This window comes from Pseudomonas sp. SORT22 (genome assembly GCF_018417635.1).
In the GTDB taxonomy this organism is placed as follows: Bacteria; Pseudomonadota; Gammaproteobacteria; order Pseudomonadales; family Pseudomonadaceae; genus Aquipseudomonas.
This window is the reverse complement of sequence record NZ_CP071007.1, coordinates 1,333,147-1,390,680: the sequence shown is the minus strand read 5'-3', so window position 1 is coordinate 1,390,680 and position 57,534 is coordinate 1,333,147. Positions and strand designations below refer to the sequence as shown.

Below are 57,534 nucleotides of genomic sequence, written 5' to 3'. Positions count from 1 at the left end.
GACGTAGATCGAATAGAACCGGTTGTCCACCAGCGGCGCGCCCACGCCCTCTGCCGCCACCAACCGCTCAAAGTCCGAGCGTTCACCGCCAATGACATTATTGATCCCCAGCCGGGGAAAAAACTGCGCATGCAACACCGAATTGGAGCCGCTGAGGATGTATCTCAGTAGCGGCATGTGGGTGATGGCGCCATGTCCTCTGGGCAACCAGTTACCGTCACCGGGTGCCCTCAGGTAGGTGTACCTGTTTACGTCGCGCAGCTCACTGCGTGATACCAGGTCATTGGCAATGTAGTGCGCCATGGCTGATTCAAGTTCTTTCTTGGCGATGATCACCTGGCCATAGGCATAGCTGAAGGCAAACATGAACAGCGTTGGCAAGATCAACAGCCAGCGCAATCCCGGCCAGACCCGCCCCAGCAACTCGTGACTGAACAACAACAGTAAAACCAGCACTGGCGAAAAGCCGATGAAGTTTCGAGCCTCAAGGTTGGGCTCGACAAGAAACAGCATCATGCCCGGCACACTCCAGACCAGGGCCACCGGGCTGAGCAGGTACAGCAGCGCAACGCCAAACCTGGCGGACGGCCGCCCGTGCATCTGGCGAATGTTTCCCATGAGCAATACAAAACCGGCACCTGCCCCCAATAGCAGGGCAAGCGTCAGCACATTGCCCGCAGAGGCCATCAGCAAGCCCAGCATCTGCATTGAGACGCACAACTTCTGCCACACCACACCGAGCCACTGCTGATCAACGGGCAGGTGGCTGCCGCGGGTATCGACAGCCAGTGGGTAGACGGTAAGAAAATACATGAGGCCACCGACTACCAGTTGCACAAGCCGCTCCACAAGCATCACCAGCACTGCCTGGAGCGCAACCTTGTCTCTTACCCCGCGGATGAACTCGACAATGCACAAGCCAATAAACAGGCTGATGCTCAGTTGATATAGGCTCAGCGTTACGGCAATCAACAGGGCCGCCAGCAGCGTGCGAATAGTGCGATGTTCAACCCGGCAGGTTATTGCATAGATCACCGCGACCAGCGCCAGCACCATCCCCGGACCGTCGTATTGATAGGTCAGATTGCCGAGGAAAAACGGATTGCATAGCACTGGCAGGATCACCAGGCAGCTGGTAATCCCGGGGCGAGGAAACAGCCACAACGTCAGGCGCGCCATGGCCATGGCCAGGGCAACAATGCTGATCAGCAAGGGCATCGGGAAGATATTGATCGTTGCCTGGCTGAAGGTCAGTACCTTGTACAGCCACTCGAGCAGAATTCTGCCTTGATTGCGCCAGGCGCCCTGGGCCTGCAGCAACGCCCGCCAGTTGTCATCCACATAGGCGTAGTCGGCATGAACAATGGGAAACACGTAAGCCAGGGACAGAACAATAAAAAACAACAGCACCTGGTGGGGGCTTAACACCCGTTCACTCGCCAACACGCTTGGCCCCTTTTCGATAGCTCGTGCCATTGGCCTTGACGATCTCTTTGACCACATACCGGGGTCGATGCTTGGCCTCCATGTAGATACGGCCGATGTACTCCCCCAATATGCCGATACCGATCAGTTGCACCCCGCCCAGAAACAGTATCGCTGTCATCAATGACGGATATCCGGGCACCTCATTGCCGAACAGTAGCTTGTCCACTACCAGGTAACCGGCGTACAGCAACGCCAACAACGAGATGCATGCGCCGACATAACTCCACAAGCGCAAAGGCCAGGTGCTGAACGAAGTTATGCCGTCCAGCGCCAGGTTCCACAGCCGCCAGGCGTTGAACTTGCTGCGCCCCACCGCCCTCGGCGCGCGGTCGTATTCGACGATGGCGACGTTGAACCCCGCCCACGACAGCACCCCCTTCATGAACAACTGCTGCTCGGGCAAGGTCTTGATCACGTCCACCACCTTGCGGTCCATCAGGCGGAAATCGCCGACGTTTTCTTCAATATGGGTGTAGGCAATACGGTTAAGCAGACGATAGAACAGCGAGGCGCTGCGACGCTTCAGGTAACCATCGTTGGAGCGATCCCGACGCTTGGCCAGGACCACGTCGGCACCGTCGCGCCACGCGTCGATCAACTGCGCAACCACCGCTACCGGGTCTTGCAGGTCAACATCCATGGGCACCACGGCGTCACCGCTGGCGTACTCCAGGCCGGCGAACAGTGCCGGTTCCTTACCGAAGTTGCGCGAGAAGTTGATCAGCACCACGTCCCTGTCCGCCAGCGCGAGCGAACGGGCGACCTCGGCAGTGCGGTCGCTGCTGCCGTCGTTGATGAAGACGATTTCAATGCAGTGTGCCTGCAATGAGGGTTCTTGACGCACAGCCTGGTAAAACAGTCTGAGCGCCTGTTCTTCGTTGAACACCGGCACGATCAGCGAGACGTTCATGACTCGGCCCCGCGAAACACCAGCCATTTGGCCAGCAGGAAGCCGCAGGTCAGGCTGATCAGGGAAAAACTCACTACCGTGATCATCCCGTGCAGCCGCCAGTGGTCGCCCAGCCAACCCACCGCCAGGCTGACCGTGCCCAGACACAGCATGAACAGCAGGTAGCGGCCGATCGAGGGCGGCACGGCGAAGGTGTAGAGCGCATTGACGTAGTAGGAAAGGCTCGCAGCAACACAAAACGCCAGCAGGTTGCTCAGGGCCTGGCTCAGGTCGAACTCGACCCGCAGGACGAAAAACAGCTGCCAATGAACCAGGGTATTGGCGATGCCAATTACGCTGTAGGTGGAAAATCCTTTCCATATGTTGGCCATTGCCTGTCACGCCTCGCTGAACGTTGCGCCTGGGCTCAGCAGGCCATGCCGTCAGCGATTCGTCCACTGATAGCAACATCAGCAACACGAGTTTTACGACCAACGGTCCGTTGTTCAGGCGCCAATCGAGACATCCGGTAATACGCAACTTTTGCAATTACCCGCCAATACCGCCACCCTGCCCCCCGCCCGACGTGCGGCGCATGTGTTTGCCGGCGTCTGCCTGTCACTATTAAACCCACTGTTCAAGAGCCCGCTGCCATGCTTAACGGACGCGACCCGCGCATCGATTTCTTTCGAGGCCTGGCGTTGATCTTCATTTTCTGGGATCACGTCCCCCACAACCCTTTAGGCCAGATCACCCTGCGTAACATCGGCTTCAGCGATGCCGCCGAGGTTTTCGTCTTCCTTGCCGGCTACGCTGCAGTGCTGGCCTACGGCAAGGTGCTGCAGCGCGACGGTTATCTGATCGCCTGCGTGAAAATCCTGCGCCGCACCTGGGTGCTGTATGTGGTGCATATCTTCCTGCTGGCGATGCTGATGGGCATCGTGTTCTTTGCCAACAGCCATGTAGAAACTCGCGACCTGGTCGAGGAAATGGGTCTTACCCACTTCGTCACCAACCCTCAGCAAGCCCTGACCGACGAGCTGCTGTTGCGCTTCAAACCCAACCTGATGGACCCGCTGCCGCTGTACATCGTGCTACTGGCCGGCCTGGCGCTGGGGCTGGGGCTGCTGATGCGCAACACCCTGGCGGTGGTCGGTGTATCGATGGCGGTGTACCTGGCGGCCCCCGGCATGGGCTGGAACCTGGCGAATTTTTCCGATGGCGTGTGGTACTTCAACCCGGTCACCTGGCAGTTCCTGTTCGTGCTGGGCGGCGCCGCGGCGTTGTACGGGCAGCAGGCGCGGCCAGCACAAACCCGACCGTTGCGCCGCCAGCCACTGTTCCTGGCAGCTGCCGCCTATTCACTGACAGCCGGCATCATTACCCTGTCCTGGCGCTGGCCAGAGATTCACGATGCGTGGATGCCGGCCAGCCTCAACAACCTGCTGTACCCGATCAGCAAGACCGACCTGTCGCCGGTGCGCTTGCTGCACTTCCTGGCCCTGGCCTACGTCACCGCCAAGCTGCTGCCCGGCAGCGGCTGGACGCAGAACTGGCTGGCGCAGCAAACCGGGCGCATGGGCCGCTATTCGCTTGAAGTATTCTGCCTGGGGGTGCTGCTGGCGCCGCTGGCGGACATGATCAATGCCATGGCCGGCGATGCCTTTGCCATGCAGGTATTCACCGCCCTGGTGGGCGTCGCGATCATGGCCCTGCTCGGCGCCTGGCTGGACTTCAACAAGCGCCTGACCCAGCCGATGCGGGCGGTTGCTACCTGATTCGCGCAGGTAAAAAAAAGGTTCTTCACGGAATCCCGGGTTGGGATGTTGAGGGTGCGAGTTTATCCATTCAGTGTGGGGCTGCTGCTGGCCCCTTCCGCCTTTACGGCGGCCTACTTTTCTCTTGGGAAGAAGTAGGCAAAACCGCTTGCTCCTGCATACGGCCCTACGCTGCGCTTCGGGTCCCCTCGCTACGGCACCTTCCGGGGCATCGCGGCCTACGACTTGCTTCGCAAGTCTACATCTCGCGTCTTCGGCTGCCGCCGAAGGTGCTGCGCACCGCCCCTACAGGCACCTACGCTCGGCCTCCTGAAGTCGCTTTTCGCGGCGCCTGGAAGTACGTGCATGAACATCAAGATCAAGACCAAACAAGTTGGTGCTCGTTTTATCAGCGGGCTTGTCCCGCCCCTGCGTCAGCATGGCTTCGCCAACATCTGCTTTCGTAGATGCGTCAGTGCAGGCGCCGCCCGTAACTTCGCGACTTCAGGAGGCTGAGCGTAGGTGTCTGGAGGGGGCTGGTGCGTAGCACCCTTCGGCCGAGGCCGAAGTCGCGAGACGTAGACTTGGCGAAGCAAGTCGTAGGCCGCGATGCCCCTGGAAGGCACCGTAGCGAAGGAACCCGGAGCGCAGCGTAGGGCCGTATGCTGGAGCGAGCGGTTTTGGTTCCTTTTGCCAAGAACAAAAGGGACCCGCCGTAAGGGCGGAAGGGGCCAACAGCGGCGCCACACCGAATGGATAAGCCCGCAACCCAATCCAAGAATCATAGCCCCCGGGATTCCGTGAAGAACCAAAAAAAAAACCCGTATCCAAGGATACGGGCTTTTTTACTTACGCGAGGATCAGGACGCCGAACTTGCCGCGCGCTGTTCCACGCTGTTTGGCGACAGCTTGAACACGTAGTACAGCACGGTCAGCATCACCAGGAACGCCGGGCCGATGTACAGGGCTACGCGGGTTTCCTCGAAGTAGGCCATCAAGCCGACCACCAGGATCAGGAACGCCAGCGCCAGGTAGGAGCTCAGCGGCCACAGCCACATGCGGTACTTCAAGGCAGCGCGCTCGGCGTTGCTCAGGCCGGCGCGGAACTTCAGCTGGGCCAGGAGGATCATCACCCAGGTCCAGATCGCGCCGAAGGTGGCAATGGCGGTTACCCAGACGAAGACTTTCTCCGGCACCAGATAGTTGGCCAGCACGCCCAGCAGCAAGGCTGCGATCGACAGCAGCAAGGCATTGCGCGGTACGCCGTTGCTCGAGGTGCGGGCAAAGGTGGCCGGCGCCTGGCCGTTCTGCGCCAGGCTGTAGAGCATGCGCCCGGTGCTGAAGATGCCGCCGTTGCACGACGACAGCGCGGCAGTGATCACCACGAAGTTGATGATACCGGCAGCAGTCTTGATGCCCAGCCGCTCGAAGGTCATCACGAACGGGCTGCCCTGGCTGCCGATTTCGTTCCACGGGTAGATCGACAGGATCACGAACAGGGCGCCGACGTAGAACAGCAGGATGCGCCAGAACACCGAGCCGATGGCCTGGGGAATGGTCTTTTGCGGGTTGCGCGCTTCACCGGCGGTCAGGCCGATCATCTCGACGCCCAGGTAGGCGAACATCACCATCTGCAGCGACATCAGCACGCCGGTCACGCCATTGGGCATGAAGCCGCCGTTGCTCCAGAGGTTGGAGATGCCCATGGCCACGCCATCGTTGCCGAAACCGAAGGCGATGATGCCGACGCCGCCCAGGACCATGGCGATGATGGTGACGATCTTGATCAGGGCGAACCAGAACTCGAACTCACCGAAGGCCTTGACCGCGATCAGGTTGATCGCGCCCATGCTGCCCAGAGCCGCCAGGGCCCAGATCCAGCGCGGCACTTCCGGGAACCAGATGCCCATATAGATGGCCACCGCGGTGATTTCCGCCACGCAGGTCACCAGCCACAGGAACCAGTAGTTCCAGCCGGTAAGAAAACCCGCCAGCGGGCCGAGGTAGTCTTGGGCGTAGCGGCTGAACGAGCCGGCTACCGGGTTGTGCACGGCCATCTCGCCAAGGGCGCGCATGATCACCAGGATCGCCAGACCGCCAATGATGTACGACAGCATGATGGCCGGACCGGCCATTTCGATGGCCTTGGCCGAACCGAGGAACAGGCCGACACCGATACAGGCGCCCAGCGCCATCAGGCGAATGTGGCGTTCGCCGAGTTCTCGCTTGAGTGGGCCGCCCTGGGCGGTCTCACCATGAGAAGGGTGGTTGCCGACTGGCATAGAAATACAACCTCATTTTGTTATTGGATATGACCATTCGTGCAGGCCTGGCACCGCCGATAGGCTGGATGCGCTGCCTCGCCGGGCACCACCTTGTGAGCGGACCCGTCTGCCGGGTGTGCAAAACCGGCAGAGCGAAAGGGGCGAGCAGTATAGAAAGGCCCCTGCAGGGCATTTCACTGTATAAAGCGCGATATTTGGCGAGAACTCTCGGCAAAAACCGCTTCTACGGAGGGGCATTCCCCGTGCTAGAGCCTCTGCAGGAAACAGGGCGGCTAACATAGCACCAAAACGGGGCAATTCAAGCTCCACCAAAGGCGCATTTCTGACACGTTTTTAGGAAATGCCCGGCAACTGACTACAAATTTTTCACCAAACCCGGCCACCGTCTAAGCTTCAGGCAAGCAAGACGAAAATACGTAGCCGGGCTGAAGACTATGGGCGCATTGTGGCAATCGGAACCGAACAGTACGGAAGCTCCCTCTGAACACCTCGAACCTTCGCCATTGCCGAAAAGCCCACGCCAGCGCCGTCTTTGGTGGCGCCTTTTGTGGCTGGTGCTGCTGCTCGCCCTGATCGCCCTGGGCTATGCCGCCTCCGAAGAAATGCGCACTTCGCGCCTGCAGGCGCGAGAATTCAGCCAGTTCGCCGCGACCCTCAGTTATTCCATGCAACCCGGCCCCAGCGATGCCATTCGCTACCCTGGCGACGGCCCGTTCGACAAGCGCCTGGGCTACAGCTCGCTGGGGGAGTTCCTGCCGCGCCTGCTCAAGCGGGACTACGTCATCAATGAACAGACGCGTTTTTCGCCCGCATTGATGGACTACGTCGATCATGGCTTTTTCGTGCCTTATGCCGAGAAGATTCAGGCAGGCCTGTCGATTACCGACTGCAAGGGCGACGCCCTGTACCAGTTTCATTACCCGCAGCACCTGTACCCCGACTTCGCCTCGATCCCGCCGGTCATCGTCCACAGCCTGCTGTTCATCGAGAACCGCGACCTGCTCGACCCCGACGACCCACTGAACAACCCCGCCGTGGACTGGCCGCGCTTCGCCAAAGCAGCCTACACCCAGGTGGCCAAGTACCTGGCCCTGCCCGGCCAGTCGGCAGGCGGCAGTACCCTGGCGACCCAACTGGAAAAATACCGGCATTCGCCCGACGGCCTGACCGCCTCGGGCAGCGAGAAGATTCGCCAGATGATTTCCGCCAGCGTGCGCGCTTATCAGGATGGCCCGCAGACCCTGGAAGCCCGCCAGCGCATCGTCCGTGATTACCTCAATAGCGTGCCGCTGTCGGCGGTTCCCGGGCATGGTGAAGTACATGGCATGGCCGAAGGCTTGCGGGTCTGGTACGGCGCCGACTTCGCCCAGGTCAACCAGGCCCTGTCGTCCACCGACACCGACCCGGCCAGCCTCGCCGCCCGTGGCCTGGCCCTGCGCCAGGTGCTGTCGCTGATGATCGCTCAACGCCGGCCCTCGCACTTTTTGTCCAAGGGCCGGGCGGAACTGGCGTTGCTGACCGACAGCCACATCCGCATCCTCGCGGCCAGCAACATCATCGACAAGCCGCTGGCGGACGCCGCCCTGGCCAGCAAGGCCATCTACCGCGACTGGGTGGCCCAGCCGACCATTCAGCCAATCGTCACCAACAAAGGCATCAGCGTTGCCCGCAGCCGGCTGTCTTCGGCCCTCGGCCGGCCACTGTACGACCTCGACCGTCTCGACCTGTCGGCTACCAGCACCCTGCAGTCGGATTTGCAGGGCCAGGTCAGCCAGTACCTCAAGGACCTCGCCGACCCGGCCTTTGCGGAAAAAATGGGCCTGTTCGGCGAACGCCTGCTGACCCCGACCAGTACCACCCAGGTGCGCTATAGCTTCACCCTGCTCGAACGCACCGCCGACGGCTCAAGGGTGCGGGTGCAGACCGACAGCACCGACCAGCCGTTCGACATCAACGAAGGCAGCAAGCTCGAGCTGGGCTCGACCGCCAAGCTGCGGGTGCTGACCAGCTACCTGGAAATCATCGGCGAACTGCACGACAAGTACGCCAACACCCCGGCTGCGGAGCTGAAAAAAGTCCCGGTGGCGGAACTGGACTTCATTACCCGCTGGGCCATCGACTACCTGATCCAGAACAAGGACCGCGACCTCAGCGCCATGCTCAACGCCGCCCTTGAGCGCAAGTATTCCGCCAGCCCCGGCGAAGCCTTCTTCACTGGCGGCGGCCTGCATGTGTTCAACAACTTTCGCAAGGAAGACAACGGCCGTATCCCTACCCTCAAAGACGCCTTGCGCGAGTCGATCAACCTGCCGTTTATTCGCCTGATGCGCGACCTGGTGCGCTACAGCACCTACCAGCAGCCGGGCAACAGCGCCAGCCTGCTCAAGGACGATGCCGAGCCGCGCCGCCAGGAGTACCTGGCACGCTTTGCCGACAAGGAAGGCACCGATTACATGCGCAGGTTCTGGAAAAAGTACCAGCGCAAGACGTCGCAGCAGCGCCTGGACACCTTCCTCGACAGCCTGCGGGTCACCCCGATCCGCCTGGCCGCAGTGCACCGCTACCTGTTTCCCGAGGCTGACCAGGCGACTTTCAACGCGTTCGTCCAGGCGCACCTGAAAAAGGACCGGGTCGAGAACAAGACCCCGGCGACCAAGCAGAACACCGTCACCGAGAAACGCCTGCAAGAGCTGTACGAAGCCTACCGCCCGGGCGCCTACGACCTGCCCGACCAGGGCTTTATCGCCAAGGTCCATCCACTGGACCTGTGGCTGCTTGGCTACCTGCTCCAGCACCCCAGCGCCACCTTCCAGGAGGCGGCTGAGGCCGGTCACTTCGAGCGTCAGGAAGTCTATGGCTGGCTGTTCAAGAGCCGGCACAAGGGCGCACGCGACAGCCGTATCCGCACCCTGGTGGAAATCGAAGCCTTCCTCGATATTCATCAGCGCTGGAAACGTGTCGGCTACCCGTTCGACCACCTGGTGCCGTCGCTGGCCACCGCCATCGGCAGCTCCGGCGACCGTCCGGCAGCCCTGGCCGAGCTGATCGGGATCATCCAGAACGATGGCGTACGCCTGCCGGTGCTGCGCATCGACACCCTGCACTTCGCCGCCGACACCCCGTATGAAACCCGCCTGACCAGCGACCCCGACCTCGGCCAGCGGGTGCTCTCGGTGGAAGTTGCCCGGGCCCTGCGCGGCGCCCTCTCGCAAGTGGTCGACGCCGGTACTGCGCGGCGGGTGTCGGGCAGCTTCAAACTGGCCGACGGCACCCCGCTGGTGATGGGCGGCAAGACCGGTACCGGCGACAATCGCATCGAAAGCTTCGGTGCCGGCGGGCGGCTGATCGGCTCACGCTCGCTGAACCGCACCGCGACTTTCGTGTTCTACCTCGGCGAAAACCACTTCGGCACCCTCACCGCCTTCGTACCTGGCCGTGCGGCGGAATCCTTCCGCTTTACCTCGGCCTTGCCGGTGCAGGTGCTCAAGGGCATGGCGCCAATCCTGATGCCCTACCTGGAACCAGGCAGCCACACCCTGTGCAAGCCGCCACGGATGGTCCAGCGTTAGTGGAAGCGCTTGGCGGTCGTGTAGCTTTTGGCCCAGTAACTGTTGCTCAGCGAGTCAATACGAATGTTCTTGCCGGTCCGTGGGGCGTGGATGAAACGCCCTTCGCCGATGTACAGGCCGACGTGGCCGATCCGGCCCTGGCCATTACGGTTGAAGAACACCGCGTCGCCACGTTTTAGCTGGCTCTGCTTGATGGTCCGGGCACCGGACTTGAGCATCGCCGCGGTGGTACGCGGAATCCTGATATCGGCCTCGTGGCGAAACAGGTAGACCAGCAGGCCGCTGCAATCAAACCCGCCCTTGACCGACATGCCGCCCCAGCGGTACGGCACGCCGATCAACTCGTGTGCACGCTCGACCAGACGATCGAGGTTGGCTTCCAGCTCGTGCCGCACCGTGTGCTCGCGAGCGATTTGGGTAACGGAGAAATTGGCCTGGGCAAAAAACGACAGCCCCCAGAGCAGGCTGATGAAAAAAATTGAACGCGCCACGGTGAAATACTCACAGGTGAAGAAAACGTGGCGAATCTTAGGGGTGATTTCCGTGGGTGTAGATCAAGCCAATCTGAGGCGCTTGTAGGAAAAACCTTAAGCATTCCTACACAAATTCAGCCCGTCCTACGCTGATCATGAGAAATATTCTTATTCTCGCGCTTGCTTTAAGATATATCTTGAGTAATATCTGAAGATACATCTAACGCAAACGGAGATCCCCCATGCGTGACCATCATCCCCACCGCGAGCATGGCGACCGGCATGACGGCTTCGAACGCCGTCACGGCCGTGAACGCGGCGATCGCGGCCCCCGCGTGTTTGCCCCAGGCGACCTGAAACTGCTGTTGTTGTCGATGCTGGCCGAGCAGCCCTGCCACGGCTACGACCTGATCCGCCAGATCGAAAGCCTCTTCGATGGCAGCTACAGCCCCAGCCCCGGGGTGATCTACCCGACCTTGAATTTTCTTGAAGAAGCCGAGCTGATCAACGGCCAGACCCAGGGCAGCAAGCGCCTCTACGGCATTACCGCAGCCGGGGAGAAGTCCCTGGCCGACCAGGCCATCGCCCTGGACGGGGTGCGCATGCGCATTGAAGTCAGCAAGCGTTCGCTGCGCGGCCACGACCGCCCGGCCGAGATCCACGAAGCGGTCCACAACCTGCGCCATGCCCTGCAGATGCACAGCGGGCGCTGGAACCCGGCAGAAATCGAGCGGGTCCGCACCCTGCTCAACGACACCGCCAAAGCCATCGTCGCAGGGCCCATTGCGACCTCAACGGAGCAAGCCGAATGACTGTTAGCGAAAACGCCACCATTCACCGCGTCAACCACGAGATCAAGCACCGCCGCCTGAACGTGCTGCGGGTCACCGAGCTGACCCCGCGCATGCGCCGCATCACCCTCGGCGGGCCAGAACTGCAGGGCTTTACCAGCGTTGGCAGCGACGATCACGTCAAACTGATGTTCGCCTGCTCGGCAGAAGAACAGGCCGTGCTCGACAACCTCGACTTCAGCCGCGACGGCCTGCGCCCGACCATGCGCGAGTACACGCCGCGGCGCATCGACCTGGCCGGCGGCGAGATGGACATCGACTTTGTCCTGCACGGCGACGGCCCTGCTTCGACCTGGGCGGCCCAGGCGCAAGTCGGCCAGGTGCTCAACATGGCCGGGCCACGGGCCTCGCTGGTGGTCCCGGATATCTTCGACAGCTACCTGCTGGTCGGTGACGAAACCGCGATCCCGGCCATCGCCCGGCGCCTGGAAGAACTGCCGGCCGGCCGCAAGGTGCTGGCAGTGATCGAGATCGAGAATGCCCAGGAGCAACAAGCACTGGCCAGCGCCGCGCAGGTCGAAGTGATCTGGGTTCTGCGCCAGCAGCAGGATCTGCTTGAAGTAGTGAAGGATCTGTCCTTGCCAAGCGGTCAGTTGTATACCTGGGTAGCCTTGGAAAAATCGCTGATGCGTAAGGCCAAGCGCCTGCTGATCGATGACAAGGGCGTCAAGGAAGACCTGATCAAAGCCGCCTCGTACTGGCAGCTCGACCCGCACGACGAATGAACGGCTGCCTCAGGGTTGCGTCCTGGCCTTGGCCAGGCGCCCGCCCTGCCAATGATCGAGGCCGAGCAACAGCAGACTGATGGCGACAAACCCGGCGAGAATCGCCAGCGCATTAAGAAGCACCTGGCCATAGCCCAGTTCGGCCACATCGATGAACGGATAGGGATAGACACCTATCACATGCCCGCGCAGCAGTGCGTAGGCAAAATACCCCAGCGGATACAGCAGCCAGGCCAGCAGATGCCTGAATCGCAGGCTGCCCTTCTCCACACAGCACCACCAATAGACCACGAACAGCAGCGGCATGACATCGTGCAGCAGCTCGTCCGCCAGCCATTGCCAACCTTGCGGGTGCCACAGGTGCCGCAGCAACAGGCTGTAGGCCAGGCCCACGAGGATAATGCTCGCGGCAATCCCGGAACTGACCCAGGGCGCGAGGAAGAACCGTCGCAGCGCCGACTCGCGGCCGAATGCCGCGTGGCTCAGCACCACCGCGACCAGGGTGTTGCTGAGTACGGTGAAAAAACTGAACAAGGTCACCAGGCCGCCCAGCAGGCTCGCCTGCTCCTGCCAGCGCGCCAGCAACAGCAGGTACATCTGGATCGCCAGCGCGCTCCAGCCCAGGCACGCAGTCAGGGCAATCAACAGCCTGCGCCGGCTCACCGGCTCAGCGGCCGCGCTGCATTTTCAGGTACAGGCGCTCGACTTTCTCGCGGGCCCAGGGGGTCTTGCGCAAGAAGGTCAGGCTCGACTTGATGCTCGGGTCGCTCTTGAAGCAGCGGATATCAATGCGCTCAGCCAGGCCGTCCCATTGGTACTTCGCGACCAGCGCGGTAAGGATCTGCTCCAGGGTCACGCCATGCAGCGGGTTTTGATTAGCGGCGGTCATGCCTGTGCTCCAGCCAACGAAAGGTGCGCACCTTAGCCGAGGCACGGCTACAAGTCTTCAGACTTTTCGCATCCCAGGTGCTGCTAACAGACATTCTAGTGTGGGCAAAGGCTCTAGCCAGCGCTTGAGCGTTTTATCTTTAATGGTAATGTTATATTGTATCAACACTATAACACTGCCAAGGACCCCTTTCCTCCATGCGTCACTTACCCCTGCGCCTCTCTCCCCTTGCCGCTGCGCTCTGGCTCGCGTCCCCCGTGAGCCAGGCTGTCGAACTGCAACCCCAGGTGATCACCGCCAACCCGCTGGGCAACAGCGAGCTGGCTGCGCCCACCACTGTGCTCGATGGCGACGACCTGGCCCTGCAACAAAAAGGCAGTCTCGGCCAGACCCTCAACAACCAGCCCGGCGTCGCCTCGACCTGGTTCGGCCCCGGTGCCAGCCGCCCGGTGATCCGCGGCCTGGACGGCGACCGGATCCGCATCCTGCGCAACGGTGTTGGCGCCCTGGATGCCTCGTCGCTGTCCTATGACCACGCCGTGCCGCTGGACCCGGCCACCGTCGAGCGTATCGAAATCGTCCGCGGCCCGGCTGCCCTGCTCTACGGCGGCAACGCCATCGGCGGGGTGGTCAACAGCTTCGACAACCGCATTCCGACTTCGCCCATCGACGGCATTCACGGCGCCGGCGAGTTGCGCTATGGCGGCGCCGACACCACCCGCAGCAGCGCCGGCAAACTGGAGGCTGGTGATGGCCGCTTCGCCCTGCACCTGGACGCCAACAGCCGCCAGTTCAATGACCTGCGCATCCCAGGCTACGCCCGCAGCTCGAAAGTGCGCGACGCCGACGAACCGGGCAGCAAGCACCGCCTGGAAAACAGCGACGGTCGCCAGGACGGCGGTGCCGTTGGCGGTTCCTACCATTGGGATCACGGCTATGCCGGCCTTTCCTACAGCCGCTATGACTCCAACTACGGCTCGGTGGCCGAACCGGGCGTGCGCCTGGACATGCAGCAGGATCATTACGGCTTCGCCTCGGAGTTGCGCGACCTCGACGGCCCGTTCAGCTCGGTGAAGGTCGACCTTGGCTATACCGACTACCAGCACCGCGAGCTGGAAAGCGGCGAGGTGCACACCACCTTCAAGAACAAAGGCTACGAGGCGCGGGTCGAGGCGCGGCATCAGCCACTGGGGCCGGTCGAAGGGGTGATTGGCGCCCAGGTCAGCCGCAACGAGTTCTCCGCCCTCGGCGAAGAAGCCTTCGTGCCGCACACCGACACCAACAGCCTGGCGCTGTTCATGCTCGAGCAGTGGCAAGCCACCGAACGCCTGAACCTGAGCCTCGGCGGGCGCCTGGAGCACACCCGGGTCGAACCCGACAGCAAGGGCAGCGAACGTTTTGCCGAGGCTGATCGTTCAAGCAGTTTCACCGCCGCCAGCCTGTCCTCCGGCGCGGTCTACGAGCTGACCCCGGTGTGGTCCCTGGCCGCGACCCTGGGCTACACCGAGCGTGCTCCGACCTTCTACGAGCTGTACGCCAACGGCGCCCACGTCGCCACCGGCACCTACGAGGTCGGTGACCCGAACCTGAGCAAGGAAAAAGCCATCTCCAGCGACCTGGCCCTGCGCTTCGACAACGGCACGCACAAGGGCAGCGTCGGTGTGTTCTACAGCCACTTTCGCAATTACATCGGCCTGCTGGCCAGCGGCAACCTGCGCGAAGGCCACGACCACGACCACGACCATGATCACGGCGATGAAGACCACGATCACGACCATGATCATGACCACGGCGGCGATGTACCCGAATACCTCTACCACGGGGTTCGCGCGCGCTTCTACGGCATCGAGGCCCAGGACCGCTGGCAACTGGCGCAGAACCGTTATGGCAGCTTTGCCCTGGAGCTGTCCGGCGACTATACCCGGGCCAAGAACCTCGACACCGGCGAGGACCTGCCGCGCATCGCCCCGCTGCGCCTGAACAGCGGCCTGTTGTGGGAACTGGACCGTTGGCAGGCGCGGGTGGACGTGCAGCACGCCAGCGCTCAGCACAAGAAACCGGCCAACGAGACCAGCACCGACGGCTACACCACCCTCGGCGCCAGCGTCGGCTACCGCTTCGATATCGGCCAGAGCCAGTGGCTGGCCTTCGTCCGGGGCGAGAACCTGACCGACCAGACCGTGCGCTACTCAAGTTCGATCCTGCGTGACATCGCCCCGGCACCAGGGCGCAGTGTCGAAGTCGGCTTGCGTACCACCTTCTAAAGCAATAGCTCCCTGTGGGCGCCGGCCTTGCTGGCTCCCACAGCGGATCAGAGTCGCCTGCCTCAACCGCACTGTTACCAATCCGGCAACGGTGCCTCTTGCTGAATTGACTTTTTTTCTTACAAGTTCAGCTATATCCTCCCCGCCGCAAGCTGAACCGCTTCAGTCTATTTCCCTGCAGCTTTATCGCCGATGATCCTCGGAACTCGGTGGCCTTGCCGTTTTTTCAATAATCAAAAGATAGCGCTATCTCATGCCTCAGAACGATCGTTTCCGCTTTTCCCCCGCCACCCGGACACTGCTTTCGGGTCTGGCCATCGCCAGCCTCGCGCCTTGCGCCCAGGCCGCGGCGATGTTCGCCAGCGACTCGCCATGGATGCTTGGCGATTGGGGCGGCACCCGCACGGAGCTGGCTGAACGCGGCTACGACTTCACCCTTGGTTATACCGGCGAGATGGGCGCCAACCTGCACGGCGGCCATGACAACGACAAGACCGCGCGCTACAGCGACCAGTTCGCCCTCGGCACCCACCTGGACCTGCAGAAGATCCTTGGCTGGCATGATGCCGAGTTCCAGCTGACGGTCACCGAGCGTCACGGCAACAACATCAGTAATGACCGCATCAACGACCCGCGCGTTGGCGGCTTTACCTCGGCCCAGGAAGTCTGGGGACGTGGGCAGACCTGGCGGCTGACGCAGATGTGGATCAAGCAAAAATACTTCGACGGCGCGCTGGATGTGAAATTCGGCCGCTTCGGCCAGGGCGAGGACTTCAACAGCTTCCCGTGCGACTTCCAGAACCTGGCGTTCTGCGGCTCGCAGGTGGGCAACTGGGTCGGTGACATCTGGTACAACTGGCCGGTCAGCCAGTGGGCCCTGCGGGTCAAGTACAACCTGACTCCCGAGCTGTACGCGCAGATCGGCGCCTACGAACAGAACCCTTCCAACCTTGATCGCGGCAACGGCTTCAAGCTCAGCGGCAGCGGCACCCAGGGCGCGGTGATTCCGGTCGAACTGGTGTGGAGCCCGGCGGTCAATGGCCTGAAAGGGGAATATCGCGCCGGTTACTACTACAGTAATGCCAAGGCAAGCGATGTCTACAAGGACAGCAACGATCAACCGGCAGCACTGAGCGGCCAGGCTTACCGCAGCAGTTCGAGCAAGCACGGCTTCTGGCTCGGTGCCCAGCAACAGGTGACGTCGCTGGCATCTGACCATTCGCGTGGTTTGAGCGTATTCGCCAACGCCACGCTGCACGACAAGAAGACCAATGCCATCGACAACTATGTTCAGGCAGGTGTGGTGTACAAGGGGCCCTTCGATGCCCGCGCCAAGGACGACATCGGTTTCGCCCTGGCACGCGTGCACGTCAACCCTGCCTACCGCAAGAACGCCCAGGCCATCAACCAGGCCCGCGACGTCAGCGACTTCAACGACTCCCTGTTCCGTCCGATCCAGGACACCGAATACAGCGCCGAGCTGTACTACGGCATCCACCTGGCCGACTGGCTGACCGTGCGCCCGAACCTGCAATACATCCGCCACCCCGGTGGCGTGAGCCAGGTCGATGACGCGCTGATCGGCGGGATCAAGATCCAGAGCAGTTTCTAACCACCCTTTTCACCTAACGGAGAACACACGATGAGCACTGATGGTGCCTTGAGTAGAACCCGCTGGCTGCCGCGACTGATCGGTGTGCTGTTGTTGCTGATGGGCCTGGCCCTGCTGGCTGGCGGTATCAAACTGAGCCAGCTGGGCGGTTCGCTGTATTACCTGATCGCCGGCATCGGCTTTGCCCTGTCCGGCATCCTCTTGCTGGCCCTGCGCCGCAACGCCCTGGGCCTGTATGGCCTGGTGCTGCTCGGTAGCACGCTGTGGGCCTTGTGGGAAGTCGGCCTGGACTGGTGGCAGCTGGTGCCGCGCCTGGCCCTGTGGTTCGCCCTGGGTGTGGTGTTGCTGCTGCCGTGGGCACGCCGCCCGCTGCTGGGCAACCCGTCCAAGGTCAACAGCGGCCTGCTGAGCCTGGCCGTAGTGCTGTCGGGCGCTACTGCAGTGGCCAGCCAGTTCACCCACCCGGGTGAAATCAAGGGCGAGCTGGGCCGTGAAAGCGCCGAGATGAGCAGCACTGCGCCACAGATGCCGGATGGCGAGTGGCAGGCCTACGGCCGTACCGAATTCGGCGACCGCTACTCGCCGCTGCGCCAGATCACCCCGCAGAACGTGCACAAGCTGCAGGAAGCCTGGCGCATCCGCACTGGCGACCTGCCGACCGACAACGACCCGGTCGAGCTGACCAACCAGAACACCCCGCTGAAGGTCAACGGCAAGCTGTACGCCTGCACCGCCCACAGCAAGGTGCTGGCCCTGGACCCGGACACCGGTGCCGAAATCTGGCGTTTCGACCCGCAGATCAAGAGCCCGGTGGGCTTCAAGGGCTTCGCCCACATGACCTGCCGTGGTGTGTCGTATTACGACGAAAACAACTACGTCAACGTTGACGGCAGCCCGGCGCCGAAAATCAGCGATGCCGGCCAGGCCGTTGCCGTCGCCTGCCCGCGTCGCCTCTACCTGCCGACTGCCGACGCCCGTCTGATCGCCCTCAACGCCGACACCGGCAAGGTCTGTGAAGGTTTCGGCAACCAGGGCGTGATCGACCTGACCACCGGCATCGGCCCGTTCACCGCCGGCGGTTACTACTCCACCTCGCCTGCGGCGATCACCCGCGAACTGGTGATCATCGGCGGCCATGTCACCGACAACGAGTCGACCAACGAGCCGTCCGGGGTGATCCGCGCCTACGACGTGCACGATGGCCGCCTGGTATGGAACTGGGACAGCAACAACCCGGACGACACCGCACCATTGGCGCCGGGCAAGACCTACAGCCGCAACTCGGCGAACATGTGGTCGCTGGCCAGTGTCGACGAGAAACTGGGCATGGTCTTCCTCCCGCTGGGCAACCAGACCCCCGACCAGTGGGGCGCTGATCGCACCCCGGGCGCCGAGAAGTACAGCGCCGGTATCGTTGCGCTGGACCTTGCCAACGGCAAAGTCCGCTGGAACTACCAGTTCACCCACCACGACCTGTGGGACATGGACGTCGGCAGCCAGCCAACCCTGCTCGACCTGAAGACCGCAGACGGCGTCAAACCTGCGCTGATCGCCCCGACCAAGCAAGGCAGCCTGTACGTGCTCGACCGTCGCGACGGTACGCCGATCGTGCCGATCCGCGAAATCCCGGTACCGCAAGGTGCGGTCGAAGGCGATCATACCGCGCCGACCCAGGCCCGTTCGGACCTCAACCTGCTCGGCCCGGACCTGACCGAACAGGCCATGTGGGGCGCCAGCCCGTTCGACCAGATGCTTTGCCGCATCCAGTTCCGCGAACTGCGTTACGAAGGCCAGTACACCCCACCGTCAGTGCAGGGCAGCCTGGTCTACCCGGGTAACGTCGGCGTGTTCAACTGGGGCAGCGTCTCGGTCGACCCGGTCCGCCAGTTGCTGTTCACCAGCCCCAACTACATGGCCTTCGTTTCGAAAATGGTGCCGCGCGCCGAAGTCGCCGCCGGCAGCAAGCGCGAGAGCGAAACCAGCGGTGTGCAGCCGAACACCGGCGCACCCTATGCGGTGATCATGCACCCGTTCATGTCGCCACTGGGCGTACCGTGCCAGGCGCCAGCCTGGGGTTACGTGGCCGGTATCGACCTGACCACCAACCAGGTGGTGTGGAAGCATAAGAACGGCACCAGCCGCGACAGCTCGCCGATCCCGATCGGCCTGCCGATTGGCGTGCCAAGCATGGGCGGCTCGATCGTCACCGCCGGCGGCCTGGGCTTCCTCAGCGGCACCCTGGACCAGTACCTGCGTGCCTATGACAGCAACACCGGCAAAGAGCTGTGGAAATCGCGCCTGCCGGCCGGTGGCCAGGCCACGCCGATGACCTACACCGGCAAGGACGGCAAGCAGTACGTGCTGGTGACCGCCGGTGGTCACGGCTCGCTGGGTACCAAGATGGGCGATTACGTAATCGCTTACAAATTGGCTGAGTAGGCCTTAGCTGCAAGCTTCAAGCTTCAAGCTGCAAGTACCGCTCTCCTCATTTGCGGCTTGTGGCTTGAAGCTTGAATCTTTGCCCCACCCGCCCCATCTAAGCACCATAGTCATTGAGCAGGTGCGCCATGAGCGATCAGCAGGATCTACCGGAACGTCCCGAGGAAAACGCCGAAGTCGAGCATCTCGAAGCCGCCGAAAACAGCGGCCATAACCTTGCTTTGCCGGGCCAACAGCTGCCGGACAAGGTCTATATCATCCCGATCCACAACCGCCCGTTCTTCCCCGCGCAAGTATTGCCGGTGATCGTCAACGAAGAACCCTGGGCCGAAACCCTGGACCTGGTCGCCAAGACCCCGCACCACTCCCTGGCCCTGTTCTTCATGGACACGCCGCCGGAAGACCACCGTCATTTCGACACCTCGGCCCTGCCGCTGTACGGCACCCTGGTCAAGGTTCACCACGCCAGCCGCGAGAACGGCAAGCTGCAGTTCGTCGCCCAGGGCCTGACCCGGGTGCGCATCCGTACCTGGCTCAAGCACCATCGCCCGCCCTACCTGGTCGAGGTCGAGTACCCGCATCAACCCAGCGAGCCGACCGACGAGGTCAAGGCCTACGGCATGGCCCTGATCAACGCGATCAAGGAGCTGCTGCCGCTCAACCCGCTGTACAGCGAAGAGCTGAAGAACTACCTCAACCGCTTCAGTCCCAACGATCCGTCGCCGCTGACCGACTTTGCCGCGGCGCTGACCTCGGCCACCGGCAATCAGCTGCAGGAAGTGCTCGACTGCGTACCGATGCTCAAGCGCATGGAAAAAGTCCTGCCGATGCTGCGTAAAGAGGTCGAAGTCGCGCACCTGCAGAACGAGATCTCCGCCGAGGTCAACCGGCAGATCGGCGAGCACCAGCGCGAGTTTTTCCTCAAGGAGCAGCTCAAGGTCATTCAGCAGGAGCTGGGCCTGACCAAGGACGACCGCAGTGCCGACCTCGAACAATTCGAGCAGCGCCTGCAAGGCAAGACCCTGCCCGCAGCCGCACAAAAGCGCATCGACGAAGAGCTAGGCAAGCTGTCGATCCTCGAGACCGGCTCGCCCGAGTACGCCGTCACCCGCAACTACCTGGACTGGGCCACCGCCCTGCCCTGGGGTGTCTACGGCAAGGACAAGCTCGACCTCAAGCACGCGCGCAAGGTGCTCGACCAGCATCACGCCGGCCTCGATGACATCAAGGAACGCATCCTCGAGTTCCTCGCCGTGGGTGCCTACAAAGGCGAGATCAGCGGCTCCATCGTGCTGTTGGTAGGCCCGCCGGGGGTTGGCAAGACCAGCATCGGCAAGTCGATTGCCGAATCCCTGGGCCGACCGTTCTACCGTTTCAGCGTCGGCGGTATGCGCGACGAGGCCGAGATCAAGGGCCATCGCCGCACCTACATCGGCGCCCAGCCGGGCAAACTGGTGCAGGCGCTGAAAGACGTCGAGGTGATGAACCCGGTGATCATGCTCGACGAGATCGACAAGATGGGCCAGAGCTACCAGGGCGACCCGGCCTCGGCGCTGCTGGAAACCCTCGACCCGGAGCAGAACGTCGACTTCCTCGACCATTACCTGGACCTGCGCCTGGACCTGTCCAAGGTGCTGTTCGTGTGCACCGCCAACACCCTCGACTCGATCCCCGGGCCGTTGCTCGACCGCATGGAAGTGATCCGCCTGTCCGGCTATATCACTGAAGAAAAACTGGCCATCGCCAAGCGCCACCTGTGGCCCAAGCAGTTGCAAAAGGCCGGGGTGGCCAAGACCAGCCTGAGCATCAGCGACAGCGCCTTGCGCACGGTGATCGAGGGTTATGCCCGCGAAGCCGGGGTACGCCAGCTGGAAAAACAGCTGGGCAAGCTGGTGCGCAAGGCCGTGGTGCAACTGCTCGAAGATCCCGAGAAAAAGATCAAGATCGGCCCCAAGGACCTCGAAACGTCACTGGGCATGCCGGTGTTTCGCAGCGAACAGGTGCTGACCGGCAAAGGCGTGATCACCGGCCTTGCCTGGACCAGCATGGGCGGCGCCACCCTGCCGATCGAGGCGACGCGCATCCACACCCTCAATCGTGGTTTCAAGCTCACCGGCCAGTTGGGTGAGGTGATGAAAGAGTCCGCTGAAATTGCCTACAGCTACGTCAGCGCCAACCTCAAGCAATATGGCGGTGATCCGAGCTTCTTCAACGAGGCCTTCATTCATCTGCACGTACCCGAAGGCGCCACGCCCAAGGACGGCCCCAGCGCCGGGGTGACCATGGCCAGTGCGCTGCTGTCGCTGGCGCGCGACCAGGCGCCGAAGAAAGGCGTGGCCATGACCGGCGAGCTGACCCTGACCGGCAAGGTCCTGCCGATTGGCGGGGTGCGCGAGAAGGTGATTGCGGCGCGGCGGCAGAAAATTTTCGAGCTGATCCTGCCGGAAGCCAACCGCGGTGATTTCGAAGAATTGCCGGATTACCTCAAGGAGGGTTTGAGCGTGCACTTTGCCAAGCGCTTCAGTGATGTGGCGAAGGTGCTGTTCTAACCCCGGACCATAGATGTGGGAGCGGGCTTGCCCCGCGATCGGGCGCGCAGCGGGCGCAATTCAGGCTTCACCTGGAGTGCTGGCTGTACCGGCCTCATCGCGGGTCAAGCCCGCTCCCACAGACGATGCAGGCCCTTGCCCTGCGATCATCTTCGGTTATGCTGCGCTATCGTCGCCTATCCGGAGCTTTCATGACTGCCGCCCGCCTGCTCGTTCCCCTGGGCCTTGCCCTGCTAGCTGCCTGCGCACAAAAACCTGTGCACAACGTCGAACTGGACAACCAGGCCGACTGCCCGCTGCAACTGCAAAACGGCCAGAACCTCACCCTGACCCTACCGAGCAACCCCAGCACCGGCTATCGCTGGCTGGTGCAGAACCCGGCCGCAGGCATCCTGCGTAGCCTCGGCCCCGAGGTCTACAGCCACCCGGAAGATGCCGCCATCGTCGGTAGCGCCGGGCAATCGGTGTGGCGTTTCCAGGCCCAGGGCGCCGGTGAAGGCCATCTGCTGTTGGTCTACCAGCAACCCTGGGCCCCGGAAGTGCGCCCGGTGCAGACCTTCGACTGCGCAATCACGGTCAAGTAGGCCGCGCTGGTCAGCGGGCCATGCATCCTGGCGCCAGTTTGGCTAAAATGCCGGCCTTTTACCGCCCAACGCCTGGATTGCCCCCGTGAGCAAAGAACCCGACCGCCTTTTCGCCCAGCCCCTTGGCCAGGTGCCCGACTTCGCCTTCAACGAAGACGTGGTGCGGGTGTTCCCGGACATGATCAAGCGTTCGGTGCCCGGTTACCCGACCATTGTCGAGAACCTCGGCGTGCTCGCCGCCCAGTTTGCCCAGCCCAGCACGGCCCTGTATGACCTGGGCAGCTCGCTCGGCGCGGTGACCCAGGCGCTGCGCCGGCATGTGCGTAGCGATGGTTGCCGGGTGATTGCCATCGACAACTCGGCGGCCATGGTCGAGCGCTGCCGGCAGTACCTCAATGCCCAGGACTCGATGTTCCAGGAGCTGTTGCCGGTCGAGGTGATCGAAGGCGACATCCTTGCCCTCGAGTTCCAGCCGGCCTCGGTGGTGGCGATGAACTTCACCCTGCAGTTCATCGCCCCCGAACAACGCCTGGAGCTGCTCACACGTATTCGCCAGGCGCTGCTGCCGGGCGGTGCGCTGATCCTTTCGGAGAAGCTGCGCTTCGAAGACGCTGATGAACACGCGCTGCTCACTGACCTGCACGTGGCCTTCAAGCGCGCCAATGGCTACAGCGAACTGGAAATTGCCCAGAAGCGCAGCGCCATCGAGAACGTGATGAAGCCCGACAGCCTCGAAGAACACCGCCAGCGCCTGCTGGCGGCTGGTTTCTCCAAGGTTGTGCCCTGGTTCCAATGCCTTAACTTTGCCTCGTTGATTGCCCTGCCATGATTGATCTGTCCCCCTTGGTCCGCCGCTTGGCGGGCACCCCCCTGGCGCAATGGGCGCAAGGCCTGCAAGCGCAACTCGACGCCAAGATGGCAAAAGGTCATGGCGACCTGGAACGCTGGCAAGCGGCGCTGGATGCCTTGCCAGTGCTGGAACCCACGCGCATCGATCTGCAGAACGGCCTCAACCTCGATTGCGACTGCGACGACGACACCCGCGCGCGCATGCAGCAGGCACTGATGGGCCTGTCGCCGTGGCGCAAGGGGCCGTTCGACCTGTTCGGCGTGCACGTCGACACCGAATGGCGCTCGGACTGGAAGTGGTCGCGCGTCGCCCCGCACCTGGACCTCAAGGGCAAGCGGGTGCTGGATGTCGGTTGCGGTAATGGTTACTACCAGTGGCGCATGCTCGGCGCCGGAGCCGACAGCGTCATCGGCGTCGACCCCAACTGGCTGTTCTTCTGCCAGTTCCAGGCGGTGCAGCGCTACCTGCCGCAGCTGCCGGCCTGGCACCTGCCCTTCGCCCTGGAGGACCTGCCGGCCAACCTCGAAGGTTTCGACACGGTGTTCTCCATGGGCGTGTTCTACCATCGCCGCTCGCCCATCGAGCACCTGCTGGCGCTCAAGGACTGCCTGGTCAAGGGCGGTGAACTGGTGCTGGAAACCCTGGTGATCGAAGGTGACGAAAACCAGGTGCTGGTGCCGGAAGACCGCTACGCGCAAATGCGCAACGTCTGGTTCCTGCCATCGGTACCGGCCCTGGAGCGCTGGTTGCGCCGCGCCGGTTTCAGCGATGTGCGCTGCGTCGATGTCAGCACCACCAGCATCGAAGAACAACGCAGCACCGAGTGGATGCGCTATCAGTCGCTCAGCGACTTCCTCGACCCCGACGACCACAGCCGCACCATCGAAGGCCTGCCAGCGCCGCGCCGCGCCGTACTGGTGGCGCGCAAATAAAACAGGCGCCCGTAACGGGCGCCGAAGATTCACCTTTCCAAAGGAGCTGGGGAGCTTCCAAGGTGAACGGAGCTACTCTTTGGCGACCTGCTTCTGTTTGCTCTCACGCTCGGACTCCGCCACGGCCTGGTCCTTCTTGCCGTGAATCTGCTCCTGGCTGAGGCGGAAGTTTTCCCAGAACTGCCTGGAACGCTCCGCCCCGCCTTCGGCCAGTGCCGCGCTACTGCCCAGGGCCAATACGGCCATCAGCACATACTTGTTCAGGCTCATGTTGCTCACCTCGTGATTGAATTTCAGGACAGTTCAATCTTACGGGGGGCAAGCTAACGCCAAGGTGAGGCGGACATTACAGTGCTGCAAGATTCGCCCTACAGCACGCTCAGCGGATACTCGACAATCAGGCGCACCTCATCGAGGTCCGATTCGAATGCCGTGGCCCGGGTCGTGGCCTGGCGCACGCGCAGCGACAGGTCCTTGAGGCTGCCGGACTGCACCACATACTTCGCCTCGATATCGCGCTCCCAGCGCTTCTGCCCGGTCAGCGGGTTGCCCTCGGCATCGCGGCGCATGTACACGCCGTTGGCATCGGAGTAATCAATGCCGCTGCCGCGCCCGTAGCGGCTCATGAACGACAGGCCCGGCACGCCATAGGCGGCCATGTCGAGGTCGTAACGGAGCATCCACGAGCGCTCTTTCGGCGAGTTGAAGTCGCTGTACTGGATCGAGTTGTCGAGGTAGATCGAGTCGGACTGGCGCAGGTAGTCAAAATCGTTGTCACCCTGGTTGCGCTGGTGCGACAAGGCCAAGGTGTGGGCGCCGTAGCTGACACCGACGCGGGCGCTCCAGATGTCGTTGTCAAACGTGCCGAGCAGTTGCTGGCCCTCGTCCTTGGCCTTGTAGTAGTTGAAGCTGGTAAAGCCGGTGAGGTCGCGGGTGATCGGGTACTTGTAGCTGACTCCGGCGTAGTACTGGTCCCAGGCGTCCTTCAGGCGGCTGCTGTAGAGGCTCAGGCTGAGGTTGTCGGTGGCCTGGTAATCGCCGCCGAAATAGCCCAGCCAGGGCGAATCCACGGGGCCGGCGTAGAAAGTCACGAAACCGTCGCGGTTGTTGCTCGACAGCGGCTGGCTCATGGCATGCAGGCGCCCGCCCTGCACTTTCAGGCCAGCCAGGCTGGTGTTCTCCAGGGTCCAGCCGGTGAAGCTTTCCGGCAACAGCCGCGAGTCACCGAAGTGCACCACCGGGGTGGTCGGGAACACGTCGCCGAACTTGAGCTCGGTGTCGAACAAACGCGCCTTGATCGCGCCACCGAGCTTGCTGAAGTTGCTGGCGGTATCGCCATTGCGGTCCACCGGCAGCATGTCGAACGAACTGCGCCCGCCGCTGCGGCCATCGCCGCTGTCGAGCTTGAGGGCGAACATGGCGTGGGCATCCAGGCCAAAGCCGACCGTGCCCTCGGTGTAACCTGACTCAAAGCGGGCGATAAAGGCCTGGGCCCAGGCTTCGGCGTAACCGGCCTTGCCGGTAGGCGATTGCTCACCGTTACGGTAGTCGCGGTTGAAATAGAAGTTACGGCTGAGCACCGTCAGGCTGCTGTCTTCGACAAAGCCTCCGCCTGCGGGCTGGCTGACGGCATTGGCGGTCGCACAACTGGCCAGGGCCAGGGCGCCGGTAAAACAGGCTGTGGATTTGTTCCCCATCTTCAACTCCTGATTATTGGCAGAGATACCCAAGGCGCCCGCAATGCGGGCGCCTTGGGTATCCTGACAAGGGCTGAATAACCCGAAGATGAGCGGCGAATTACAGTTTCGTCACCTCGGATGCGACCTCCTGCTCTTCATCCTTGCGGTGCGCCCAGTAATACAACGCCGGCAGTACCAGCAGGGTCAGCGCCGTCGACGAGAGAATGCCGCCGATCACCACAGTGGCCAGCGGTCGCTGCACTTCAGCACCGGTGCCGGTGGCCAGGGCCATGGGAATAAAGCCCAGGGATGCCACCAGGGCAGTCATCAGCACCGGGCGCAAACGCGTCAGTGCGCCTTCGTCGATCGCCTGGTGCAGCGAACGACCTTGCTCGCGCAGGCCGCGGATAAAGGCAATCATCACCAGGCCGTTGAGCACCGCGACCCCAGACAGGGCAATAAAGCCCACGCCCGCCGAGATCGACAGGGGGATATCCCGCAGCCACAGGGCAACCACCCCGCCGGTCAGGGCAAACGGAATGCCGGTGAACACCAGCAGCCCGTCCTTGAGGTTGTTGAACATCATGAACAACAGGCCGAACACCAGCAGCAACGCCACCGGCACCACCACTTGCAGGCGCTGAGCAGCAGACTGCAACTGCTCGAACTGACCGCCCCAGCGGGTCCAGTAACCGGCCGGAATGCTCACCTGGCTGTCGATGCGCGCCGCCGCCTCGTCGACGAACGAGCCGATATCGCGACCGCGCACGTTGGCGCTGACCACCACCAGGCGCTTGCCATCTTCACGGCTGACCTGGTTGGGGCCTTGCACCAGCTCAAGGCTGGCGACATCGCCAAGGGTGATAAAACCGATCTGGCCGCCACTGCCGCTGCTGGCCGGCACCGGTATCAACAACTGCGACAGGCCGTCGATATCGGTACGCAGGGTGTCGGACAAACGCACCACCATGTCGAAACGCCGATCGCCTTCATACAAGGTCCCGGCCTGGCGGCCGCCGACGGCCACGGCGATGGTGTCCTGCACATCGCCGACGTTGAGGCCATAGCGCGCGGCTTTGTCGCGGTCGACGTCGATGGTCAGCACCGGCAGCCCCGAGGTCTGCTCGACCTTCACTTCCGAGGCGCCCGGCACCGCCTGCAAGGTACTGGCGATCTTCGCCGCAGTGCTGTTGAGCACCGCCATGTCGTCGCCAAACACCTTCACCGCGACATCACTGCGCACCCCGGAAATCAGCTCGTTGAAGCGCAACTGGATCGGCTGCGACAGTTCATAGTTGCTGCCCGGCACCCGCGCGCTGGCACGCTGGATATCGGCGATCAGTTGCTCGCGGCTCTTGCCCGGATCGGGCCATTGCTCTTGTGGCTTGAGCATCACATAGCTGTCGGAAATATTCGGCGGCATCGGGTCCGAGGCGATTTCGGCGGTACCGGTGCGGGCAAACACCCGCTCTACCTCCGGCACCTGGCTGAGCACGCTTTGCTCCAGGCGCTGCTGCAACTGCACCGACTGGCTCAGGCTGGTGCCCGGCACGCGCAGGGCCTGCAGGGCAAAGTCGCCCTCGCTCAGGCTCGGCACGAACTCGCTGCCCATGCGGCTGGCCAGCACGCCCGAAAGCAACACGGTAATCGCCGCGAGGGAGAACGCCAGCGGGCGATGGCCCATGACCCATTTGAGCAACGGCGCATAACCACGCTTGGCGCTGCGCATCAGCAGGTTTTCGTCTTCCTTGACCTTGCCGGTGACGAACAGGGCGATGGCCGCCGGCACGAAGGTCACCGACAGCAGCATGGCGCCGAGCAAGGCGATGACCACGGTGAAGGCCATCGGGTGGAACATCTTGCCCTCGACGCCGCTCAGGGCAAAGATCGGCAGGTACACCACCATGATGATCAACTGGCCGAAAATCAGCGGCCGGCGCGCTTCGCGGGCGGCATTGAAGACTTCGTGCAAGCGCTCGGAGCGGGTCAGCAGGCGGCCATGATGCTGCTGGGCATGGGCCAGTCGCCTGATCGCGTTTTCAACGATCACCACGGCGCCATCGACGATGATGCCGAAGTCCAGCGCGCCCAGGCTCATCAGGTTGGCACTGACCTTGTTGCTGAACATGCCGGTGAAGGTGAACAGCATCGACAACGGGATGACCATGGCGGTGATCAGCGCCGCACGGATGTTACCGAGGAACAGGAATAGAATGACGATGACCAGGATCGCGCCTTCGATGAGGTTCTTCTTCACCGTGGCAATGGCCTTGTCGACCAGGTTGGTGCGGTCGTAGACGGTGACCGCACTCACCCCTTGCGGCAGCGAGCGGTTGATCTCCACCAGCTTTTGCGCCACCGCCTGGGACACCGTGCGGCTGTTCTCGCCGATCAGCATGAACACCGTGCCCAGCACCACTTCGCGGCCGTTCTCGGTCGCCGCGCCGCTGCGCAGCTCACGGCCGATACCGACTTCGGCGACGTTGCGCACGCGGATCGGCGTGCCGTCGACGTTGGCCAGGACGATATTGGCAATGTCATCGAGACCGGCCAGTTGCCCCGGCGCGCGGATCAGCAACTGCTCGCCACGGCGCTCGATATAGCCGGCGCCGACGTTGGCGTTGTTGCGTTCAAGGGCGGTGAGCAGGTCGCCCAGGGTCAGCTTGTAGGACGCCAGCCGTTTTGGGTCTGGGGCAATCTGGTATTCCTTGGCGAAACCGCCGATGGTGTTGATCTCCGCCACCCCGCGCACGTTGCGCAGTTGCGGCTTGATGATCCAGTCCTGGATCTCGCGCAGGTCGGTCGGCGTGTACGGGCTGCCATCGGCCTTGCGCGCATCGTCAGCCGCTTCGACGGTCCACAGGAAAATCTCGCCAAGGCCGGTGGAGATCGGCCCCATGGCCGCTTCAACGCCTTCGGGCAATTGTTCACGTGCCTGCTGCAGGCGCTCGTTGACCAGTTGCCGGGCAAAGAACAGGTCGGTGCCTTCTTCGAAAATCACCGTCACCTGCGACAGGCCCGAACGCGACAGCGAACGGGTCTGTTCCAGCCCCGGCAAGCCGGCCATGGCGGTTTCGATGGCGAAGGTAATGCGTTGCTCGGTTTCCAGCGGCGAAAAGCCCGCGGCCTGGGTGTTGATCTGCACCTGGACGTTGGTGATGTCCGGCACGGCGTCGATCGGCAGCTTCTGGTAGCTGGCAACCCCAAGCCCAGCCATCAGCAGCACCGCCAGCAGCACCATCAGGCGCTGTTCGATGGCAAATTGTATGAGGCGTTCGAACATGTGAGCTTCCCGGTCAGTGGGCGTGTTCGGCGCTGGCCTTGCCCAGCTCCGACTTGAGGATGAAGCTGCCCTGCGCCGCTACTTGCTGGCCGGCTTGCAGGCCCTTGCGAATCTCGACGAAACCGTTGGCACTGGCGCCCGGCTCAACCGCCTGGGCGATAAAGCCTTCGGCAGTGCGCACGAACACCGTGGGCTTTTCTTCCAGGGTCTGCAGGGCTTGGTCCGGTACGCTGAGGGCGGCGGCATACTGCTCGGTCGGCACCTGCACGGCAACGAACAGGCCCGGGCGCCAGGCCCCTTGCGGATTGTCGAGGGTGACGCGCACCGCAGCGGTACGGGTCTGTTCGCCGAGCAGGCTGCCGACATGAGTAACCGTGCCACTCACCTGCTGGCCCAGCTCGCTGGCAACGATGGTCACCGGCATGCCGGCGCGCACCTTGGGCAGGTCACGGGGCGCCACGCCGAAAGTCGCCCAGACCCGCGACAGGTCCGAAAGGGTGAAGGCGGCGCTGGTTTCGTTGACCACCTCGCCCGGCACCAAGTGTTTCTCGACGATTTGCCCGGCAAACGGTGCGCGCAGCTCATAGCGGTTGCCGCCGGCCAGCACCACACTGCCGCTCAGGGCGCTGATCTTCTGCCGGGCATTGGCCTGGGCGATTTCTGCCTCTTGCAGGGCCTGGCGGGCCTGCTGGTAATCCTGCTCGGCGGAAATCCCCTCTTGCCACAGGTCCTTCTCGCGCTGGTAGCTGCTGCGCGCCAGTTCCAGGCGGCGCTGGCTGGCAGCCAGCTCACTGCGTTGCTCGGAGATCTGCGGGCTGGCGATCACCGCCAGCAGATCGCCGGCCTTGACCTGCTGGCCGAGCACCACGGCGACCGACTCGACCACCCCGGCTGCGCGCGGCACCAGGTGCGCGGTGCGGTCTTCGTCGAAACGGATCTCGCCGGGCAGGGACAGGCTGCGCTGCAGTTGGCGCGGGCCGACGGTTGCCAGCTCGATACCGGCGAGATCTATCTGCTCTTGGCTTAGGGTCAGCGCGCCCTCCTCTTCATGACCTTCTTCGGCTTTTTCTGCTTGGCCATGTTCTTCTTCCTCATGATCGCCTTCGGCATGGGCATGGGCGGCGGCAGGAGCGGCGGCAACCGGGCCGCCCTGGCGCGCCAGCAGCACGCCCAGGCCCAGGCCGAGCAGCAGGGCCGCGACCAGCAGCGTGATGGACTTGTTGTTCATGCAGGTTCCTCAGCAAAGTGTCGGGTGATGGTCGCGATCAGCGACTGGCGAGGCTCAGGTCGCCAAAGATCCGTTCCAGGCGCACCCGTGCCTCGCTGCTCTGGGCCTGGGCCTGCAGGTATTGCAGGCGCGCAGCCACCAGGGTGCGTTGGGCGTCGAGCACATCGAGGAAGGCAAACTTGCCGCGCTCGAAGCCGCGGGTGGCGGCATCCAGCGCCTGCTGAGCCGAAGGCAGGATCGAGCGGTCGAAGGTCTGCACCTCGCTGGCCGCCGTGCTCCACTGCGCCAGGGCCTGGACCACTTCGCTGCGCAGGCGCAGTTCGGCGCCATTACGCTGGTCACGGGCCTGGTCGGCGCGCCGGGCAGCGGCCAGCACATTGCCCTGATTGCGATCGAACAAAGGAATCGGCACCGAAAGCCCGACCACATTGATTCGCTCGCGGTCGGTTTCGCTGTACTGGCTGCCGACGCTGACCGTCAGGTCGGGAATACGCTGGCTGCGGGCCAGGCCCAGGGCGGCTTCGCGCTGGTCGATCTGCAGGCGGGCCAGACGCAAATCGGCCGTCTGCTCCAGGCGATCGAGCAGCAGTGTGCGGCTGGGGATGTCGTTGTTCGCCTGCAGGCCGCCGTCAACGCGGCTGAACTGCACCCTGGCAGCGCCAGTGACGGCGGCCAGTTGCTGGTAGGCAACGGTCAGCGCCTGCTCGGCGCGGCCCTGCTCCAGGCGCACTTCTGACAGTTGCACCTGGGCGCGGGTAGCCTCGACCGGCGAGGCGCTGCCGGCCCTGACCCGGCCTTGCACCACTTGCAGCGCACGCTCGCTCAGGCGCAACGACTGCTCGGCCAGTTGCAAGCCTTCCTGGGCCTGGGCAGCGGCCTGGAAGGCAGCAATAACCTCGGCCCGCACCACGTTGCGCTGGCGTTCCAGTTCCAGCGCCGCCAGCTCGGCATCGCGGCCGGCAACGTCCAGGCGTGCACCTCGTTTGCCGCCCAGCTCGAACAGCTGGCTGACACCGACGGTGGTGGTCTGCGAGCCTTTGCGAGTGTCTTCCACTTCCCAGCTCAGTTGCGGGTTGGGCAGTACACCGGCCTGGCGCCGCTCGCCTTCGGCAATGTCGATGCCCCAACGCGCCGCAGCCAGCTCGGGGTTGTTGTCACGGGCCGTCTGCAGCGCCGATTCCAGCGTTAATACGGGCTCCTGCGCCAGGGCCAGCGACGGCAAGGCCAGTAACAACAGGGCCAGCAATAGTCGGCCAGGGCCTGTGCCTGGCCGCTCCAGGGTGCAAAACATGGCGGACTCCTGCGCCGTGATCGGAGCCCGCACTCTAGTAATCGGGGTTTATCGCCAGGATGACTCAAGTATTACAAATCTGTAATCCAGGCAAACCGCAGGCGCGGATGGCTTAGTATCCGCCGCTCAATGCACTCCAGCGCTTGACCTTACAGTTACTACAGGGTTGAGAATCAGCGCCTTTCACTGCCAACGAGTCATCCCATGCGTCTACTGATTGTCGAGGACGAACTGCGCACCGCCGAATACCTGCAACAGGGCCTGCGCGAAAACGGCTACATCGTCGATTGCGCCCACACTGGCGCCGACGGCCTGCACCTGGCGCGCCAGCAGGCCTATGACTTGGTGATTCTCGACGTCAACCTGCCCGAGCTCGATGGCTGGACCGTGCTGCAGCGCCTGCGCGCCGAGTCCAGCACGCGGATCATGATGCTCACCGCCCACGGCCGCCTGGCCGATCGGGTCAAGGGCCTGGACCTGGGCGCCGACGATTACCTGCTCAAGCCCTTCGAGTTCCCCGAACTGCTGGCGCGCATCCGCAGCCTGTTGCGGCGCAACGACCAGGCCCTGCAACCGAATACCCTCAAGGTCGCCGACCTGGAGCTGGACCCCAGCCGCCACCGCGCCTACCGCAGCGGCCAGCGCATCGACCTGACCGCCAAGGAGTTCGCCCTGCTGCACCTGCTGATGCGCCAGAGCGGCGAGGTACTGTCGCGCACACAGATCATTTCGCTGGTCTGGGACATGAATTTCGATTGCGACACCAACGTGGTGGAAGTGTCGATCCGCCGCCTGCGGGCGAAAATCGACGATCCTTTCGACAACAAGCTGATCCACACCCTGCGCGGCGTCGGCTACGTACTTGAGGCCCGCGAATGAAACCTGCGCGCCTGTCGCTGCGCCTGGGCCTGAGCGTCAGCCTGATGGGCGCGGCGCTGGTGCTGCTGCTCGCATGCCTTGCGGTATTTGCCCTCGACCATGAGCTGGACAGCCGTGCACGCAAGCACCTGGCCAACAAGATGGCGCAGATCGAACACAGCCTGACGATTGACCTCAAGGCCGCCGACCTGGGCACGCCGGTGCATCCGTTGCTGGATGTGGTCATGGGCCACGACAACCTGAGCCTGAGCGTCATTGCCCTGACCGGCCGTCACTCAGCCCTGCTCACTCTGGGCCCGGCCCTGGAAGCCAACGCCTTGCTGCAGATCGAAAGCGGCCCGCACCTGGCTTTCAGCCCCTGGCGCGACCAGGACGGCGAACACCTGCTCACCGCCTCGCGGCTTATGCGCCTGCAGGACGGCACCCTGGTGCGGGTGCTGCTGACGGTCAATCGTGCCGACGACCATGCCCTGCTCCAGGCCTACCTGGGCTCGACTCTGTGGGCCTTGCCGCTGCTGCTGGTGCTGATCGGCCTGGGCGCCTGGAAGCTGGTCCAGCGCGGGCTGCTGCCATTGCGCCGTTTTCGCCGGGTGGCCGAACAGGTCTCGGCGCAAACCCTCAGCCACCGCCTGCCGGAAACCGGCCTGCCGCAAGAACTGGGCGATCTGGCCGGTGGTATCAACATCATGCTCGACCGCCTGGACGACGGCGTGCAGCGGTTGTCGCAGTTTTCCGACGACCTTGCCCATGAACTGCGCACGCCCATCGGCAACCTGATGGGCAAGGCCCAGGTCACCCTGACCCGCGAGCGCTCCAACGAGCAATACCGTGAAGCGCTGGAAAACAGCATCGAAGAGCTGACCCGGTTGAATCGCATCATCAACGACATGCTGTTCCTCGCCCAAGTCAGCCAGCCGCAGGCGCAGGTGCCGCTCAAGCCGGTGGTGCTGGCCGACGAGGTGCAGCGGGTTTGCGAACTGTTCGAATGCAACGCCGAGCAAAAAGGTATTGCCCTGCGCGTACAGGGCTGGGGCACGGTGCTGGGTGATCGCTTGATGGTGCAGCGGGCGCTGTCGAATCTGCTCAGCAATGCGATTCGCCATGGCGATGAGGGCCAGCCGATCAACATCGCGATTGAACGCCGCGACGGCTCGGTGTGGGTATCAGTGGAAAATCGCGGTCCCGGTATTGCCGCGATGCATTTGCCGCACCTGTTCGAGCGCTTTTACCGCGTGGGCTCGGGGCGCTCGCGCCTGGAAGGCGGTACCGGGCTGGGGCTGGCAATCGTGCGCTCGATCATGCAGGTGCATGGCGGGCGGGTTGAGGTGCAGAGCGAGCTGCAGGGGGTGACGCGGTTTAGCCTGGTGTTTGCCGATCAGGTTGGCTGATCGGGCCGGCTCCCACAGGGTTGCTTACTTTGTGGGAGCTGGCCTTGCCGGCGATGGGCTGCAAAGCAGCCCCGGACAATCTCAGTGCCGGCTGGCCGCCAGAATCAGCGCCTTCATCTCCGCTACCGCCGACTTGAAGCCAACGAACAGCGCATGGGCCACCAGCGCATGGCCGATGTTCAGTTCGTTGATGCCCTTGATCGCCGCCACCGCTTCAACGTTGTGGTAATGCAGGCCGTGACCGGCATTGACGATCAGGCCCTGGCCGAGCCCAAAGGCTACGCCGTCGGCCACGCGCTTGAGCTCTTCAGCCACTTCGCTCGGGGTTTGCGCATCGGCATAACGGCCGGTGTGCAGCTCGATGGCCGGCGCACCGACACGGCGCGAGGCTTCGATCTGGCGCTCGTCAGCATCGATGAACAAGGACACTTCCGCGCCCAGACGCGACAGGCGCTCAACCGCAGCCTTGATCCGTGCTTCCTGGCCGGCGACGTCCAGGCCGCCTTCGGTGGTCAGCTCCTGACGGGTTTCCGGAACCAGGCAGATGTGCGCCGGGCGAATGCGCTCGGCAAACACCATCATTTCTTCGGTGACGCCCATTTCGAAGTTCATGCGCGTCTGCAACACATCCTTGAGCAGCAGCACGTCACGCTCCTGGATGTGCCGGCGGTCTTCGCGCAAGTGCACGGTAATGCCATCGGCACCGGCTTCTTCGGCGTCCAGCGCGGCTTTGACCGGGTCCGGGTAGCGGGTACCACGCGCCTGGCGCAGGGTCGCCACGTGGTCGATGTTCACGCCGAGCAGCATGCGGTTGCTTTGAGTCACGAAGAGGCTCTCCTGAAGATTGAGCCCCACAGCATACGACGTTGTTCAGCGCTTGCGAAACAGTTCGCGACTGACCAGCGGCCGACCGCCCAGGTGTACGGCCAGGGCCTGGCGCATCAGGCGCTTGGCGGCGCCCAGAGCACCGGGGATTTCCCAGGCGGCTTCAGCCATGGCCAATAGCTCGGCACCGTTGAACAGCCCCGGCTGCAACAGGTAGACGCGCTCGAGCCCGGCATCGACCTGCAAGCGGTACAGGCCATCGACCGCAAGGGGATCGCCGTTGACGTCGTGATCGAGAGCGAAGGCATAACCCAGTTCGTCCAGCAGGCGCCACTCGAACGCCCTCAGCAGCGGCTCCAGCGGGCGACCGGCGGCCAGCGCCTGCAAGGTCGCCGCATAGTGTTCGAATACCACCGGATGCGGGTCTTCAGCCGGCAGCAGGCGAATCAGCAGCTCGTTGAGGTACAGCCCGCTGAACAGCGCATCGCCGTGCAGCCAGGCAGCGACACCGACGCTATCCAGACGCCCGACGTTCTTCAGCTCGCCGCGGCCGCGAAACTCGACTTCAAGCGGGACGAACGGCCGCACCTGGCTGCCGCCTTTGCCACGGGCACGGCGCATGACCGCGCGCAGGCGTCCTTGCGGGGTGAGGAAATCCACCAGCGCGCTGGTTTCACGGTAGGCCCGGCTGTGCAGCACGTAGGCCGGTTGGCCAACTGGCAGTTCCATGAGCGGCGCTTCAGAAAAGGTTCGACCCGGCGGCGGACGCTACCGGGCCTGGAGCGATCAGAGGTCGCCGTAGCCCAGCGAGCGCAGGGCACGCTCGTCGTCGGACCAGCCACCCTTGACCTTGACCCAGAGGTTGAGCATGACCTTGGCGTCGAACAGCACTTCCATGTCCTTGCGCGCCTCGGAGCCGATGCGTTTGATCCGCTCGCCCTTGTCGCCAATGATGATCTTCTTCTGGCCGTCACGCTCGACCAGGATCAGCGCATGGATGTGCAGGATCTTGCCCTGCTGCTTGAACTCTTCGATCTCGACGGTGATCTGGTACGGCAGCTCGGCGCCGAGTTGGCGCATGATCTTCTCGCGCACCAGTTCCGCGGCCAGGAAGCGGCTGCTGCGGTCGGTGATCTGGTCTTCCGGGAAGAAGTGCTCGTTTTCCGGCAGGTGTTTGGCGATCAGCCCTTCCAGTGCTTCGAGGTTGTGCCCCTGCTGGGCCGAGATCGGCACGATTTCGGCGTTCGGCAGTTGCTCCTGCAGCCATTGCAGGTGCGGGATCAGGTCGGCTTTCTCTTCGATCCGGTCGGTCTTGTTGATCGCCAGGATCACCGGGCCCTGCACGTACTGCACGCGCTCGAGCACCAATTGGTCTTCGTCGGTCCACTTGGTGCGGTCAACCACGAAGATCACCACGTCGACGTCCTTGAGGGCGGCCGAAGCGGTCTTGTTCATGTAACGGTTGAGCGCCTTTTCGTTGCTCTTGTGCATGCCCGGGGTATCGACGTAGATCGCCTGCACATCACCTTCGGTCTTGATCCCGAGCATGTTGTGGCGGGTGGTCTGCGGCTTGCGCGAGGTGATTGCGAGCTTTTGCCCGAGGATGTGGTTGAGCAGGGTCGACTTGCCGACGTTCGGGCGGCCGACAATGGCGACATAGCCGCAGCGGGTAGTGTTGGTATCAGTCATTGCCATTCTCCACGCCCAGGGCGATCAGTGCTGCGGCGGCCGCGACTTGCTCGGCGATACGCCGGCTGACGCCTTGCCCTCGGCTTTTTTCAGTCAAAAGGGTCACTTCGCATTCGACGAAAAACGTCCGGCAATGGGGTTCACCTTGAATATCCACCACTTCGTAGCGCGGCAGTTCGCAGGCCCGCGACTGCAGGAATTCCTGCAGACGGGTTTTCGGGTCCTTGTTGGTATCGACCAGGGTCAGGCTTTCGAATTCACCCGCCAGCCATGCCAGTACCCGCTCGCGAGCGGTCTGCATGTCCGAATCCAGGTAGATGGCGCCAATCAGCGCCTCCAGGGCATCGGCCAGGATCGACTCGCGGCGAAAACCGCCGCTTTTCAGCTCGCCCGAACCCAGGCGCAGGTATTCGCCCAGGTCAAAGCCCCGGGCCAGTACCGCCAGGGTCTCGCCCTTGACCAGCCGCGCACGCAGGCGCGACAGCTGGCCTTCGCGGGCCTGGGGGAAGCGCTCGAACAGCGCTTCACCGGCGACGAAGTTGAGGATCGCATCGCCGAGGAACTCGAGGCGTTCGTTGTTGCGCCCGGCAAAACTGCGGTGCGTCAGGGCCAGCAGCATCAGCTCCTGGTTCTTGAAGGTGTAGCCGAGCTGGCGCTCGAGGCGGCTCAAGGAAACGCTCACAGTGTACCCACGCGCAGTTCGTGGCCGAAATTCAGCCCGCACGCCTGGGCGTGAGGCTCACACTTTGCAACTCGGTACGCCGCCATCGGGGCTACCGTCGGATTTAACGCATTGTTCAAATCAACATCCTGAAAGACTGTTTGGCTCATGCTCGCTGGCCGGGGTGATCGGTTGCATCCAGGCTTACCTGAACACAGCCTATGCCAGAAACGCATTCGGCGCTGTCCCAGGACAGCGCCGTTGTAGTGTTACTTGATCAGGCCGACCCGCGACAGGTTCGGGAAGTGGCTCAGTTTAGGCTCTGGCCAGCTCATCCAGACCGCGAAGGCCTTGCCGACGATGTTCTGGTCCGGGACCATGCCGTGCAGTTCCTTGGGAATGTTGGGGTCATCCCAGTAACGGCTGTCGTTGGAGTTGTCGCGGTTGTCGCCCATCATGAAGTAATGGCCGGCCGGGACTGTCCATTGCTGGTCAGGCGGCATGCGGTAGCGGCTCATTTCCTTGCGGATCAGGTGCTCGGCTTCACCGAGCTTTTCCTTGTACAGCTCGGCGCTGCCCAGGGTACCCGGCTCGGTGCCGACCAGCTGCTCGGCGATCGCCTGACCGTTGACGAACAGCTTCTTGTCGCTGGTGTAGCGAATCTGATCGCCCGGCAGGCCAACCACACGCTTGATGTAGTTGACGTTCGGGTCGCTCGGGTAGCGGAACACCATGACATCGCCGCGCTGCGGATCACCCACCTCGATGACCTTCTTGTCGATCACCGGCAGGCGGATCCCGTAAGAGAACTTGTTCACCAGGATGAAGTCGCCCACTTCCAGGGTCGGCTTCATCGACCCCGAAGGGATCTGGAACGGCTCGATCAGGAACGAGCGCAGCACCAGGACGATGAACAGCACCGGGAAGAACGATTTACCGTACTCGACCAGCAACGGTTCCTTGTTCAGGCGCTCGACCACTGCCATTTCTGGCTGGCTGACGCTGCCCTGATAGTTGGCGATCGCCGAACGCCGGCGCGGGGCCAGGAACAGCAGGTCGACCAGGGCCAACAGACCGCAGACGGCGACGGCGATGACAAGCAACAGCGGGAAATTTAGCGACATAGGACCTAACTATCCAACCTGAGCACGGCGAGGAAGGCTTCTTGTGGGATTTCCACGTTACCGACCTGTTTCATGCGTTTCTTACCGGCCTTCTGCTTCTCCAACAGCTTGCGCTTACGGCTAACGTCACCACCGTAGCATTTGGCCAGTACGTTCTTTCTGAGCGCCTTGACAGTCGTACGCGCAACAATCTGCCCGCCAATGGCGGCCTGGATTGCCACATCGAACATCTGCCGAGGAATCAGTTCCTTCATCTTCTCGGTCAATGCGCGGCCCTTGTAGTGCGCATTGTCGCGGTGCACGATCAGCGCCAGGGCGTCGACCTTGTCACCGTTGATCAGTACATCGAGCTTGACCAGGTTAGCCGACTGGTAGCGGTCGAAATGATAGTCCAGCGAGGCGTAGCCGCGGCTGGTGGACTTCAGGCGGTCGAAGAAGTCCAGTACCACTTCGTTCATCGGCAGGTCGTAGCGTACTTGCACCTGCGAGCCGAGGAACTGCATGTCGCGCTGTACGCCACGCTTCTCGATGCACAGGGTAATGACGTTGCCCAGGTGCTCCTGCGGCACCAGGATGGTGGCCGATACGATCGGCTCACGGAAGTCTTCGACCGAGGACACGTCCGGCAGCTTCGACGGGTTGTCGACGTAGATGGTTTCGCCGGTCTTGAGCTTGACCTCGAAGATTACGCTCGGCGCGGTGGTGATCAGGTCCAGGTCGTACTCGCGCTCCAGGCGCTCCTGGATGATCTCCATGTGCAGCATGCCGAGGAAGCCGCAACGGAAGCCGAAGCCCAGGGCGTCGGAGCTTTCCGGCAGGTACTGCAGCGACGAGTCGTTCAGGGTCAGTTTCTGCAATGCATCACGAAAATCTTCGAAATCATCGGAACTGACCGGGAACAGACCGGCATACACCTGCGGTTGAATACGTTTGAAGCCTGGCAGCACCTCGACCTCGGGGGTCGTGCTCAGGGTCAGGGTGTCACCCACCGGCGCGCCGTGAATGTCCTTGATGCTGGCGATGATGAAGCCTACTTCGCCGGCCTTGAGATCGGCGGTCTGGGTGTGCTTGGGGGTGAACACACCGACGCTGTCGACCAGGTGGACCTTGCCGGTGGACTTGACCAGGATCTTGTCGCCCTTCTTCACCCGGCCGTGACGGACACGCACCAGGGAGACAACGCCCAGGTAGTTGTCGAACCAGGAGTCGATGATCAGCGCCTGCAGCGGCGCCTCGATGTCACCGGTAGGCGCCGGGATGGTGTGCACCAGGCGCTCGAGCACCTCGTCGACGCCCATGCCGCTCTTGGCACTGCAGGCCACGGCGTCGGTGGCGTCGATACCGATGATCTTCTCGATCTCGTCCTTGACCTTGTCCGGGTCGGCCTGGGGCAGGTCCATCTTGTTCAGTACCGGCATGACCTCAAGGCCCTGCTCGATGGCGGTGTAGCAGTTGGCGACCGACTGGGCTTCTACACCCTGGCCGGCGTCGACCACCAGCAAGGCACCTTCACAGGCCGCCAGCGAGCGGCTGACTTCGTAGGTGAAGTCAACGTGGCCGGGGGTGTCGATGAAGTTCAGCTGATAGGTTTTGCCGTCTTGCGCCTTGTAGTGCAGGGTGACGCTGTGGGCTTTGATGGTGATACCGCGTTCACGCTCCAGGTCCATGGAATCGAGTACCTGGGCCTCCATTTCACGCGCAGTCAGGCCACCGCACATCTGAATGAAGCGGTCGGCCAGGGTCGACTTGCCATGGTCAATGTGGGCGATGATGGAGAAATTGCGGATATGACTCAAATCACTCACGGGTCAACACTCAAAAAGGCTGCGGGCCGGACGCCCACCGAAAAATAGCCGGGAATTGTACCTGAAGCTTGACGTTGGCGTCACGTGAACTGTGGGTACCGCGATTGTGGGAAATCGGTGCATGCCCCGGGAAACCTGCGCGGCGCCCAGAAAAAAGGGCAGCCGAGGCTGCCCTTTTCTGCTCAAGCCGGCTTATTCAGCCAGTTTGAAGGTGATGAAGCTGGCGCGGCCCTGACGCAGGACGCGCATCGACACCGAACGGTTCTTCGGCAGCTCTTTGGCGATTTCGGTGAACTGCTTGGCCGAAAGGATCGCCTGGTTGTTCAGATGACTGATGACGTCGCCCGGACGCAGGCCGATCAGCGCTGCCGGACCGTCCTGGACTTCCTTGATGACCACGCCGCCCTTGAGCTCGAGGGACTTCTTCTGCTCGGCGGTCAGGTCGGCCACCGACACACCCAGGCGGTTGCTGCTGCGCTCGACGCCGCCATTGGCGTTGGTGGTGATGTCGGCATCTTCATCCGGCAGTGCGCCGATGGTGATGTCCAGCGACTGGCGTTTGCCATTGCGGATGATGTCGAGCTTGGCCTTGGCGCCATCCTTGAGGCCACCGACCAGGTGCGGCAGGTCGGCAGACATGACGATCGGCTGACCGTTCATGCTCAGGATCACGTCACCGACCTGCAGGCCACCCTTGGCGGCCGGGCCATCTTCCAGCACCTGGGCGACCAGGGCACCGGCCGGCTTGTCGAGACCGAAGGACTCAGCCAGGTCCTTGTTGACCTCCTGAATCACCACGCCCAGCCAGCCGCGGCTGACCTTGCCGTCTTTCTTCAGCTGATTGGAAACATCCAGCGCGACATCGATCGGGATGGCGAACGACAGGCCCATGAAGCCACCGGAACGGGTGAAGATCTGCGAGTTGATACCCACCACTTCGCCGTTCATGTTGAACAGCGGGCCACCGGAGTTACCCGGGTTGATCGCCACGTCGGTCTGGATGAACGGCACGTAGGTGTCGTTGGGCAGGGTACGGCCCTTGGCACTGACGATACCTTTGGTCACCGAATGGTCGAAGCCGAACGGCGAACCGATGGCCAGCACCCACTCACCGACCTTGAGCTTCTCGGAGTCACCCAGCTTGACGGTCGGCAGGTCCTTGCCTTCGACCTTGAGCAGGGCCACGTCGGTGCGCGGGTCGGTGCCGACCAGCTTGGCCTGCAGCTCGCTGCGGTCCGACAGGCGGACGATGATCTCATCGGCGTCGGCGACCACATGGTTGTTGGTCAGCACGTAACCGTCGCTGGAGATGATGAAGCCCGAACCCAGCGATTGCGCTTCACGCTGGCGGTCACCGCGCGGCGAACGCGGCGTCTGCGGCATGTTGCGCTCGAAGAATTCGCGGAACATCGGCGGCAGGCCTTCAAGATCAGGCATCTGCCCGGCGGCGTACTTGCGGTCCGGCAGTTTCTGCTTGGTACTGATGTTCACCACCGCAGGCGAGGCCTGCTCGACCAGGGTGGTGAAGTCCGGCAGGGCTTCGGCCTGGGCGGTGAGCACCTGACCGAGCATGAACACGGCGGCGACCATCGATAGGTAGGTTTTCAAGCGTGGTATTGACATACGGCTCCCGTCACAACGAGCGTGGTTAGCAGTAGGGACCTGCAGAAGCAGGAAAGGCCAGCCCCCGAAAGGACTGACCTATAGAAAAATTCTGGAGTTTTTGCAAACTGCAAAGCTTGCCAATCATGTCAGCCAAGCAATCCTCGACCTGTCAGCCTCATTGCCTGCGCCTCATTTTTTAGCCTGGGCATCCTGGGCGCGCATGGACAGCGCAATGCGTTCGGCGGTGCCGATAGGGATCTCGCCCACCACAGTCACCATCATTTCGCCCTGGGGCGTGGTCAGGCGCCGCGAGACGGCGACCGTCGGGCCCAGCTGCGTGCGGATATCGGCGGCCGAGCCTTTGTCGAGGGCTTCGACGAACACCGAAAAGCGCGCCAGGCCGTCGTCGTACATCAGGCTGCTGACGGCATTCTTGCTTTGCGGGTCCTTGCGCACGGAGCTGGTGATCAGCTCGAATCCAGGTGGCAACCAGTCCGATCGCCAGCCGGTGACAGGTTGTGCAGCCTGCGCGGTCAGTTGGGCAACCGGCTTGCAGATGCCACTGGCCTTGAGCTGTTCATCGCTTGGTGCGACGGCGGTATTCAGGCGAGTGAACTGGAAACGCTCGAGCAATCGCCCACCGTCGTCGAGCATCAACGACTTGAGCGGCAGCCCGGTGTCTTTATCCAGGTGCAGCTCGAAGGCATAGCGGTGTTGATCACGCGGGGTAAGGGTGACGATTACCGCTTCACGGTCGGCCACCCGCGATTTGCCGGCGACCCCGAGGTCGTACCAGCTCATCAGTTTCAGAGGATCAAGCACTCGCGCCGCAGACTCCGGCGTGTTGGCCACTCCCGGTACCAGGGCCCCGCTTACGCACTGGGTCTGCCCGTCGACACGCACGACTTCCTGGGCCGAGCCATCGAGCTGCAACAGCCGCTCGCTGACTTTGCCGCTCTGGACGCGATGCCAGATGTCGTGGGTGGAGAAGCTACCGTTACGCTCGTAAACGAAAGTACCCTGATAACTCTGCTGTTGCTCGGCCTGGGCCAGACGCTTGAGCCAGTCACCTGCCTGCGCAGAGGAGTTGGCGGCAAGGGCCGGTAGCGTCAACCAGCCACCCAGCAGCAGCGGTATGAGAGGTAGCGCGCGCATGATCCTCCTTACTTAGCGATTTTCCAGGCTGGCTGCACGTGCATACGGCAGAGCGCTCTCGGTACCCTTGAGGGCTGCTTCCTGAGCATGCTGACGCAGGTAGCCAGGCAGACGCTGGTCGTGCCAGCCGGTTTGCCCCTGCAGCACGCCATTGGCCATCGGGCCTGGCTGTTCTGCACTTTCACTATAGCCTGCCAATACGGCCGGGCCCTGTGCTTGTGGCAAGCTCAGGCCTTGCTGCGCCGGTTGTTGGGCAGCCAGCTGGGCACCGCTGATTTCGTCCTGGTTGTACAGGCGTACACCGGCCAGTACCGCGACAGTCACCGAAGCGGCAACGGCCAGGCGGCCCAGGCTGCGCCAGGGTCCACGGGAGACCTTGGCGGGAGCGGCTTCATCGGCCAGGGCTGCGGATACGGCCGAGGCGATATCCAGCTGTGGCAGTACCAGCTCTTTGTGCATGGCTGCACGGGCTACCTGGTAACGCGACCAGGTGGCACGGGTTTCGGGATCATCGACGGCATTCAACACCCGTCGTAATTCCAGTTCGTCCGCTTCGTTATCCATCACCGCGGACAGCGATTCCTGCAAAGCTTCACGACTCATGGCGGTTCCTCTCTTGGCTGTCGCCGCTGTCTCAGGTTTCCTGCAACAACGGCTGCAGGGCTTTGTCTATGGCCTCCCGAGCGCGGAAGATTCGAGAGCGCACGGTACCCACCGGACACTGCATGACGCTCGCAATGTCCTCGTAACTCAGACCATCGAATTCACGTAAAGTTAACGCCGTACGCAAATCTTCTGGCAGTTGCTGGATGGTCCGATGGACGGTGCCTTCGATCTCATCTCGCAACAACGCGCGCTCGGGGGACTCCAGATCCTTGAGGCCATGATCGCCGTCGTAAAATTCCGCATCCTCGGAACTTACATCGCTGTCTGGTGGCCGCCGACCGCGGGACACCAGATAGTTTTTTGCCGTGTTGATGGCAATGCGGTACAGCCAGGTATAAAAGGCGCTGTCCCCGCGAAAATTACCAAGCGCCCGGTAAGCCTTGATGAAAGCTTCCTGCGCCACATCCTGGGCTTCATGGGTGTCGTGGACAAAACGCACGATCAACCCGAGAATCTTGTGCTGATACTTCAGCACCAACAGATCGAACGCTCGCCTGTCGCCACGCTGCACGCGCTCGACAAGCTGCTGATCCTCTTCCTGGGTTAGCATGAACACTCCTCAGTGAACTCGAAGGAGCGTTGCACCTGCCATCGTTCAGGCTTGCAACCATAGACTCGGGCTTTGCGCAAAAGTTCTCCCCTCCAAGCAAGTTTCCTGCGGCCCTTGGTCGGCTCGCACGAAAAACGCAGCGCGGTCACGGCCGGCTGCGTCGATAATCGGGTCTCGAATACGCAAACAGTGCCCTCAAGGGGCGCCTGCCATGCGTCGCCGCGGCATTGTGGCGTGCGGGCATCCTTCTATGGATATCCGTACATCACGGAAAGTTCCCACAAAAGGCTCCCTGGACTGCACAAGCGCCATTGGAAATCAGGGCCTTGGGGCTGCTATAAAGGCAGCCGGTCCAGATTCACGATAGTTTCACAATGCCATAAGCGCCTGACTATTGTGCCGATCCCCCCCTTCAGATACTAGTGTCCTGACATGAGCCAACAATTCCAACATGATGTTCTCGTGATCGGCAGCGGCGCCGCCGGCCTCAGCCTGGCCCTGACCCTCCCCGGTCACCTGCGCGTCGCCGTGCTCAGCAAGGGCGACCTCGCCAATGGCTCGACCTTCTGGGCCCAGGGCGGCGTGGCCGCGGTGCTGGACGACACCGACACGGTGCAGTCCCACGTCGAAGACACCCTCAATGCCGGTGGCGGCCTGTGTCACGAAGACGCCGTGCGCTTCACCGTTGAGCATAGCCGCGAAGCGATCCAGTGGCTGATTGACCAGGGCGTGCCCTTTACCCGCGACGAACACGCCGGTGATGAAGAAAGCGGCTTCGAGTTCCACCTGACCCGCGAAGGCGGCCACAGCCATCGGCGCATCATCCACGCCGCTGATGCCACCGGCGCGGCGATCTTCACCACCCTGCTGGCGCAAGCGCGGCTGCGGCCGAACATCGAGCTGCTGGAACAGCGAGTAGCGGTCGACCTGATTACCGAACGGCGCCTGGGCCTGGACGGCGATCGCTGCCTGGGGGCGTATGTGCTGGACCGCACCAGCGGCGAAGTCGACACCTTCGGCGCGCGCTTTACCGTGCTCGCCACCGGCGGCGCAGCCAAGGTCTACCTCTACACCAGCAACCCCGACGGCGCCTGTGGCGACGGCATTGCCATGGCCTGGCGCGCCGGTTGCCGGGTGGCCAACCTTGAGTTCAACCAGTTCCACCCGACTTGCCTGTACCACCCGCAGGCCAAGAGCTTTTTGATCACCGAAGCCCTGCGCGGCGAAGGCGGCCTGCTCAAGCTGCCCAATGGCGAGCGTTTCATGCCGCGCTTCGACCCGCGCGAAGAACTGGCCCCGCGCGACATCGTCGCCCGCGCCATCGACCATGAAATGAAGCGCCTGGGGGTGGACTGCGTCTACCTGGACATCAGCCACAAGCCGGCCGAATTCGTCAAAAGCCACTTCCCCACCGTTTACGAGCGCTGCCTGGGCTTTGGCATCGATATCACCCGCCAGCCGATCCCGGTAGTACCGGCCGCCCATTACACCTGCGGCGGGGTGATGGTCGATGAACAAGGCCTGACCGACGTGCCGGGCCTGTACGCCATCGGCGAAACCAGTTTTACCGGCCTGCACGGCGCCAACCGCATGGCCAGCAACTCGCTGCTCGAATGTTTCGTCTACGGGCGTTCAGCGGCCAACGACATCGTCGCTCGCCTGGACCAGACCGCAATGCCCCGGGCGCTGCCGTGCTGGGATGCCAGCCAGGTGACCGATTCGGACGAAGACGTGATCATCGCGCACAACTGGGACGAACTGCGGCGCTTCATGTGGGACTACGTCGGTATCGTGCGCACCAACAAGCGCCTGCAGCGCGCCGAACACCGGGTGCGTCTGCTGCTCGATGAGATCGACGAGTTTTACAGCAACTACAAAGTCAGCCGCGACCTGATTGAGTTGAGGAACCTTGCCCAGGTCGCCGAACTGATGATCCGCTCGGCCATGCAACGCAAGGAAAGCCGCGGCCTGCACTACACCCTGGATTACCCGGGCATGCTCACAGAGGCCCGCGACACTATCCTGCAGCCGCCCACCTACGCCGACTGAATTTCAGGCGCAAACGCAGGCGCCGGTGCTGCACCGGCTCCAGCGCGTCGAAGGCGATGCACTGGCCCTCGTTGAAACGCCGCCCGGCCCGGCGAAAGCGCAATACCACGCATCCGGGCAAGGCCAGGCTGTCGGGCTTGAGCTGCACCGCCTGCCAGCCCTGGGCGCGGCTGAACAACTGCCAGCCGTGGGCATCGCGGCGCAGGGCGGTAATGGCGTTGGGGTGGGTCAGCAGGATGCACCGGGGAATGACCCAGGCGCCATGCAGCAGGCACAAGGCAATGGCCGCCAGGCGCAACCACAGGGGCACCTGCAGCAGGCTCAGGGCCAGCAAGGCCAGCAGCAGGCTGGCCAGGTATGCCGCCAACAGTGCCCTTGAGCCCTGCCAGCGACATTCGAAACGCTCACTTGGGCTGGACACGGTCCAGGATGATGCGAACCATGCGTTGCAGCTCCGGGTCTTCGGACTCGCTGCGCTCCATGAACCAGCCGAACATGTCCTGGTCTTCGCAGCCGAGCAAGCGCCAGTACAGTTCCCGGTCTTCCGGGCTCAGGGTTGGAAAAACGTCCTGGCTGAAAGGAACCAGCAACACGTCCAGCTCGAGCATGCCACGGCGGCTGTGCCAAAAGAGCTTGTTGAGTTCAATTTGTTCGACCATGAAGCCCTCCAAAAATAGGCCGCCAGTATACAGAGCCAGCGCCCGAGGGACACGCGACGTTGGTCCGGACATGTGAGCAAATAATGACAGAGGCCTGTACTCAACTACCTATTTTGCCGACAGCGCTCTATCATGGGCCCCAGTCCTATCACCTTGCGATAAACCATGGCCGATTCCGCTTTTTTCTGCACCCTTTCCCACGAAGGCGTTCTCGCCGTCCGCGGCTCGGACGCCGGCAAGTTCCTGCAAGGCCAGCTGACCTGCAACATCAGTTACCTCAACGAGCATACCGCCAGCCTCGGCGCCCGCTGCATGGTCAAGGGCCGCATGCAGTCGAGCTTTCGCATCCTCTCCGAGGGCGATGGCTACTTGCTGGCGATGACCCGCGAACTGCTCGAACCGCAACTGGCCGACCTTAAAAAGTACGCAGTGTTCTCCAAGGCCAAGCTGACCGACGACAGCGCTGCCTGGGTGCGTTTCGGCCTGCACGACGGTGCAGCCGCGCTGCCGGCCCTGGGCCTGGAAGTGCCGGTGCAGACTGACGCGGTCACCCGTCAAAACGGCTTGGTCGCCATTGCCGTATCGGCTGGGCGCATCGAGTTGTGGGTACCTGCCGAGCAGGCCCCGGCGGTGCAAGCGCAACTGGCGGCGCAGTTGGCCGAGGCCGGGCTCAACGACTGGCTGCTCGGACAGATCCGCGCCGGTATCGGCCAGGTCATGCTGCAAACCCGCGAGCTGTTCATTCCGCAGATGATCAACCTGCAGGCCGTGGGTGGCGTGAGCTTCAAGAAAGGCTGCTACACCGGCCAGGAAATCGTCGCGCGCATGCAGTACCTGGGCAAGCTCAAGCGTCGCCAATACCGCCTGGCCCTGGCCGAGGGCGACCTGCCGCAGCCCGGTACCGAAGTGTTCTCGCCCACCCACAACTCCTCCGTTGGTGAAGTGGTACTGGCGGCCCGCAGTGAACAGGGCTGCGAACTGCTGGCCGTGCTGACCGCCGACGCGGTTGCCGACAACAACCTGCACCTGGGCAGCGCCGAAGGTCCGCGCCTGGAGCTGCTGACGCTTCCTTACGAACTGGACCGCGATCGCGAAATCCAGCGCTGAGCCTGCGCCCGCCCTGCACGGGCGGGGCACTCGTCAATTGCGGTAGAGAATCACCATGAACAAGATGGCCGAGATGATCCAGGCCCACCTGCTGAGCGCCATCGACAACGATGACCTGGTGCTGCCGACCCTGCCGGAAGTGGCCTTGAGCATTCGCGAAGCCGCCGAAGACAGCGAGATCAGCGTCAGTACCCTAAGCAAGGTGATCGGTCGCGATGCAGCGTTGTCGGCGCGCCTGATCAAGGTGGTCAACAGCCCCTTGCTGCGCGCCGCCACCGAGGTCACCGACCTGCAAACGGCCATCACCCGCCTGGGCATCAACTACAGCTGCAACCTGGCGATCGGCCTGGTGATCGAGCAGATCTTCCATGCCCGCTCGGATGTGGTTGAGCAAAAAATGCGCGAGATCTGGTCAAAAAGCCTCGAAGTGGCTGGCATCAGCTATGAGCTGTGCCTGCGATTCACCCAGCTCAAGCCGGACCAGGCAGCCCTCGCTGGCCTGGTTCATCAGATTGGCGCACTGCCGATCCTGCTGTATGCCGAAGAGCACAACGAGCTGCTCTCCGACCCGGTCAGCCTGAACTATGTAATCGAACAGATTCACCCGGCACTGGGCGACAAGATCCTCAGCGTCTGGGAGTTCCCCGAGCAACTGGTGCACCTGCCCGGGCTGATCCAGGACCTGGATCGCGGCACCGACAAGGTCGACTACGTCGATATTGTGCAGATCGCCCAGGTACTCAGCAGCAACAGCAAGGAGCGACCGCTGGCCGCCCTGCCCGCCTACCGCCACCTTGGCCTGCCCACCGGCACTGAGCTGCAGGCCAGCGACCTGCTAAATGCCAAGGCGATGTTCCGCTAGTCAGCGCTGAAGCTGACCCGCACCTTCAAGCCGCCACGCTCACCATCGTGCAGGCTGATCTGCGCCAGGTGCGCGCGGCAGATCTCGCCGACAATCGCCAGGCCCAGGCCAGTGCCCTGGGCGCCGCGCCGGTAGAAGCGCTCGAAGACCTTTTCGCGCTCGCTTTCAGGAATCCCCGGGCCGTCGTCTTCGACTTCGAGAATGCCCGGCTCAACCACGCGCAGAATCACATCGCCGCCCTTGGGCGTATACGCCATGGCGTTATCGACCAGGTTGCTCAGCAGCTCATTGAGCAGCGTCGGCTCGCCGCGCACCCACACCGGCCCCTCGGTCTCCAGCGCCAGGGCGACGCCACGCGCATGGGCCAGCGGCGCCATGGCCATGCCCAGCTCACGGGCCAATTGGCTGAGGTCGAGCAATTGCGCGCCGCCTTCGGCAATCGCCCGGGCGCCGTTTTCAACCCGCGCCAGCGACAGCAACTGGTTGGCCAGGTGGGTCAGGCGATCGGTGCCTTGCGCGGCGGCCTCAAGGGTTTCGCGCCAGACTTGCGGCTCGTTGGAGCGCAAGCCCAGTTCGACCCGCGCCTTTAGCGCTGCCAGCGGCGTGCGCAGTTCATGGGCGGCCTCGGCGATAAACTGCGCCTGGCGTTCGAACTGGCCGCGCAAGCGTTCGGTAAAGTGGTTCAGGGCGCGCACCAGCGGGCTCAGCTCGCGCTGCACCTGGACCACCGGCAAGGCCCGCAGGTCATCGGGCTGGCGCTCCTCCACAGCGCTGCGCAAGCGCTCCAGCGGACGCAGGGCGGCGCTGACGGCAAACCACACCAGCATCAGCGCGCCGAGGGCGAGCATGCCCAGGCGCAGCAGGGTATCGGCCATCAGGCTGCGGGCCATGCGCACCCGCGCCTCTTCGGTTTCGGCCACGCGGATTTCGGCCATGCCGTTCATGTTCGGCTCGCTAACCGCCTTGAGCAGGCTGACCACGCGCACGTCCTGACCCAGATAACGGGCGTTGTAAAAGCGTGCCAGGGCCGGGTAGTCGTCAGTGCGCGGGGTATTGGGCGGCGGTGCCGGCAGGTTTTCGTAGCCGGAGATCAAGCGCTGGTGAATATCGTTGACCTGGTAGTAGATGCGCCCGGCGCTGTCGTAGGCGAAAGTGTCCAGGGCCACGTAGGGCACATCGGCGCTGAGGGTGCCGTCGCGTTGCGACAGGCCCGCGGCGATGGTCCGTGCCGAGGCCAGCAAGGTACGGTCGTAGGCGGTGTCGGCGGCTTCACGGCCGTTCCAGTAAGCGCTCAGGCCGCTGGCCAGCATCAGCACCACCAGCAGGATTGCCAGGTTCCATAGCAGTCGCCCGCGCAGGCTGTCGCTGTTACGCATCTTTGTGCTCGAGCAGGTAGCCGAGCCCCCTGAAGGTGACGATCGCCACGGCATGGCCGTCGAGCTTCTTGCGCAAGCGGTGCACGTAGATTTCGATAGCATCGGCGCTGGCTTCTTCGTCCAGGCCGAACACCTGGGCGGCCAGTTGCTCCTTGCTCATCACCCGCCCGGGCCGCGCAATCAGTGCTTCGAGCACCGCCTGCTCGCGGGAGGTCAGGGTCAGCAGTTCTTCGCCGAGGGTGAAGCGCCGGGTATCGAGGTCGTAAACCAGTGGCCCGCAGCGCTGCTGGCGCTCGCCACCGAGCACGCTACGGCGCAGCAGGGCCTTGACCCGCGCCTCAAGCTCGGTCAGCTCGAACGGCTTGGCCAGGTAATCGTCGGCGCCCAGGTTCAGGCCATGGACCCGGTCCTTGACGTCGCTGCGCGCGGTCAGCATCAGCACCGGCACGGTCTTGCCGCGGGCCCGCAGGCGCGCCAGCACCTCGAAGCCGTCCATCCGCGGCAGGCCGACATCGAGCACCGCCACGGCGTATTCCTCGCTGGCCAGGGCCAGGTCGGCGGCCACGCCATCATGCAGCACATCCACGGTCAGGCCGGTGCTTTTCAGGGCCTGGGCCACGCTTTCGGCCAGTTGCAGATGGTCTTCGACGAGCAGCACACGCATCGATTTCTCCCCTTTGCGTCGCGTTCAATGGCGCGGAGTGTACAGCCGACAGCCCGCCTGTGAAGCCTTCGGCGCAATCAAAAGCTGCTGAAAGGTTAGCGAAAGGTTCACGCCCTAGCATCCTCTCACGGCTCACTCTGCTTGCCGTAAAACCGGACCCAAGGTCCGAACTAATAAGAACAATAACGGAGTCACTCCACGATGCTGTCCATGCAGCCGCAGGCGTACGCGCCTACCCGACGTCTACCTTCCCGCCAGACCGCAGTTGCCAGCGCCCTCGCCCTTGCCGGCGTCGCCCCGTTGAGCCAGGCCGCCTTCTTCGATGACAGCAAGGCGAGCTTCGAAACCCGCAACATGTACTTCAACCGCGACTTTCGCGATGGCACCAGCGCCCAGCAATCCAAGCGTGACGAATGGGCCCAGGGCTTCATGCTCAATTTCGAGTCAGGTTATACCGACGGCACTGTAGGCTTCGGCCTGGATGCCCTGGGGATGCTCGGTATCAAGCTCGACTCAAGCCCCGACCGCACCGGCACCGGCCTGCTGCCAACCCACGACGATGGCCGCGCCGCCGACGAGTATTCCAAACTCGGCCTGACCGGCAAGGTGAAGATTTCCGCGACCGAACTCAAGATCGGCACGCTGATCCCGGAGCTGCCGACCCTGCAGCCCAACGACGGGCGCATCCTGCCGCAGACCTTCGAGGGCGGCCTGCTGACCTCGGGCGAGATCAAAAACCTGACATTTACCGGCGGGCGCCTGGAAAAAGCCCGCGACCGCGACAGCACCAACAACGAGGACATCGCCCTCAACAACAAGAACAGCCGATTTCTTGGCACCGTCGCCGGCAACCATTTCGACATGGCCGGCCTGGACTACAGGTTCACCGACAAGATCACCGGCAGCTACCACTGGGCCCAGCTCGATGACGTCTACCGCCAGCACTTCGTCGGCCTGATCGCCTCCCAGCCGTGGGGCCCGGGCACCTTCGGCGCCGACCTGCGCATGGCCTTCAGTGACGACCAGGGCCAGGCCCGCGGCGGCAACATCGACAACACCGCGCTCAACGGCATGCTCAGCTACGGCCTGAACGGCCACAAGCTCAGCGCCGGCTACCAGCACCTGTCCGGCGACACCGCCTTCCCCTATGTCGATGGCGCCGACCCGTACCTGGTCAACTTCGTACAGATCAACGACTTCGCCGGCGCCGACGAGCGCTCCTGGCAAGCCCGTTACGACTACGACTTCAGCAAGCTCGGCATCCCCGGCCTGACCTTCATGAGCCGCTACATCAGCGGCGATAATGTCAGCCTGGCCAATGGTGGCGAGGGCAAGGAGTGGGAACGCAACACCGAGTTCAAGTACGTGGTGCAAAGTGGCGCCCTGAAAAACGTCGCCGTGCGCCTGCGCAACGCCACCTTCCGCTCCAACTTCGCCCGCGATGCCGACGAAGTGCGACTGCTGGTGAGTTACAGCCTCGCGCTGTGGTAATCCCTGATAACAATAACGTTCACGGAGAGACACGATGACTTTTTCACTGCGCCGCATTGCCCTCGCCACCGGTTGCCTGCTGCTGGCCGGCAACGTTCTGGCGGGAGAACCGAAACGCCCTGAATGCATCGCCCCGGCTTCGCCCGGCGGCGGTTTCGACCTGACCTGCAAACTGGTGCAAAGCGCCCTGGTCAACGAAAAGATCCTCAGCAAACCGATGCGCGTCACCTACATGCCCGGCGGTGTCGGCGCGGTGGCCTATAACGCGGTGGTCGCCCAGCGTCCGGCCGATGCCGGCACCCTGGTGGCCTGGTCCAGTGGTTCGTTGCTGAACCTGGCCCAGGGCAAGTTCGGCCGTTTCGATGAAAACGCCGTGCGCTGGCTGGCGGCGGTAGGCACCAGCTATGGTGCCATTGCCGTGAAAAGCGATTCGCCCTACAAGACCCTCGACGACCTGGTCGCGGCGCTGAAAAAAGACCCGAGCAAGGTGGTGATCGGCTCCGGCGGCACCGTCGGCAGCCAGGACTGGATGCAGACCGCGCTGATCGCCAAGGCCGCCGGGATCAACCCGCGCGACCTGCGCTACGTGGCCCTGGAAGGCGGCGGCGAAATCGCCACGGCGCTGCTCGGCGGGCACATTCAGGTCGGCAGTACCGACATCTCCGACTCCATGCCGCACATCCAGAGCGGCGACATGCGCCTGCTTGCGGTGTTCGCCGAAACCCGCCTGGACGAGCCGGAAATGAAGAACATCCCCACCGCCAAGGAACAGGGCTATGACATCGTCTGGCCGGTGGTGCGCGGTTTCTACCTCGGGCCGAAAGTGACCGATGAAGAGTACGACTGGTGGAAAGCCTCGTTCGACAAGCTGCTGGCCTCGGAAGAGTTCGCCAAGCTGCGCGACCAGCGCGAGCTGTTCCCTTTCGCCATGACCGGCGCCGAGCTGGACACCTACGTGAAGAAACAGGTGGCTGACTACAAGGCCCTGGCCAAGGAATTTGGCTTGATTCAATAAGCCTCTCCCCTTTCGAACGCATCGCGGGGCAAGCCCGCTCCCACTTGCCCCGCGAAAAGAGGATTCCGCAATGATCCTGCAACGTCTCTTCGCCCTGTTTTTGCTGGCGCTGTGCGCCGCCCTGGCCGTCATGGCCTGGCCCTACCAGGCAGCCTTTTCCTACGAACCGGTCGGGCCACGTGCCTATCCCTTGCTGATGCTCGGCCTGATGGCCGCCGGCCTGCTGTACCTGGCCTTTCGTCCCACGCCGATCGTGCACAAGGACGACGAACCCGAACTGGACCGCGAAACCCTGAACAAGATCGGCCTCTGCGTCGCCTTGCTGCTGGTCTTTGCCGCCACCTTCGAGCCACTGGGCTTCATTGTCAGCAGCATCCTCATCGGCGTGCCGATGGCGCGCCTGTATGGCGGGCGCTGGTTGCCCAGCGTGGTGATCATCGGCCTGATGAGCATCGCCCTGTACTGGCTGTTCGACCGTGTGATGGATGTGCCCCTGCCCCTCGGCCTGCTCGACGTTCTGGAGAACTGACATGGATACGCTTGGTTATCTCGGCCAGGGCTTCGGCGTCGCCCTGAGCCCCTACAACCTGGTTACCGCCCTCGCCGGCACCCTGATCGGCACCGTGGTCGGCCTGCTGCCGGGCCTGGGCCCGATCAACGGCGTGGCGCTGCTGATCCCGATTGCCTTCGCTCTCGGCCTGCCGCCGGAGTCGGCGCTGATTTTGCTGGCAGCGGTGTACCTGGGGTGCGAATACGGCGGGCGGATCAGCTCGATCCTGCTCAATATCCCCGGTGAAGCGTCGACGGTCATGACTACCCTCGACGGCTACCCCATGGCCCGCCAGGGCCTGGCCGGGGTGGCGCTGTCGCTGTCGGCCTGGAGTTCGTTCATCGGCGCCTTTATCGCTACCTGCGGCATGGTGCTGTTCGCGCCGCTATTGGCGAAATGGGCGATCGCCTTCGGCCCGGCGGAGTATTTCGTGCTGATGGTGTTCGCCATTGTCTGCCTGGGTGGCATGGCCGGCGACCGGCCGTTGAAGACCTTCATCGCCGCGCTGATCGGGCTGTTTCTTTCCAGTGTCGGCATCGACGCCAACAGCGGCGTGTACCGCTTCACCGGTGACAGCGTGCACCTGGCCGATGGCATTCAGTTCGTGGTGCTGGTGCTGGGCCTGTTCTCCATCAGCGAGATTCTCCTGCTGCTGGAAAAAACCCACCATGGCCACGAAGCGGTGAAAGCCACCGGGCGCATGCTGTTCAACTTCAAGGAAGCGGCCTCGGTATTCGTCGTCAACATTCGCTGCGGCCTGCTCGGTTTCATCATGGGCGTGCTGCCCGGTGCCGGCGCAACCCTGGCCAGCGCCGTGGCCTACATGACCGAAAAGCGCATCGCCGGTGCCAGCGGCACCTTCGGCAAGGGCGACAAGCGCGGCCTGGCCGCACCGGAAACCGCCATCGGTGCCTCCTGCTGCGGCGCCCTGGTGCCAATGCTGACCCTCGGCGTACCCGGCTCGGGCACCACCGCCGTGATGATCGGCGCCCTGACCCTGTACAACATCACCCCGGGGCCGATGCTGTTCGCCCAGCAACCGGACATCGTCTGGGGCCTGATCGCGTCGTTGTTCATCGCCAACATCATGCTGGTGATCCTCAACATCCCGATGATCCGCATCTTCACCCGCATCCTCGCCGTGCCGAACTGGGCGCTGGTGCCGGTGATCGCGATCATCACCGCGATCGGTGTGTACGCGGTGCATGCCACCACCTTCGACCTGTTCCTGATGATCGGCATCGGTATCTTCGGCTACATCCTGCGCAAGCTGGACTTCCCGCTGTCGCCAATCTTGCTGGGCTTCATCCTCGGCGGGTTGATGGAGCAGAACCTGCGCCGGGCGCTGTCGATTTCCAATGGTGCCCTGGACATCCTCTGGTCGAGCCCGATCAGCATGAGCGTGTGGGGCCTGACCATCGCCATGATGCTTTTGCCGCTGCTGCGCATCTGGCGCAAGCGCAGCCTTCAGCGTCGTGCCCTGGCCGATGTCTGATGGCCGCTTGAAACTGTACTGGGCCACCGGCCTGGTCGGCCTGGCCGGCGGTTACCTCGCCAGCAGGGTCGGCTGGCCGCTGCCGTGGATGGTCGGCTCGTTGCTGGCGATCATCCTCGTGCGTTGCCTGACGCCCTGGCAATTGAGCGAGATCCCCGGCGGGCGCAAATGCGGGCAGTGGATCATCGGTATCGGGATCGGCCTGCACTTCACCCCGGCGGTGGTCGAGCAGGTGGCGAGCAACTTCGGCCTGATTTTCTGCGGGGCGCTGATCACCAGTGTTTCCAGTGTGGTCGGGGTGTGGTTGCTGCGCCGTACTGGCGAAGACCGGGCCACAGCGTTCTTTTCCAGCATGCCCGGTGGCTCCGGGGAGATGGTCAACCTCGGCGCCCGTAACGGTGCGGTGCTCAGCCAGGTGGCGGCAGCGCAGAGTTTGCGGGTGCTGGCGGTGGTGCTGTGTGTGCCGGCGCTGTTCAAGTTTTTGCTCGGCAATGGCGTGCCGCTGACCCACGCCGGGAGCGTGCACTGGGGCTGGCTGGTTGTGATCTGCCCGCTGGGGGTGTTGCTGGCCCTGGGCTGGCAGCGTTTGAAACAACCCAACCCGTGGCTGTTCGGGCCGTTGCTGGTGGCGGCGGTGGCCAGTGTCAGCGCCAACCTGCAGGTGGCCCTGCCCGATGGCGCCAGCCAGATCGGCCAATGGCTGATCGGCAGCGGTCTGGGTTGTCACTTCAACCGCGCGTTCTTTCGCCGGGCACCGTCGTTTCTCGGCCGCACCTTGATTGCCACGGCGCTGACCATGTTGATCGCAGGCCTTGCGGCGGGTGTGCTCAGTGTCATGACCAACCTCGACCTGCGCTCGCTGACCCTGGGCATGATGCCCGGCGGCATCGCCGAAATGAGCCTGACCGCCGAAACCCTGCAACTGTCGGTGCCACTGGTCACGGCGCTACAGGTGATGCGTTTGCTGTTCGTGCTGTTTCTGGCCGAACCGTTATTCAGGCACTGGGACAAACGCTGCGACTGAAACAAAAAAAGAGGAAGCCAAGGCTTCCTCTTTTCAGTTACGCGCTTACCAGGTGAAACGCACGCCGACGTTGGCACCGAACGGCTTTTCGATCTTGTCGCCGTTGCTGTAATCGATATCGGCATGCAACTGCAGGCGCTCGGACAGCGACACGGCAATACCGGCACCGACCTCGGCACGCGAGCCGGACAGGTCGTTGTTGAACACGTTGTCGTTGACCTTGACCTGGTTGTTCTTGGCGAACTCGTGCACCGCGGCAGCGCGCAGGTACGGCTGGGCAAAGCGCCCCTCGCCAAGATCAAAGTTGCGACCTACCGTGGCACCGGCCTTGCCGAGTACCGACATGGTGCGGTCACCTTCAGCCTTCAGGCCGCTGTCCAGGTCGTAGGATGCACCCTGGATGCTCACTGCCGACACTTGGGCGAAAGGTTCAACGAAGTAGCCGTCATCGAGCTTGATGTGACGACCGAACTCGGCCGACGCACCGACGCCGTTGGTCTTGTAGTTGCCCTTGGCCTGGCTGCCGTCGCTCATGGCCACCTTGGACTTGTTGTCGAAGCGGTTGACCTTGGCCACCGCGTCAAAGTAGTAACCGCTGTCCTGGTCCAGCCAGGTGGTGTAGGCACCGGCGTAGTAGCTGTCGACCGTACCGGTAGTACCGCGGCTCAGGTCCAGGTCGGACTTGCTATGACCGGCCAGCACACCCACCAGCCACTGGCTGTCGCCCACCTGGGCATCGGCACCCAGGGTGAAGCCCTGCTGGGTTTGCTTGTAGGCGGTGCCAGACGACTCGGCAACGTTGTACTTGCTGCCATAGGCACGGCCCCAGGCGCCGCTTTTACCTTCGTTGTAGCGCAACTCGCCCATGCGGGTGCGCAGCGACGACAGCTCGCCATACCACACGGTCGGTGCGGTATTGAACAGCGCCAGGACCGAACGGGTGCCGGGGCTGATGACTTTCTTCTCGGTGTCCAGGTGCCAGTCGTTGCCTTCCTTGGTCAGGTCATAGGAAAACGCGCCCAGGTCGACAGGACCGTTCACCAGGCTGAACTCGGCATCGCCGCCGCCGGTAGTGACCACGGTGATCCGCTCGACAGCGGCCGGGTCGTGACCACTGGCACTGATGGCGAGGGTGTGCTGACCGTTGGCCTGACCGCTGACATTGAACAGGTCGCCTTCGCCAGTGGCGAAGTCAGCCGACATATGAAAGGTGCCGTTGCCAGACAGCTCTCCCAGGTCCAGGCGATAGAACTGGCCA

At 63.1% G+C, this 57,534-nt stretch carries 49 protein-coding genes (2 of these 49 cut by a window edge); 22 read left to right on the top strand and 27 right to left on the bottom strand.

All coding sequences use genetic code 11. The features are described from left to right. The 3 genes in view from JYG36_RS06545 to JYG36_RS06535 are tightly spaced (each overlapping or abutting the next) and all read right to left on the bottom strand, a layout consistent with a single transcriptional unit that may run on beyond the window. Window positions 1-1,446, bottom strand: the 5' portion of a protein-coding gene (locus JYG36_RS06545; RefSeq protein ID WP_249744403.1) for a glucosyltransferase domain-containing protein. The gene continues 81 nt to the left of window position 1, outside the view; 1,446 of the gene's 1,527 nt are visible here — the first part of the coding sequence; the start codon lies at window positions 1,444-1,446; its stop codon lies off the left edge, out of view. After that, window positions 1,433-2,398 carry a glycosyltransferase family 2 protein gene (locus JYG36_RS06540; protein WP_213603427.1) on the bottom strand — a complete coding sequence of 322 codons (966 nt, stop codon included), beginning with the start codon at window positions 2,396-2,398 and terminating at the stop codon, window positions 1,433-1,435. Before JYG36_RS06540 ends, JYG36_RS06545 begins: the two co-directional genes overlap by 14 nt. After that, window positions 2,395-2,769, bottom strand: coding sequence for a GtrA family protein (locus JYG36_RS06535; protein ID WP_038999075.1), 375 nt, complete (start codon window positions 2,767-2,769; stop codon window positions 2,395-2,397). The genes JYG36_RS06540 and JYG36_RS06535 overlap by 4 nt, the downstream gene beginning before the upstream one ends. A 261-nt stretch (window positions 2,770-3,030) precedes the next feature. Here JYG36_RS06535 and JYG36_RS06530 point away from each other — a divergent pair, with 261 nt between their 5' ends. Further along, window positions 3,031-4,155, top strand: coding sequence for an OpgC family protein (locus JYG36_RS06530; protein WP_213603425.1), 1,125 nt, complete (start codon window positions 3,031-3,033; stop codon window positions 4,153-4,155). Window positions 4,156-4,500: 345 nt separating this feature from the next. Then, complete coding sequence (locus JYG36_RS06525) at window positions 4,501-4,650, top strand: hypothetical protein (protein ID WP_213603422.1); 150 nt, start codon at window positions 4,501-4,503, stop codon at window positions 4,648-4,650. Between the two features lie 344 nt (window positions 4,651-4,994). On the opposite strand, the gene JYG36_RS06520 is transcribed toward JYG36_RS06525, so the two are convergent. Beyond that, complete coding sequence (locus JYG36_RS06520) at window positions 4,995-6,416, bottom strand: amino acid permease (RefSeq protein ID WP_045197680.1); 1,422 nt, start codon at window positions 6,414-6,416, stop codon at window positions 4,995-4,997. A gap of 437 nt (window positions 6,417-6,853) precedes the next feature. Here JYG36_RS06520 and JYG36_RS06515 point away from each other — a divergent pair, with 437 nt between their 5' ends. Next, entirely contained in the window at window positions 6,854-9,988 is a 3,135-nt protein-coding gene (locus tag JYG36_RS06515) for a transglycosylase domain-containing protein (RefSeq protein WP_213603419.1), read from the top strand. Here the strand turns inward: JYG36_RS06515 and JYG36_RS06510 are convergent. Further along, a complete protein-coding gene (locus tag JYG36_RS06510; protein ID WP_045197678.1) occupies window positions 9,985-10,479 on the bottom strand; it encodes a C40 family peptidase in 495 nt (164 codons plus the stop codon). The two genes, JYG36_RS06515 and JYG36_RS06510, sit on opposite strands and share 4 nt — an antisense overlap. Window positions 10,480-10,703: 224 nt before the next feature. On the opposite strand from JYG36_RS06510, the gene JYG36_RS06505 reads away from it, so the two are divergent. Both JYG36_RS06505 and JYG36_RS06500 read left to right on the top strand, forming a co-directional pair. Beyond that, the gene (locus JYG36_RS06505; RefSeq protein WP_213603417.1) at window positions 10,704-11,273 is read left to right on the top strand and encodes a PadR family transcriptional regulator; all 570 of its coding nucleotides are present in this window, start codon (window positions 10,704-10,706) and stop codon (window positions 11,271-11,273) included. Next, window positions 11,270-12,037, top strand: a complete 768-nt coding sequence (locus JYG36_RS06500; protein WP_213603415.1) for a siderophore-interacting protein — start codon at window positions 11,270-11,272, stop codon at window positions 12,035-12,037. The genes JYG36_RS06505 and JYG36_RS06500 overlap by 4 nt, the downstream gene beginning before the upstream one ends. Window positions 12,038-12,046: 9 nt before the next feature. Here the strand turns inward: JYG36_RS06500 and JYG36_RS06495 are convergent, their stop codons facing one another. Both JYG36_RS06495 and JYG36_RS06490 read right to left on the bottom strand, forming a co-directional pair. Then, window positions 12,047-12,634 (bottom strand): Pr6Pr family membrane protein, encoded by a 588-nt coding sequence (locus tag JYG36_RS06495; RefSeq protein ID WP_249744434.1) that lies wholly within the window; start codon window positions 12,632-12,634, stop codon window positions 12,047-12,049. 70 nt (window positions 12,635-12,704) lie between these two features. Further along, a complete protein-coding gene (locus JYG36_RS06490; protein WP_045197670.1) occupies window positions 12,705-12,926 on the bottom strand; it encodes a VF530 family protein in 222 nt (73 codons plus the stop codon). Window positions 12,927-13,123: 197 nt separating this feature from the next. Here JYG36_RS06490 and JYG36_RS06485 point away from each other — a divergent pair, with 197 nt between their 5' ends. The 7 genes from JYG36_RS06485 (at window position 13,124) to cmoB (ending at window position 24,156) form a co-directional block, all read left to right on the top strand. Next, the gene (locus JYG36_RS06485; protein ID WP_093380075.1) at window positions 13,124-15,190 is read left to right on the top strand and encodes a TonB-dependent receptor; all 2,067 of its coding nucleotides are present in this window, start codon (window positions 13,124-13,126) and stop codon (window positions 15,188-15,190) included. Window positions 15,191-15,443: 253 nt separating this feature from the next. Then, a complete protein-coding gene (locus JYG36_RS06480) occupies window positions 15,444-16,802 on the top strand; it encodes a carbohydrate porin (RefSeq protein WP_045197666.1) in 1,359 nt (452 codons plus the stop codon). A gap of 30 nt (window positions 16,803-16,832) precedes the next feature. Beyond that, window positions 16,833-19,241 (top strand): glucose/quinate/shikimate family membrane-bound PQQ-dependent dehydrogenase, encoded by a 2,409-nt coding sequence (locus JYG36_RS06475; RefSeq protein ID WP_045197663.1) that lies wholly within the window; start codon window positions 16,833-16,835, stop codon window positions 19,239-19,241. Between the two features lie 128 nt (window positions 19,242-19,369). Continuing rightward, a complete protein-coding gene (lon, locus tag JYG36_RS06470; RefSeq protein WP_045197662.1) occupies window positions 19,370-21,790 on the top strand; it encodes an endopeptidase La in 2,421 nt (806 codons plus the stop codon). A 191-nt stretch (window positions 21,791-21,981) separates the two neighbouring features. Then, the gene (locus tag JYG36_RS06465) at window positions 21,982-22,374 is read left to right on the top strand and encodes a protease inhibitor I42 family protein (protein WP_213603413.1); all 393 of its coding nucleotides are present in this window, start codon (window positions 21,982-21,984) and stop codon (window positions 22,372-22,374) included. 85 nt (window positions 22,375-22,459) lie between these two features. Next, window positions 22,460-23,203, top strand: a complete 744-nt coding sequence (gene cmoA / locus JYG36_RS06460) for a carboxy-S-adenosyl-L-methionine synthase CmoA (RefSeq protein ID WP_045197658.1) — start codon at window positions 22,460-22,462, stop codon at window positions 23,201-23,203. Next, a complete protein-coding gene (gene cmoB / locus JYG36_RS06455) occupies window positions 23,200-24,156 on the top strand; it encodes a tRNA 5-methoxyuridine(34)/uridine 5-oxyacetic acid(34) synthase CmoB (RefSeq protein ID WP_093380066.1) in 957 nt (318 codons plus the stop codon). The genes cmoA and cmoB overlap by 4 nt, the downstream gene beginning before the upstream one ends. Window positions 24,157-24,228: 72 nt before the next feature. Here the strand turns inward: cmoB and JYG36_RS06450 are convergent, their stop codons facing one another. From JYG36_RS06450 to JYG36_RS06430, 5 genes are all read right to left on the bottom strand, one after another. After that, window positions 24,229-24,426 (bottom strand): hypothetical protein, encoded by a 198-nt coding sequence (locus tag JYG36_RS06450; protein WP_045197655.1) that lies wholly within the window; start codon window positions 24,424-24,426, stop codon window positions 24,229-24,231. 98 nt (window positions 24,427-24,524) lie between these two features. After that, complete coding sequence (locus JYG36_RS06445; protein WP_213603411.1) at window positions 24,525-25,853, bottom strand: OprD family porin; 1,329 nt, start codon at window positions 25,851-25,853, stop codon at window positions 24,525-24,527. Window positions 25,854-25,953: 100 nt separating this feature from the next. Further along, on the bottom strand, window positions 25,954-29,118 hold the full coding sequence (locus JYG36_RS06440) for a CusA/CzcA family heavy metal efflux RND transporter (RefSeq protein WP_213603408.1): 3,165 nt from the start codon (window positions 29,116-29,118) through the stop codon (window positions 25,954-25,956). Between the two features lie 13 nt (window positions 29,119-29,131). Beyond that, window positions 29,132-30,346, bottom strand: coding sequence for an efflux RND transporter periplasmic adaptor subunit (locus JYG36_RS06435; protein WP_213603406.1), 1,215 nt, complete (start codon window positions 30,344-30,346; stop codon window positions 29,132-29,134). Between the two features lie 37 nt (window positions 30,347-30,383). After that, entirely contained in the window at window positions 30,384-31,637 is a 1,254-nt protein-coding gene (locus JYG36_RS06430) for a TolC family protein (protein ID WP_213603404.1), read from the bottom strand. 204 nt (window positions 31,638-31,841) lie between these two features. Here JYG36_RS06430 and JYG36_RS06425 point away from each other — a divergent pair, with 204 nt between their 5' ends. Then, entirely contained in the window at window positions 31,842-32,516 is a 675-nt protein-coding gene (locus JYG36_RS06425; protein ID WP_045197646.1) for a heavy metal response regulator transcription factor, read from the top strand. Further along, complete coding sequence (locus JYG36_RS06420; protein WP_045197643.1) at window positions 32,513-33,904, top strand: heavy metal sensor histidine kinase; 1,392 nt, start codon at window positions 32,513-32,515, stop codon at window positions 33,902-33,904. Before JYG36_RS06425 ends, JYG36_RS06420 begins: the two co-directional genes overlap by 4 nt. An 81-nt stretch (window positions 33,905-33,985) precedes the next feature. On the opposite strand, the gene pdxJ is transcribed toward JYG36_RS06420, so the two are convergent. From pdxJ to rpoE, 10 genes are all read right to left on the bottom strand, one after another. Then, a complete protein-coding gene (gene pdxJ / locus JYG36_RS06415) occupies window positions 33,986-34,711 on the bottom strand; it encodes a pyridoxine 5'-phosphate synthase (protein ID WP_267954166.1) in 726 nt (241 codons plus the stop codon). A 63-nt stretch (window positions 34,712-34,774) separates the two neighbouring features. Further along, window positions 34,775-35,458 (bottom strand): DNA repair protein RecO, encoded by a 684-nt coding sequence (recO, locus tag JYG36_RS06410; RefSeq protein WP_045197638.1) that lies wholly within the window; start codon window positions 35,456-35,458, stop codon window positions 34,775-34,777. A 57-nt stretch (window positions 35,459-35,515) separates the two neighbouring features. After that, window positions 35,516-36,418 carry a GTPase Era gene (gene era, locus JYG36_RS06405; protein ID WP_045197636.1) on the bottom strand — a complete coding sequence of 301 codons (903 nt, stop codon included), beginning with the start codon at window positions 36,416-36,418 and terminating at the stop codon, window positions 35,516-35,518. After that, window positions 36,411-37,100 (bottom strand): ribonuclease III, encoded by a 690-nt coding sequence (gene rnc / locus JYG36_RS06400; RefSeq protein ID WP_010220977.1) that lies wholly within the window; start codon window positions 37,098-37,100, stop codon window positions 36,411-36,413. The genes era and rnc overlap by 8 nt, the downstream gene beginning before the upstream one ends. 248 nt (window positions 37,101-37,348) lie before the next feature. Further along, a complete protein-coding gene (gene lepB, locus JYG36_RS06395; protein ID WP_045197633.1) occupies window positions 37,349-38,203 on the bottom strand; it encodes a signal peptidase I in 855 nt (284 codons plus the stop codon). Window positions 38,204-38,208: 5 nt separating this feature from the next. Beyond that, window positions 38,209-40,008 (bottom strand): translation elongation factor 4, encoded by a 1,800-nt coding sequence (gene lepA / locus JYG36_RS06390; protein ID WP_045197631.1) that lies wholly within the window; start codon window positions 40,006-40,008, stop codon window positions 38,209-38,211. A 192-nt stretch (window positions 40,009-40,200) separates the two neighbouring features. Beyond that, entirely contained in the window at window positions 40,201-41,598 is a 1,398-nt protein-coding gene (locus JYG36_RS06385) for a DegQ family serine endoprotease (RefSeq protein WP_176794323.1), read from the bottom strand. Window positions 41,599-41,802: 204 nt separating this feature from the next. Continuing rightward, a complete protein-coding gene (locus JYG36_RS06380) occupies window positions 41,803-42,768 on the bottom strand; it encodes a MucB/RseB C-terminal domain-containing protein (RefSeq protein ID WP_045197627.1) in 966 nt (321 codons plus the stop codon). Between the two features lie 12 nt (window positions 42,769-42,780). Beyond that, window positions 42,781-43,371 (bottom strand): RseA family anti-sigma factor, encoded by a 591-nt coding sequence (locus tag JYG36_RS06375; protein ID WP_038999040.1) that lies wholly within the window; start codon window positions 43,369-43,371, stop codon window positions 42,781-42,783. A gap of 31 nt (window positions 43,372-43,402) precedes the next feature. Further along, complete coding sequence (rpoE, locus tag JYG36_RS06370) at window positions 43,403-43,984, bottom strand: RNA polymerase sigma factor RpoE/AlgU (RefSeq protein ID WP_010220971.1); 582 nt, start codon at window positions 43,982-43,984, stop codon at window positions 43,403-43,405. 432 nt (window positions 43,985-44,416) lie between these two features. Between rpoE and nadB the strand changes: the two genes are divergently transcribed. Next, entirely contained in the window at window positions 44,417-46,033 is a 1,617-nt protein-coding gene (gene nadB / locus JYG36_RS06365) for an L-aspartate oxidase (protein WP_045197623.1), read from the top strand. Here nadB and JYG36_RS06360 read toward each other — a convergent pair. Further along, complete coding sequence (locus JYG36_RS06360; RefSeq protein WP_093380053.1) at window positions 46,002-46,454, bottom strand: protein YgfX; 453 nt, start codon at window positions 46,452-46,454, stop codon at window positions 46,002-46,004. The genes nadB and JYG36_RS06360 overlap by 32 nt on opposite strands. After that, window positions 46,438-46,692, bottom strand: coding sequence for an FAD assembly factor SdhE (locus tag JYG36_RS06355; RefSeq protein ID WP_045185642.1), 255 nt, complete (start codon window positions 46,690-46,692; stop codon window positions 46,438-46,440). Before JYG36_RS06355 ends, JYG36_RS06360 begins: the two co-directional genes overlap by 17 nt. A 165-nt stretch (window positions 46,693-46,857) precedes the next feature. On the opposite strand from JYG36_RS06355, the gene ygfZ reads away from it, so the two are divergent. Continuing rightward, a complete protein-coding gene (ygfZ, locus tag JYG36_RS06350) occupies window positions 46,858-47,799 on the top strand; it encodes a CAF17-like 4Fe-4S cluster assembly/insertion protein YgfZ (RefSeq protein ID WP_093380050.1) in 942 nt (313 codons plus the stop codon). 55 nt (window positions 47,800-47,854) lie between these two features. Further along, entirely contained in the window at window positions 47,855-48,661 is an 807-nt protein-coding gene (locus tag JYG36_RS06345) for an HDOD domain-containing protein (RefSeq protein WP_045197617.1), read from the top strand. Here the strand turns inward: JYG36_RS06345 and tctE are convergent. Next, window positions 48,658-50,037 (bottom strand): two-component system sensor histidine kinase TctE, encoded by a 1,380-nt coding sequence (tctE, locus tag JYG36_RS06340; RefSeq protein ID WP_045197615.1) that lies wholly within the window; start codon window positions 50,035-50,037, stop codon window positions 48,658-48,660. The two genes, JYG36_RS06345 and tctE, sit on opposite strands and share 4 nt — an antisense overlap. Continuing rightward, complete coding sequence (gene tctD / locus JYG36_RS06335) at window positions 50,030-50,701, bottom strand: two-component system response regulator TctD (RefSeq protein WP_045197613.1); 672 nt, start codon at window positions 50,699-50,701, stop codon at window positions 50,030-50,032. Before tctD ends, tctE begins: the two co-directional genes overlap by 8 nt. A 201-nt stretch (window positions 50,702-50,902) precedes the next feature. On the opposite strand from tctD, the gene JYG36_RS06330 reads away from it, so the two are divergent. From JYG36_RS06330 to JYG36_RS06310, 5 genes are all read left to right on the top strand, one after another. Next, a complete protein-coding gene (locus tag JYG36_RS06330; RefSeq protein ID WP_213603402.1) occupies window positions 50,903-52,192 on the top strand; it encodes an OprD family porin in 1,290 nt (429 codons plus the stop codon). A gap of 34 nt (window positions 52,193-52,226) precedes the next feature. Then, the gene (locus tag JYG36_RS06325; protein ID WP_213603400.1) at window positions 52,227-53,207 is read left to right on the top strand and encodes a Bug family tripartite tricarboxylate transporter substrate binding protein; all 981 of its coding nucleotides are present in this window, start codon (window positions 52,227-52,229) and stop codon (window positions 53,205-53,207) included. Between the two features lie 70 nt (window positions 53,208-53,277). Then, a complete protein-coding gene (locus JYG36_RS06320) occupies window positions 53,278-53,736 on the top strand; it encodes a tripartite tricarboxylate transporter TctB family protein (RefSeq protein WP_045197606.1) in 459 nt (152 codons plus the stop codon). A gap of 1 nt (window position 53,737) precedes the next feature. Continuing rightward, a complete protein-coding gene (locus tag JYG36_RS06315; RefSeq protein ID WP_045197603.1) occupies window positions 53,738-55,252 on the top strand; it encodes a tripartite tricarboxylate transporter permease in 1,515 nt (504 codons plus the stop codon). Beyond that, the gene (locus tag JYG36_RS06310; protein ID WP_093380044.1) at window positions 55,245-56,276 is read left to right on the top strand and encodes an AbrB family transcriptional regulator; all 1,032 of its coding nucleotides are present in this window, start codon (window positions 55,245-55,247) and stop codon (window positions 56,274-56,276) included. The genes JYG36_RS06315 and JYG36_RS06310 overlap by 8 nt, the downstream gene beginning before the upstream one ends. A gap of 45 nt (window positions 56,277-56,321) precedes the next feature. Here the strand turns inward: JYG36_RS06310 and JYG36_RS06305 are convergent, their stop codons facing one another. Beyond that, window positions 56,322-57,534, bottom strand: partial view of an autotransporter outer membrane beta-barrel domain-containing protein gene (locus JYG36_RS06305; protein ID WP_213603398.1) — the 3' portion only. Its footprint extends 1,052 nt past the window's final position; the window shows 1,213 of its 2,265 coding nt (coding positions 1,053-2,265); its start codon lies off the right edge, out of view; it ends in the stop codon at window positions 56,322-56,324.

Bases quoted from the DNA above. Each gene is read 5' to 3' on its own strand.
- JYG36_RS06425 (WP_045197646.1), top strand. From the start codon at position 31,842: ATGCGTCTACTGATTGTCGAGGACGAACTGCGCACCGCCGAATACCTG.
- JYG36_RS06440 (WP_213603408.1), bottom strand. From the start codon at position 29,118: ATGTTCGAACGCCTCATACAATTTGCCATCGAACAGCGCCTGATGGTG.
- JYG36_RS06430 (WP_213603404.1), bottom strand. From the start codon at position 31,637: ATGTTTTGCACCCTGGAGCGGCCAGGCACAGGCCCTGGCCGACTATTG.
- JYG36_RS06375 (WP_038999040.1), bottom strand. From the start codon at position 43,371: ATGAGTCGTGAAGCTTTGCAGGAATCGCTGTCCGCGGTGATGGATAAC.
- JYG36_RS06530 (WP_213603425.1), top strand. From the start codon at position 3,031: ATGCTTAACGGACGCGACCCGCGCATCGATTTCTTTCGAGGCCTGGCG.
- JYG36_RS06525 (WP_213603422.1), top strand. From the start codon at position 4,501: ATGAACATCAAGATCAAGACCAAACAAGTTGGTGCTCGTTTTATCAGC.
- JYG36_RS06445 (WP_213603411.1), bottom strand. From the start codon at position 25,853: ATGGGGAACAAATCCACAGCCTGTTTTACCGGCGCCCTGGCCCTGGCC.
- JYG36_RS06475 (WP_045197663.1), top strand. From the start codon at position 16,833: ATGAGCACTGATGGTGCCTTGAGTAGAACCCGCTGGCTGCCGCGACTG.
- JYG36_RS06490 (WP_045197670.1), bottom strand. From the start codon at position 12,926: ATGACCGCCGCTAATCAAAACCCGCTGCATGGCGTGACCCTGGAGCAG.
- JYG36_RS06500 (WP_213603415.1), top strand. From the start codon at position 11,270: ATGACTGTTAGCGAAAACGCCACCATTCACCGCGTCAACCACGAGATC.
- tctE (WP_045197615.1), bottom strand. From the start codon at position 50,037: ATGCGTAACAGCGACAGCCTGCGCGGGCGACTGCTATGGAACCTGGCA.
- JYG36_RS06540 (WP_213603427.1), bottom strand. From the start codon at position 2,398: ATGAACGTCTCGCTGATCGTGCCGGTGTTCAACGAAGAACAGGCGCTC.
- JYG36_RS06485 (WP_093380075.1), top strand. From the start codon at position 13,124: ATGCGTCACTTACCCCTGCGCCTCTCTCCCCTTGCCGCTGCGCTCTGG.
- JYG36_RS06520 (WP_045197680.1), bottom strand. From the start codon at position 6,416: ATGCCAGTCGGCAACCACCCTTCTCATGGTGAGACCGCCCAGGGCGGC.
- lepB (WP_045197633.1), bottom strand. From the start codon at position 38,203: ATGTCGCTAAATTTCCCGCTGTTGCTTGTCATCGCCGTCGCCGTCTGC.
- JYG36_RS06330 (WP_213603402.1), top strand. From the start codon at position 50,903: ATGCTGTCCATGCAGCCGCAGGCGTACGCGCCTACCCGACGTCTACCT.
- JYG36_RS06310 (WP_093380044.1), top strand. From the start codon at position 55,245: ATGTCTGATGGCCGCTTGAAACTGTACTGGGCCACCGGCCTGGTCGGC.
- JYG36_RS06380 (WP_045197627.1), bottom strand. From the start codon at position 42,768: ATGCGCGCGCTACCTCTCATACCGCTGCTGCTGGGTGGCTGGTTGACG.
- JYG36_RS06315 (WP_045197603.1), top strand. From the start codon at position 53,738: ATGGATACGCTTGGTTATCTCGGCCAGGGCTTCGGCGTCGCCCTGAGC.
- cmoB (WP_093380066.1), top strand. From the start codon at position 23,200: ATGATTGATCTGTCCCCCTTGGTCCGCCGCTTGGCGGGCACCCCCCTG.
- JYG36_RS06465 (WP_213603413.1), top strand. From the start codon at position 21,982: ATGACTGCCGCCCGCCTGCTCGTTCCCCTGGGCCTTGCCCTGCTAGCT.
- JYG36_RS06325 (WP_213603400.1), top strand. From the start codon at position 52,227: ATGACTTTTTCACTGCGCCGCATTGCCCTCGCCACCGGTTGCCTGCTG.
- JYG36_RS06535 (WP_038999075.1), bottom strand. From the start codon at position 2,769: ATGGCCAACATATGGAAAGGATTTTCCACCTACAGCGTAATTGGCATC.
- JYG36_RS06320 (WP_045197606.1), top strand. From the start codon at position 53,278: ATGATCCTGCAACGTCTCTTCGCCCTGTTTTTGCTGGCGCTGTGCGCC.
- JYG36_RS06385 (WP_176794323.1), bottom strand. From the start codon at position 41,598: ATGGTCGCCGCCGTGTTCATGCTCGGTCAGGTGCTCACCGCCCAGGCC.
- era (WP_045197636.1), bottom strand. From the start codon at position 36,418: ATGACTGATACCAACACTACCCGCTGCGGCTATGTCGCCATTGTCGGC.
- JYG36_RS06345 (WP_045197617.1), top strand. From the start codon at position 47,855: ATGAACAAGATGGCCGAGATGATCCAGGCCCACCTGCTGAGCGCCATC.
- JYG36_RS06450 (WP_045197655.1), bottom strand. From the start codon at position 24,426: ATGAGCCTGAACAAGTATGTGCTGATGGCCGTATTGGCCCTGGGCAGT.
- lon (WP_045197662.1), top strand. From the start codon at position 19,370: ATGAGCGATCAGCAGGATCTACCGGAACGTCCCGAGGAAAACGCCGAA.
- JYG36_RS06355 (WP_045185642.1), bottom strand. From the start codon at position 46,692: ATGGTCGAACAAATTGAACTCAACAAGCTCTTTTGGCACAGCCGCCGT.
- pdxJ (WP_267954166.1), bottom strand. From the start codon at position 34,711: ATGCTGCTCGGCGTGAACATCGACCACGTGGCGACCCTGCGCCAGGCG.
- ygfZ (WP_093380050.1), top strand. From the start codon at position 46,858: ATGGCCGATTCCGCTTTTTTCTGCACCCTTTCCCACGAAGGCGTTCTC.
- JYG36_RS06515 (WP_213603419.1), top strand. From the start codon at position 6,854: ATGGGCGCATTGTGGCAATCGGAACCGAACAGTACGGAAGCTCCCTCT.
- recO (WP_045197638.1), bottom strand. From the start codon at position 35,458: ATGGAACTGCCAGTTGGCCAACCGGCCTACGTGCTGCACAGCCGGGCC.
- nadB (WP_045197623.1), top strand. From the start codon at position 44,417: ATGAGCCAACAATTCCAACATGATGTTCTCGTGATCGGCAGCGGCGCC.
- JYG36_RS06495 (WP_249744434.1), bottom strand. From the start codon at position 12,634: ATGTACCTGCTGTTGCTGGCGCGCTGGCAGGAGCAGGCGAGCCTGCTG.
- JYG36_RS06420 (WP_045197643.1), top strand. From the start codon at position 32,513: ATGAAACCTGCGCGCCTGTCGCTGCGCCTGGGCCTGAGCGTCAGCCTG.
- rpoE (WP_010220971.1), bottom strand. From the start codon at position 43,984: ATGCTAACCCAGGAAGAGGATCAGCAGCTTGTCGAGCGCGTGCAGCGT.
- JYG36_RS06480 (WP_045197666.1), top strand. From the start codon at position 15,444: ATGCCTCAGAACGATCGTTTCCGCTTTTCCCCCGCCACCCGGACACTG.
- JYG36_RS06505 (WP_213603417.1), top strand. From the start codon at position 10,704: ATGCGTGACCATCATCCCCACCGCGAGCATGGCGACCGGCATGACGGC.
- JYG36_RS06435 (WP_213603406.1), bottom strand. From the start codon at position 30,346: ATGAACAACAAGTCCATCACGCTGCTGGTCGCGGCCCTGCTGCTCGGC.
- tctD (WP_045197613.1), bottom strand. From the start codon at position 50,701: ATGCGTGTGCTGCTCGTCGAAGACCATCTGCAACTGGCCGAAAGCGTG.